This is a genomic window from Enterococcus sp. H57 (genome assembly GCF_003112495.1).
Taxonomy (GTDB): Bacteria; Bacillota; Bacilli; order Lactobacillales; family Enterococcaceae; genus Enterococcus_B; species Enterococcus_B faecium.
In genome coordinates, this window is record NZ_BEHC01000010.1 from 115,343 (window position 1) to 157,552 (window position 42,210).

38 protein-coding genes and 4 pseudogenes (1 of these 42 running past the window's edge) are annotated in these 42,210 nt (G+C 37.8%); 8 read left to right on the forward strand and 34 right to left on the reverse strand.

The genetic code is table 11. The annotated features are described in order from the left end of the window. From DIZ30_RS03660 to DIZ30_RS03715, 11 genes and pseudogenes are all read right to left on the reverse strand, one after another. Positions 1-382 carry the 5' portion of a PTS sugar transporter subunit IIC gene (locus tag DIZ30_RS03660; protein WP_002298923.1) on the reverse strand. 908 nt of this gene lie to the left of the window's left edge, so the window shows 382 of its 1,290 coding nt (coding positions 1-382); the start codon lies at positions 380-382; the stop codon falls past the left edge of the window. 26 nt (positions 383-408) lie between these two features. Then, positions 409-711, reverse strand: coding sequence for a PTS sugar transporter subunit IIB (locus tag DIZ30_RS03665; RefSeq protein ID WP_002287534.1), 303 nt, complete (start codon positions 709-711; stop codon positions 409-411). Between the two features lie 24 nt (positions 712-735). Beyond that, positions 736-2,829, reverse strand: a complete 2,094-nt coding sequence (locus tag DIZ30_RS03670; protein WP_002300729.1) for a PTS sugar transporter subunit IIA — start codon at positions 2,827-2,829, stop codon at positions 736-738. A 488-nt stretch (positions 2,830-3,317) separates the two neighbouring features. Beyond that, positions 3,318-4,082: a TIM44-like domain-containing protein gene (locus tag DIZ30_RS03680; RefSeq protein WP_002351199.1), complete on the reverse strand. Its 765-nt coding sequence runs from the start codon at positions 4,080-4,082 to the stop codon at positions 3,318-3,320. 110 nt (positions 4,083-4,192) lie between these two features. Beyond that, on the reverse strand, positions 4,193-5,062 hold the full coding sequence (gene mdcB / locus DIZ30_RS03685) for a triphosphoribosyl-dephospho-CoA synthase MdcB (RefSeq protein ID WP_061573526.1): 870 nt from the start codon (positions 5,060-5,062) through the stop codon (positions 4,193-4,195). A gap of 24 nt (positions 5,063-5,086) precedes the next feature. Continuing rightward, positions 5,087-6,172: pseudogene (locus DIZ30_RS03690) on the reverse strand (acyltransferase family protein). 23 nt (positions 6,173-6,195) lie between these two features. After that, entirely contained in the window at positions 6,196-6,789 is a 594-nt protein-coding gene (locus DIZ30_RS03695; RefSeq protein WP_002325259.1) for a malonate decarboxylase holo-ACP synthase, read from the reverse strand. A 3-nt stretch (positions 6,790-6,792) separates the two neighbouring features. After that, on the reverse strand, positions 6,793-8,469 hold the full coding sequence (gene mdcD / locus DIZ30_RS03700; RefSeq protein WP_010728047.1) for a biotin-independent malonate decarboxylase subunit beta: 1,677 nt from the start codon (positions 8,467-8,469) through the stop codon (positions 6,793-6,795). Next, complete coding sequence (locus tag DIZ30_RS03705; RefSeq protein ID WP_002287548.1) at positions 8,459-8,758, reverse strand: malonate decarboxylase subunit delta; 300 nt, start codon at positions 8,756-8,758, stop codon at positions 8,459-8,461. The genes mdcD and DIZ30_RS03705 overlap by 11 nt, the downstream gene beginning before the upstream one ends. A gap of 101 nt (positions 8,759-8,859) precedes the next feature. After that, positions 8,860-10,506, reverse strand: coding sequence for a malonate decarboxylase subunit alpha (gene mdcA, locus DIZ30_RS03710; RefSeq protein WP_109023101.1), 1,647 nt, complete (start codon positions 10,504-10,506; stop codon positions 8,860-8,862). A 6-nt stretch (positions 10,507-10,512) separates the two neighbouring features. Continuing rightward, positions 10,513-11,424 (reverse strand): ACP S-malonyltransferase, encoded by a 912-nt coding sequence (locus DIZ30_RS03715; RefSeq protein ID WP_061573528.1) that lies wholly within the window; start codon positions 11,422-11,424, stop codon positions 10,513-10,515. Positions 11,425-11,543: 119 nt separating this feature from the next. Between DIZ30_RS03715 and DIZ30_RS03720 the strand changes: the two genes are divergently transcribed. Next, complete coding sequence (locus tag DIZ30_RS03720; protein ID WP_002287551.1) at positions 11,544-12,401, forward strand: LysR family transcriptional regulator; 858 nt, start codon at positions 11,544-11,546, stop codon at positions 12,399-12,401. A gap of 184 nt (positions 12,402-12,585) precedes the next feature. Here the strand turns inward: DIZ30_RS03720 and DIZ30_RS03730 are convergent, their stop codons facing one another. Next, complete coding sequence (locus tag DIZ30_RS03730; RefSeq protein WP_002349830.1) at positions 12,586-12,948, reverse strand: MmcQ/YjbR family DNA-binding protein; 363 nt, start codon at positions 12,946-12,948, stop codon at positions 12,586-12,588. Between the two features lie 188 nt (positions 12,949-13,136). Continuing rightward, positions 13,137-13,319, reverse strand: a complete 183-nt coding sequence (locus DIZ30_RS13905) for a hypothetical protein (RefSeq protein WP_002349831.1) — start codon at positions 13,317-13,319, stop codon at positions 13,137-13,139. Between DIZ30_RS13905 and DIZ30_RS03740 the strand changes: the two genes are divergently transcribed. Further along, entirely contained in the window at positions 13,294-14,733 is a 1,440-nt protein-coding gene (locus DIZ30_RS03740; RefSeq protein ID WP_061573529.1) for a helix-turn-helix domain-containing protein, read from the forward strand. The genes DIZ30_RS13905 and DIZ30_RS03740 overlap by 26 nt on opposite strands. Before the next feature lie 6 nt (positions 14,734-14,739). Here DIZ30_RS03740 and DIZ30_RS03745 read toward each other — a convergent pair whose 3' ends face one another. The 4 genes from DIZ30_RS03745 to tdc form a co-directional block, all read right to left on the reverse strand. After that, positions 14,740-17,292 carry an HAD-IC family P-type ATPase gene (locus DIZ30_RS03745; protein WP_061573530.1) on the reverse strand — a complete coding sequence of 851 codons (2,553 nt, stop codon included), beginning with the start codon at positions 17,290-17,292 and terminating at the stop codon, positions 14,740-14,742. A 113-nt stretch (positions 17,293-17,405) separates the two neighbouring features. Continuing rightward, positions 17,406-18,737, reverse strand: a complete 1,332-nt coding sequence (locus DIZ30_RS03750; RefSeq protein WP_061573531.1) for an amino acid permease — start codon at positions 18,735-18,737, stop codon at positions 17,406-17,408. Then, entirely contained in the window at positions 18,703-20,181 is a 1,479-nt protein-coding gene (locus DIZ30_RS03755) for an amino acid permease (protein WP_002307870.1), read from the reverse strand. Before DIZ30_RS03755 ends, DIZ30_RS03750 begins: the two co-directional genes overlap by 35 nt. A gap of 304 nt (positions 20,182-20,485) precedes the next feature. Beyond that, positions 20,486-22,321, reverse strand: a complete 1,836-nt coding sequence (gene tdc, locus DIZ30_RS03760) for a tyrosine decarboxylase (RefSeq protein WP_002302155.1) — start codon at positions 22,319-22,321, stop codon at positions 20,486-20,488. A 418-nt stretch (positions 22,322-22,739) separates the two neighbouring features. Between tdc and DIZ30_RS03765 the strand changes: the two genes are divergently transcribed. Beyond that, positions 22,740-24,167: a helix-turn-helix domain-containing protein gene (locus DIZ30_RS03765; protein WP_061573532.1), complete on the forward strand. Its 1,428-nt coding sequence runs from the start codon at positions 22,740-22,742 to the stop codon at positions 24,165-24,167. Between the two features lie 91 nt (positions 24,168-24,258). Here DIZ30_RS03765 and DIZ30_RS03770 read toward each other — a convergent pair whose 3' ends face one another. The 3 genes from DIZ30_RS03770 to DIZ30_RS03780 form a co-directional block, all read right to left on the reverse strand. After that, positions 24,259-24,624: a DUF1622 domain-containing protein gene (locus DIZ30_RS03770; protein WP_002287564.1), complete on the reverse strand. Its 366-nt coding sequence runs from the start codon at positions 24,622-24,624 to the stop codon at positions 24,259-24,261. Next, on the reverse strand, positions 24,621-24,986 hold the full coding sequence (locus DIZ30_RS03775) for a DUF1622 domain-containing protein (RefSeq protein ID WP_002287567.1): 366 nt from the start codon (positions 24,984-24,986) through the stop codon (positions 24,621-24,623). Before DIZ30_RS03775 ends, DIZ30_RS03770 begins: the two co-directional genes overlap by 4 nt. 191 nt (positions 24,987-25,177) lie before the next feature. Beyond that, entirely contained in the window at positions 25,178-25,426 is a 249-nt protein-coding gene (locus DIZ30_RS03780; protein WP_002321251.1) for a hypothetical protein, read from the reverse strand. On the opposite strand from DIZ30_RS03780, the gene DIZ30_RS03785 reads away from it, so the two are divergent. From DIZ30_RS03785 to DIZ30_RS03805, 5 genes are all read left to right on the forward strand, one after another. Then, entirely contained in the window at positions 25,425-25,553 is a 129-nt protein-coding gene (locus DIZ30_RS03785) for a hypothetical protein (RefSeq protein ID WP_002287569.1), read from the forward strand. The genes DIZ30_RS03780 and DIZ30_RS03785 overlap by 2 nt on opposite strands. Before the next feature lie 56 nt (positions 25,554-25,609). Then, positions 25,610-27,304 (forward strand): oleate hydratase, encoded by a 1,695-nt coding sequence (locus DIZ30_RS03790; protein ID WP_002299871.1) that lies wholly within the window; start codon positions 25,610-25,612, stop codon positions 27,302-27,304. Positions 27,305-27,403: 99 nt separating this feature from the next. Then, positions 27,404-27,577, forward strand: coding sequence for a hypothetical protein (locus DIZ30_RS03795; protein ID WP_172442912.1), 174 nt, complete (start codon positions 27,404-27,406; stop codon positions 27,575-27,577). Between the two features lie 377 nt (positions 27,578-27,954). Then, positions 27,955-29,088 carry an alcohol dehydrogenase catalytic domain-containing protein gene (locus DIZ30_RS03800; protein WP_109023102.1) on the forward strand — a complete coding sequence of 378 codons (1,134 nt, stop codon included), beginning with the start codon at positions 27,955-27,957 and terminating at the stop codon, positions 29,086-29,088. A gap of 30 nt (positions 29,089-29,118) precedes the next feature. Continuing rightward, positions 29,119-29,439, forward strand: coding sequence for a YrhK family protein (locus tag DIZ30_RS03805; protein WP_002287574.1), 321 nt, complete (start codon positions 29,119-29,121; stop codon positions 29,437-29,439). Positions 29,440-29,467: 28 nt separating this feature from the next. Here DIZ30_RS03805 and DIZ30_RS03810 read toward each other — a convergent pair whose 3' ends face one another. From DIZ30_RS03810 to DIZ30_RS03870, 14 genes and pseudogenes are all read right to left on the reverse strand, one after another. Further along, entirely contained in the window at positions 29,468-29,932 is a 465-nt protein-coding gene (locus DIZ30_RS03810) for a GNAT family N-acetyltransferase (RefSeq protein WP_002299899.1), read from the reverse strand. A gap of 128 nt (positions 29,933-30,060) precedes the next feature. Beyond that, entirely contained in the window at positions 30,061-31,314 is a 1,254-nt protein-coding gene (locus DIZ30_RS03815; protein WP_109023103.1) for a PTS sugar transporter subunit IIC, read from the reverse strand. A gap of 28 nt (positions 31,315-31,342) precedes the next feature. Further along, the gene (locus tag DIZ30_RS03820) at positions 31,343-31,660 is read right to left on the reverse strand and encodes a PTS lactose/cellobiose transporter subunit IIA (RefSeq protein WP_002299897.1); all 318 of its coding nucleotides are present in this window, start codon (positions 31,658-31,660) and stop codon (positions 31,343-31,345) included. A gap of 25 nt (positions 31,661-31,685) precedes the next feature. Further along, entirely contained in the window at positions 31,686-32,006 is a 321-nt protein-coding gene (locus tag DIZ30_RS03825) for a PTS sugar transporter subunit IIB (protein ID WP_002287582.1), read from the reverse strand. A gap of 463 nt (positions 32,007-32,469) precedes the next feature. Then, positions 32,470-33,885, reverse strand: a complete 1,416-nt coding sequence (locus DIZ30_RS03830; protein ID WP_002324343.1) for a glycoside hydrolase family 1 protein — start codon at positions 33,883-33,885, stop codon at positions 32,470-32,472. 16 nt (positions 33,886-33,901) lie between these two features. After that, positions 33,902-34,801: pseudogene (locus DIZ30_RS03835) on the reverse strand (PTS sugar transporter subunit IIC); the annotation flags it as partial. A gap of 18 nt (positions 34,802-34,819) precedes the next feature. Further along, positions 34,820-34,959, reverse strand: a pseudogene (locus DIZ30_RS03840) (IS982 family transposase); the annotation flags it as partial. Continuing rightward, positions 34,941-35,621: pseudogene (locus tag DIZ30_RS03845) on the reverse strand (IS6-like element IS1216 family transposase). The pseudogenes DIZ30_RS03845 and DIZ30_RS03840, both read right to left, overlap by 19 nt. A gap of 53 nt (positions 35,622-35,674) precedes the next feature. Then, positions 35,675-35,842: a hypothetical protein gene (locus DIZ30_RS13425; RefSeq protein ID WP_159086154.1), complete on the reverse strand. Its 168-nt coding sequence runs from the start codon at positions 35,840-35,842 to the stop codon at positions 35,675-35,677. 32 nt (positions 35,843-35,874) lie between these two features. Next, positions 35,875-37,275, reverse strand: a complete 1,401-nt coding sequence (locus DIZ30_RS03850; protein WP_104775475.1) for a YfcC family protein — start codon at positions 37,273-37,275, stop codon at positions 35,875-35,877. 47 nt (positions 37,276-37,322) lie between these two features. Next, the gene (locus DIZ30_RS03855) at positions 37,323-38,822 is read right to left on the reverse strand and encodes an amidohydrolase family protein (protein WP_104775474.1); all 1,500 of its coding nucleotides are present in this window, start codon (positions 38,820-38,822) and stop codon (positions 37,323-37,325) included. A 35-nt stretch (positions 38,823-38,857) separates the two neighbouring features. After that, on the reverse strand, positions 38,858-39,568 hold the full coding sequence (locus tag DIZ30_RS03860) for a GntR family transcriptional regulator (protein ID WP_104775473.1): 711 nt from the start codon (positions 39,566-39,568) through the stop codon (positions 38,858-38,860). 67 nt (positions 39,569-39,635) lie between these two features. Then, positions 39,636-40,451, reverse strand: coding sequence for a fructoselysine 6-kinase (locus tag DIZ30_RS03865; protein ID WP_002288615.1), 816 nt, complete (start codon positions 40,449-40,451; stop codon positions 39,636-39,638). A 10-nt stretch (positions 40,452-40,461) separates the two neighbouring features. Continuing rightward, positions 40,462-41,430 (reverse strand): SIS domain-containing protein, encoded by a 969-nt coding sequence (locus tag DIZ30_RS03870; RefSeq protein ID WP_002336724.1) that lies wholly within the window; start codon positions 41,428-41,430, stop codon positions 40,462-40,464. Positions 41,431-42,210: the final 780 nt, after the last annotated feature.

Genomic DNA, 42,210 nt, shown 5'->3' on the forward strand with positions numbered 1-42,210 from the left:
CTTGACCAGTTAAAAAAATGTACTTCCATTTTGTGAAACGAGCCAAAATAATATTGAATACAAAAATGGCTAAGAACGTCAGTGCAATATCTCTACCTAAACCCAAATCATTCATTGCTTGACCATTGATAGATTCAATAGAAGGGATGATCCCTTGCATATGAAATCCTTCAGTAAAGATTTTCCCGAAATAAGTTAAACTTCCAACGATGATGCTCGAACCGGCACTCAATACTTGAAATCCTAGGAGTGTTTTTAACGTGCCAGAGATGACTTGTCCTGCTGATTTCTTCTGCAGTAGTAGACCCAACATAGCAATCAATGCAATGGTGATCGATGCCTGAGTCAAAATATTTTCGATGATAAAATTGATAACGCTCATGTTTTTACCCTCTTTTCTTTTTGTATTTAGATAACTCCCTTATCTTGCAGAACTGGGGTGATTTTTTCTTCAATTTCATTTTTTGAAACAATATTTTTCAAATAAATCATCGCCGTTTTAGGATCAACTGCGAACTTTTCGAACTGCGAACGAAAATTTTCTGCTGTGATGATCACATCTGGTTTCATGGAAACTGCGGAAGAAATATCACAATGGTCCAGTTTGGCTTCTACTCCTAATTTGTTCAAAACATCCTCAGCAGACATCTGTGCTGCAAAACTACTTCCTAAACCTGCGCCGCATACGAATAAAATGTTCAATTTGTTCATCTTTGTTCTCCCCCGTATCATTTATTATTTCTCAACTACTGAAAAAAGCAGTTGTTTGAAATCTTCGATATTTGTGCATTCAATCAATCGATCCAACTTCTCTTCGTTGTTGATCAATTCAATTAGTTCTTTCATGATGTTCAGATGGGAGTAGGAGTCTACTGCTGCCAAACAAAAAATAATCTTTACTGGATCCATTTCAGGATTACCGAAATCGATTGGTTGCTCAATCGTAGCTACGCTGACTCCTAATTTATTGACCCCATCTTCTGGTCGGGCATGGGCTAGTGCCATGTGTTTGCCAATCACGATATACGGTCCGTAATCATTCACTGCACGAATCATCGCTTCGACATAGCGCTCTTCGACAATGTTTTCTTTAACCAATGGTCTAGCAGCTAGTTCAATCGATTCCTCCCAAGTAGTGGCTTTTTCTTTGATCATGATATTGCTGTCCGTCAAAATATCTTTTAACATAGGCTGGATCTCCCTTTTGTTGATTTCTAAATTGTTTGTTTCGAATAATTTTTCTAACTTGCCATAGATGATTCGATCTACTCGGCCACCACTTTCTTTCATGACATCTATTATTTGAGTGAATAACTCCGTCGATTCATGACTGTTAGGCTCTAACCGCTGTAGTTCTTCATTTCTTTTCAAAAAGTCTTCTATAACCAAGATATTCGTCTCAGTTAAAATCGGATCGACAACTAAAAGCGGCTTATTTCGATAATTCAATTGAAAGGTGCTGAAAACCAGATTGACATCCAATTTATCTACTAATTCGATTTCTTTTGAACTTAAAACTGCAGTAATCTCGATCTGAGGAAACTTTTCTTTCAGATTCTCTGCTAACAGATTTCCAGTAGCCATCCCATGGTTACAGACAACGACTGATTTATAAACATAATTCAAGTCTCGCTTGATTACACTGGCGATCGTCGAAAAGTGGATGACAAGAAAAGCTATCTCGTCCTCCAGTATCTTGCCACCAATTACTTCTTCGATCGTAGGAACAAAATGAGTGACTGCGCGGTAGATTGGGAAATAATTTGTTCGGATGTTTTCTTTCAATGGATTCATGACTTGGATATGATTCTTGATTCTTACAATCAGTGCAGCCATGTGCTTATAGAGATTTTCGAATAAAGCTTCTTCCTTTAGATGGAAAGGTACGTGTGTCTCGTTCTCTACAAATTGGATCAATTGGATCGTTAGTAATTGAGCTTGTACCCACTCGATTGAATTGGAGATATCTCTAGCATTGAACGTCTCGATAGTGAAACGAAGATAATTTCTTTCTACTTGCGGGACATTGTCCAATTGAAATTCCTCGATCATGTGGTCAATAAATGCAGAAAAGCTACTGTCTTTTATTTCTGTATTTTTCCAATTAATGGCAGAGATAAATTCATGTTTCCTGATTCGCTGGATCCAGATCAATGTAAAAAGCAGGATTTGTTTTTTATAAATATCATCTTCTTGTTTCAACAACTTATTGGAATAGATCTCCTGTATTTTTTTGATTTCCTCCAAAGGAAAATAATGGAGAAAGATTTTTTGAGCCGGTGTTAATTGTGCATCTTGATTCATAAAGAAGTCGGTCATTCCCAGATTCTGATTGATAAAATCATAGATCATCGTACGGATAGATCGTTCTGAACCTTTATAAACCAGTCCTTGCTTTCCATAACTGACGATCTCTATCCCATAACTGACCAGTGTTGCTCGTAACCGTCTCATATCTTCATCTAATGTACTTTTAGAGATTTGAAATTCTTCTTCTTTTTTGTTTAGATGGATCGGGATTCGGCTGTAAGCAACGGCTAAAACTAGATCAAAAATACGTTCGCGCCGATTCAAAAAGCCGTCTTTCACATCTTTTATTTCAGTTTCTAATCGAGCTTGCTTTTCCTTTTCCAGCTTCAACAAAAAACCTTTGTTGCGAATTGTACGGATCTCCGGAAGCTTTTTACTGCTCAACCAGATATTCGCTTCAAGAACTTCCTGACGAATCGTCCGCTGACTGACATTGAACTCACTTGCTAGATGTTTTGCTTTTACTGGATATTGGGCTGTCATGATTCTGTGAAGTATTTCAATTGTTCTTGTTTTCATAGAAATGATCTCCTTCTGATTTCAAGTATATGGTTCCGCTTACATAATAAAAAGTAGATATTTCTGCCACTTGAAGTGGAAAGAAAGTAAGCAAAGCAAACAAAAAATAAGCCATATGCTTTTTCATCTCCTCAACGAAAAAGACATACGCCTATTATTACAAAAATTTTGCCCATCTATACAAAAAAGAGGTTGTGAAAAAGCTGTCCTGCATCAAGTAATAAGAACAACTAAACTAAAATAGTGCTTCCTATTTTTTGTTTGGTTGTTCTTATTATCGCAGATGCAAGCTTTTAAACACCATTTAGTGGAGAAGCTGTGACAGAGATGTTCAGCCTTGAGCGATAAGAAGCGATTTTGAAAAATCGCTTCCCATATTTTACAAAATCGTGCCTTATTGCCGATAGGCTATCTCTGGAACACCGTTTATTCAGAAAAAGGAGCTGCGACAAGGCTTTTGTCACAACTCCGTTCATAAATATTTCCTGTCAATCCAGCATAATCGGTTGAATAAAATCGGCTTGCCATCTTTTTTCTTTCTCAGAAAAATCAAAATACCATATCTGAGAAAAATACTGTCGTTGTGTCTTACTTCCTGAGATCAATCGCCCATCTTTTCGATCGACTGAATAATCACAGCATCTGAAATCAATTCGGATGGCAAAACTATTTTCGTGGATCTGTCGATAATTTCCTACTTCCTGAATAGTTATTTTTTTAGTATGATTTCTTACACCGTCTGCTTTGTTTTTTTGCAGAACTTTCTGATGTTCGGCAAACAGCTTGTCTGTATAACAGCTTCTGGCTTTTTCAGGAGTTTCTTCTTCCCAAGCGGATTGGATCTTCATGAATATCTTTTGGATTTCCAAAAACTGTGCTTTCTTTTCTTTAGCCGTTCCTGACATGCGGGACAATATCTCCGATTTCAGCCTTTTCTTTTGTCTTTTATTCTTGACGATAGAAAAAGCAGAAACCCCTCCTACTGACAAAACAGCTAATGCAAGAAACCCCGTTTGCTCATAACTAGAAGGACCTGTACTTGGACCATAATACCCATAAGAATCTCTGCCGTAAGAACGACTGCCAAAATAACTGCCCCCATATGAACGACCGCCAAATGAACCTCTGCCCGAACTTCGACCGCTAGATGTACCTCCACCATGACCACCCGCGACAGCGAATCCTTGGGTCGGCAGAGCAAACAAACATAGGCCCACTAACAAAATGATTGCTAAATAATTGATTTTTTTCATTGTCTTCCTCGTTATCTTTTATTACAAAAAACTATTTTTATCATAGCCTTGCTAAAAGGAAGAGTCAATAACCAGATGCATAAACTGTTTTTTTAGCAATTTTGTCTTATTTAGTCATTGAGTAACATCGGACAGATGTATGTGTCGGCAGTCCATAATTCCTCTATCTTCAGCATGAACAAGCTTGCAGACAAGAGATCTGCGCTTCCTCCAGGAGAGATTTGGTTTTCCTGACAAAAGTGCAACAGTGCTGTAAATGGACGATTTGGTAAAGCACTTTGACTAGCAGCATGAGCAAGTTTTTGCATTTCCACTAACGTTTTCTGATCACTGCGATGCAATACGCATGTGTCATCTAGCGAACTCATCAAAACTAACAACATATGCATTTGTTTCTGTACATATGAATCATTATCTAGCTCCTTAGCTGCTTGGATTGCAAGCCTGATATGCGGATACCCTAATATCGCTTCTTCATATGCACCATTTACGCCATATTTTTGCTTCACCCTATGACCATGAGTGGTTTTTTTATGACGATATTTTGTATCAGGAAAAGCAGCAAGCTTGCTGACATCATCAAGTATTTTCAATAAAGAAAAAGGCCGTTCCATACTGATTTTTTGTGCAATGACACTGATCAATAGCCCCATTGCCCAAATCGCTCCTTTATGGGTATTGATGCCATTTGTAGCAATCAGCATTGCCTTTTCCGCTTTTCGCCCAATCTCAGCAATTCTTTCTCTTAACTCCTGATCAATAGCATAATGCCATGCTATTTGAGCCATTTCTTCAAAAAAAGGAGTTAGCGTCTTAGCAGACTTAAGAAATAAAGCATAGTCCATATCGGAATGTGCACCCGCATCCAGTGCATCCACTAATCCAGGTTTTGGACTTAATGTTACTTCTGCGATCAATGCTTCCTCTACCAACGCAGCGAGTTGCTGAGTCACTGCTTTTTTTCGTTCGTCATTTATCATGACACTCACTCCTTCTTCCTACTATTACTTGCTGAAACCTTTTTTGATAGCTACCCAAATGATATGAAGTAACCAGCTTAAAGCAAATGCACAACTTGCCGTCATTAGATAAGCTACAAGAATCATGACTCCTGAAGGTAACTGCAACCAACTATCTTTAAACAATAATAACAGTACTTGGAAAACAAATACATTGGCTAAATACGTACGATAAGCATAAACAGACAACCATTTGAACAATGGCAATTTTGGCGAATCGTTTACAATCATTTTGGAAGCGCCTATGAAGACAGCAAAGATGATGACTAAACTGTATAAACTTTGGATCGTATTCAAGTAAGGCGCATTCGCAAAGCTCAAGTCTCCTGGATGTGCGAGCAATGAACGGACAGAAAAGAACGCGATAACTAAGCCAACAGGTAAGAAAAGATAACGTACTCTGTCCAAATATTGATAGACTTTTTCGTGATAAACAAATGCGGCTACCCCATAAATCCCATAAATCATGAAACTAGCAACAAACCGATCTAACAAGTACCAGCTGTCATGATAAGGACCAGTCAATACTTGTGTTTGATAGAACAGATACCATGCGACATATAAAATCGTTGAACCAATCAATACTGGCCATACATATTTTTTATTAGCAAATACTTTGTAACCGAGCTAAACAAAAAACGGCATGAACAATTGGATCTGCAGCATCATAACGGTATACCATAAATGAGGCGCTCCATCACCTGTGACATATTTCAGTAAAAAGCTTGCAGTATCCGTATACGGAGTTTGTTGTTGGACTGCTGGAAATAGCCAAAGATAAGCCGTCGTCCATAGAAGATACGGAACGACTAGTTCAAAAAACTTTTCTTTCAAAAATTCCCAATAAGACAAATGCTGGCTTGTTTTTACCATATTATAAACAATTGCAAAAATAAACATTGGTGCTGTGTATTTAACGATGACGTAAAAGGTACCAAGAAAAGCTGTATTTGTTGCGCTGTGGCTGTTTGCCAAAGCAAAGCTCAATATCGTTTGCATCATAACAGCCGTTACAGCTGATACTTTCTGGAAGTCACTTACGTTGATTTTGATTTTTTTGTTTTCAAACATCTCTTTCTCTCTCTTTTTCTTTATTACCAAAGTTCTTTGGTTAATTTAGGTCCTTCGACTGTTTTCAATAGAATTTTTTTCTCTGGCTCTCTCAAATACTCTTTTAGTGAAAAACCGCCTTGCCGAGTCACTACTTGGGTATCGAATTGCTCAAAAAAAGCAGGATGCGATTGAATTACCTGAATTGGCAATTCAATCGGTGAATCTGCGTACAGTAGCAAATCAAAATCACTGGTTTCTTTTACTGCCGGAATCCCAGTCGATAATTCAAATCCTAAGCTGCCGCCGATTCCCCATTTACATCCTGATAATATGTTTCTAGCAGCATGAAATTGCTGATAAACAGGATAATCCATGATTTTCTCTTGTCTATACGATTCTTGTTCGATGATGTCCCACGGATGAATGACTTGTTTGACGGCATGTTTTGAGATTTCTGTTGCCCATCTCTGATTGCGGGCAGGTCCACGTAAACCAATCGGTAGTATTTCTGCGTGATCCGTCGACGCACGACGAACTGTTCCGAACATCTTTTCAGTTAGAACGACCCATTCAGGCAAGGTAAACCCTTCTATTTCATGTTTATCAAAAAGGACAATATCATGTGCTTGAATCATTTTTTATGCATCCCATTCTTCGTCCATTTTGGCACGGACTTTATTTGTTTCGACACGTCCGAATGTTTTGGCTGTTTCGTTTGTGTATCGATTTGTCAGCATCGTGTCATTTGTATTGCGGACATCTTGAATGGCTTCATTGATTGCTTCGATGACTTTGCTGACATTTTGTTCTGAAGCAGCTTGGTCGGTGATATCTTCTAGGAAATGATAGATCGCTCCTAGTTTTGTATAATTATTGATATCGTAAGCGATAGCTGGAACTTTTTCAGCAGCTGCTTCGATTTCAGCAACCGAACGTTTTGTCACACGTGCAGCACTTTCTTTAGACATCGCTTGGACGGTAATTTCTTTATTGTTTAAAGCAATCAAGCGGCTTGATTGTAATCCATGTGCTAAAAATGCACCTGAAATAGCATTTCCTGCAATCAATCCAATAACTGGATGTCCAGCTTGACGGAGTTTTGCATAAGCAGCAGCACTATTAGCCAAAGCCACATGGATACCGATCAATTCTTCGTTATAGCCGTATGCTTGGCTTGGTACATCGATCACAACGATGATTGGCCGTTTCACTTTTTTGTCTTTATCTTCTTCGTAAACGTGATCCAAAATTTGTCCCATGCGGAAACCTTCAACTAAACCAACTTCACCGTTTCGTACACGGTACATCGGGTTTTTAGGATCAGGTACGATTGATGTCACGATGGCTTCTTCTATGAATTTACTTGATTTACCATAATACACAGTACTAATAGAAGAAGTTGGATTTTTCATGCCAGTTAGTGCCGCAAACCAATCGTAACCAACACTTGCTGCAGCTGGTTCATTTCCTTCTGCTACTTCTGGTAAGTCAATTGATTTTGCTTGATGGTTAGCAATTGCTTCATTGTAATCGTCAATGGCCATTGGTTTTGAAAGATCTAAAGAATCAAGTAATGATAAATAAAATGCTGAGCTTTCACTGCGATGCGTGTCTTTTCGTTCGTCCATTGCTGCGATGACAGCAGCTTTGATTGCTTCTACACTATCAGTCACTAGTTCATCAATGATTTTTGATTCTACCCGTTGTCGAGATCCTAATGTATTCCAAATCAAGTCTTTGTCACTAGAATCAAATTCTCGAACGCCTGCTTCTTGTTCAATAACTTCTGGTCCATTCAAACCGACTCTCGCTTTTTTTGTTGCGATTAAATAACTCATTAATGCTGAAGTAATCGACATACCGCCAAATGATCCTACACGTCCTGGAATCAAACCGATGACTGGTACATATTGTTTTAGAGCAATGATTACATTTCCGATTTCTGAAATAGATAACAGTCCGTAGTTTGCTTCTTGCAAACGAACACCACCTGTATCTAGTACAATGACTGGAAAGATCTCATTTCCTTTTTTATTTTCTTCTAACACATGTTCAAGTGCAGCAACGATTTTTGCACCGGAAACTTCACCGATACCGCCACCTTGGAATTTTCCTTCCATAGCGATTACTACTGCTTGTTTGCCATTGATCGTTCCACGGCTGACAACGATCCCGTCATCACTTTCAGGGACAATTCCTTGTGCTGGCAAACTTGGCGCGATGATTTGATCGAATGGGCCAATCAATTCACGTCCATTGTCAAGTAGAGCATTCACTCGTTCTCTGGCATTTAATTCTACAAAACTATTTTTCATCTGAAAGTTCCTCCATTGCTTGCGTCAATCGCAGGTACACAACTCCTGGTGTAGCACCGAAGTCATTGATCACGATATCTGCTGAAATTGGATAACGATCAAAAAATCTCGTTAATACATTGTTCCATACTTCGCCGAAGCCATCGCTTCCTGTACAAATTTTTACAGTAGATTCTGTTTTTTCTGTTGGAAACATCAAGATTTCCAAATCTCCTGAACCGACCACTCCTACATGGATTTTCTTATTGATCGGCTGTTTCGTTGGATATTTATAAGCTAATTGTTCCATGGATCTCTCCCCTTTTTGTAAAACAGAGCATACACGTTCTGCTTATTCGTCTTTCTTCTTCCATCTGGGTAAATGGCGACAAAAGGTTTTTCTCGCCAATTTTATGACCAAGTTCTGAATTTCATTGGTGGTTCATACAGGCCATCTGACCATTCGATCAAATCATCGATTGTTTGTGCAGCTAATAATGAACGTTTCGCTTCACTGCGTTTGATACCTAGATCTTCTGGTAATTTCACGATTCCGGCTTCACGCAAGCTATCTAGTGATTCTTTCGTGCTAGTCATTCCAAGAGGTGTAACACCGCCAATTGCTGCAATTGCTGCTTGACGTTCTTCTTTTGTTTTTGCTTTGTACAAATAAGCAATTCCTTCTTCTGTCACGATATGGGTAGTATCTTCGCTATAGATCATCACTGGTGCATTGGCTAAGCCTGCCTGTTTTTGAACAGCTAATGCATCTAATTCTTCGACAAAGACTGGTTTTTTATTTGAACCATATGTTTCAACCATTTGAACAACTAATTTTTGTCCTTTACCTAATGGATCATCATTGTCGCGAAGTGATTGCCATGCTGGTGTAGAATGACGACGACCGCCAGGATTATGTCCCATGTTAGGCGCTCCACCAAAACCAGATAAACGTCCTTTTGTTACGGTAGAAGAATTTCCTTCGTAATCTAATTGCAAGGTTGAACCGATAAACATATCGATTGCATATTGTCCAGCTGCTTGTGATAATGTTCGGTTACTGCGCATCGTGCCGTCTTTACCGACAAAAAAGACATCTGGGCGAGCAGCAATATATTTTTCCATACCAACTTCGCCACCAAAACTATGGATGCTTTCAACCCAACCTGATTCGATGGCTGGAATCATCGTTGGATGTGGGTTCAATACCCAGTTCTTCGCGATTTTCCCTTTTAACCCTAGTGATTCACCATAAGTTGGCAGTAACAATTCGATAGCTGCTGTATTGAATCCAATACCGTGATTCAAAGATTGTACGCCGTGTTCTGCGTAGATTCCTTTGATTGCCATCATTGCCATTAGAATTTGCAATTCTGTGATGTTTTGAGGATCTCGTGTGAATAAAGCTTCTAATTGATAAGGTTTATCTGCTTTCACGACAACGTCTACCCAGTCACCAGGGATATCTACACGTGGTAAAGAATCGACAACTTCGTTGACTTGAACGATCACGATACCATCTTTGAAAGCTGCAGCTTCGATGATTGTTGATGTTTCTTCCGTATTGAAACCTGTGTACAAGTTGCCGTCTTTATCTGCTTTATCTGCAGCTACTAAAACAACATTTGGAATCAAATCGATGAATAAGCGTCCATAAAGTTCCAAATAAGTATGGATATCACCTAATTTCATTGTGCCGTCTTCAATCATTTGGGCGACACGCAAGCTTTGTGCACCAGCATAAGAGAAATCGATCTTGCTTGCGATTCCTTTTTCAAAAATATTCAAATGTTCTGGTCGTGAGATACTAGACATGATCAAATGCAGATCATTCACTTTTTCTGCATCTACTTTTTCAAGACTTTCTGAAAGAAAACTTGCTTGTTTTTGATTGTCGCCTTCTAATACAACTTTGTCGCCGGGAGCAATCAGTTTTTCCATTACTTCTACGATTTTTTCAGTTTCTACATACTTGCCATTGAGCAAGTTGCTGATTTTTTCCAATCGCTGCGCTTTTTTTTCGCGTTTAGAAGCCCAGTTGCGGTTTGGTTTTTCCATAATTAGTCATCTCCATTTTTGATATAGAAACGTGGCGTCATCAATACCATGTTGGTCTAGATTGATCGTACGGATCCCTTTATCTACACCAAATTTTGTATGAATCAGCTTTGTCAAAGTATTGCCGGGGGGAAATTCAATCGTCAGATCCATTCCTAATTCTTTTGCCAAGTCCATCATTTGGTTCCACTGCACAGGGAAAGCTAGATTTTCCAACAAATCTTTACGAATCTCTTCTGCGTCCTGAGTGGCTCTTCCATCCGTATTTTTTATATACAAACATCTAGCATCAGATAGATGGACAGACTGCATATACGGCTTGAATTTCTTGACCGTATCATTCATCAAGAGACAGTGAGATGGCACAGGAACTTTCAGCAGCTTCGCTGTTTGCGCTTGGTGCCGTTTGGCTTCTGCCAACGTAACGGATAAACCTTCGATACTCCCAGATAACGTATGTTGCATCGGACAATTTTCATTTGACAGATAAACTGGATGGTCAGGATCAAATGTTTTGGCTACCATTTCCTCTGCTTCGCTTCTCGTCACACCTACTACTACGCCCATTGCATAACCGCTTGGATAAGCTTCTTTCATTAAGACTGCCCGGTGATAGACTAGTTCCGCTGCATTCTCAAATGTCAAAGATCGACAAGCAACAGCTGCACAAAAAGCACCGATCGAATGTCCTGCTGCAATATCAGGCTGAATACCGTTTTTTTCCATTTCATCTAAATAAAATACTGCTTTTGTCAGTAATGCTAGCTGGATAAAAACCGTATCTTGATAGTTTTCTTCTTTATCAACTAACCGATACCCCGTCACATTTTCTAAACGTTCCATATACGCTTCAGGGATATCTGCTAACATCCCTAACTTCTGACTGCCTTGTCCAGGAAATAAGAAACCTGTACTCATGAGCCTCGCCTCCTTAGCACTTACTTTTTCCACTGCTATCTTAGTCAATTTCTGCTATAATAAAAAATGCCAAAAAAAGAAAAAACCATAACAAAAAGGTATGGATGGGATGGATAATTATGAAATTGCTTCATCTGCAGTATTTTAAAAAAGTATTCGAAACAAAAAATGTTACCCAAGCAGCCAAAGAATTATTTATTTCTCAACCTGCCTTGAGCCGTGCGATCAAACATTTGGAAAACGAATTAGGTGTCCCTTTGTTTTACCATAGCGGCAGAAACATTGAGACGACCGTTTATGCAGAAGAATTTTATCCATATGCAGTCAAGACATTAGACACATTAGAAGAAGGAATCAAATTATTGTCTTCGGTCAATGAGAAGATCGTTACTTCCGTCATATTGTATTTAGAGGTAGCTTCTGTTTCTATTCCGAACTTGGTCCGAATTTTTATGGAAAAGCATCCTGATATCCAATTAACGATCATGCAACATCATTTACCAGATGATATTACCGATCCTGTACTGTACATCACTTCGGAGATGAAGCCTGGCATGACCAATATTCCTATCATGAAAGAACCTGTTTATGTCGCCATTCCTAAGAAACATCCTCTTGCGAAAAAAGAACATCTGCAATTAGAAGATATCCAGCGCACCCCCATCTTGATGCTGTCAAAGAGCAACGCCTTCCGTCATACACTGGATGCAGCACTTGAAGCGAAAAGTATCGAATTGACGATCAGTTCGACGACAGATGATCCTGCGACATTACGTTCTATTGTCAAGCAAGGATTAGCTGTTAGCTTTTTCCCAAAAGTTTCTTGGTCTTACGATAAAAATGATCCTTTCGTCTTGCGGGAAATCAAAGATTTGCCCTTGACACGAACAATTTATTTATCTTCTAGCTTCACAGAAGATCATCCTTTGATCAAAATGATTGCAAAAACGATGCGGGAATTTTATTTAGGAAAATAAAAAAAAGAGCTGGGACAAAATTCTTGTCGCAGCTCTTTTTTCGAACAAACGGTGTTCCAGAAGTAATTTCTTAGAAAATAAGCCGAAATTTCCCAAAAATTTGAGAAGCAATTTTCGTAAATTCCTTCTTATTTCTTGAAGCTAAACATTTCTGTTACAATCTCTTCTCTATTTTTCCTAGAATTCATTGCGTTGATTGGAAACTTCCATCAATCAAATCTGCTAGTTCATCTAGCTTTTCTATTTTACGTAGATCAACAGAGATCCAATGTTCTTTATTCATGTGATAGGCTGGAAAATACCCCTCTTTTCCTCGCAAAATTCCGCCAAGTTCAGGATCGACCTTCAAATCAAGAATATCGATGATCCTATGGTCACTTGCATCATCATAGATTTTTTCTTCTGGAACAGACATCAGGACCCCAAACCATTTTTTGCTTTTTTGATGTCTGAATACGCAATAATTAGGAAATTTTTTAAAAATATATTCTGGAGACAAATTGTATGTTTCATTGATGTGATCGATTAGTTCTTTTTTCGTTAGCATCTGCTTCCATCTCTTTCTTATTGATTCGCTTTATTCAAAGATACCACGTAAGAATAGAAAAATGAATACAAGTAGCTGCTAATCAAATACTTCGATATTTTTCTTTTTTATCAACTCTTAAATGTTCAATCCGCCTGTGTTGGTCTTGCTATCATCTACTATTAAAATGTTGATTATTGTTTGCCCACCTATTTTTTTATTTTAGTGGTATCATTTTTCAAGTTCATGATGAAATTCTTATCATCAGTAAATGCTCCATAAAAATAAACACTGATTGAAAAATCAGTTGAAACTTGACCACCGTTTATTTTCTCCGTATTCTTAGAATAGAAGGGAGTCTGATTTATGTATTCACTAATGAAAAAAATCATTACCGAAAAAGATATTCGACGTCATGTTTCTTTAGTAGAACAATTGCTGAATCATACAAAGATAACCGTAAATGAATTAGCTGAAATCATAGGGACAACCGAACGAACGATTTTTTCTGACCTTCAATCTATTCGCTCTCAGCTGCCCGAAGGCTGGGACATCATCAGCAATCAAGCAGGAATCAGTTTGCAAAACCAGCAAAATTTATTGACAAATGACCTTTGGGAGATTTTTTTCAAACAATCAGTCAGTGTCGAACTATTGAAAAGTCTGCTTTTTACAAAAAAAGTTGCTGTCCCTGATTTTCTAGCCGACCATGGGCTTTCTTATGGGACATTGAAAAGACATGTGACTAAAATCAATCAGCGTTTAGCAAGTTACGACTTGCAGATCGATTTGACGAAATATACAGCTTGTATTCTTGGAAAAGAGCGTGCGATTCGTACTTTCTATCATCGATTGCTGATTCCTTTCACTCATAACAACTATTTTTTCGAGGATTATTCGATCCATGAATCCCATTATTTTCAATTTTTAAGAAACCTCAGTCAAACTGAACTAGCTGTTGAAACAGAAGAGATTTTCGGAACATGTTGGTTCTTTATCAATACGATCCGTATAAAAGCGAATTGCCGATTAGATTCTTCTATCCATATCAACAGCACACTCGCCTCCCTGTATGACTCTGCATTGAAAAAATTGTATTTAACGGAAGGTATTTATCTTAAAGACACTGAGCTTTCTTTTGCTTCTTTCTGCTTTTTGGAAAGTTGGAATTACAACAATAACTATGGACAAGAAACCGCTCGCTGCCTGCATCATTCTCCATTTTTAGAGGTCCTCGAAACGTTTGTAGAGGAACTAGCTTCAGAGCTGTCTCTTGATCAACTAAAAAAAACATCTCTGACTGATAACTTGGCTCTCCTCGTATTAAAATATCATGAATCGCCGATACTGATTGAACCTTTGGAACGCCAATACCATCGTTTTTTAGAGACGTATGATCAGCAATATGCACACTTATATCAGCAGAAAGAGAATTTACTGAACGATCTAAAAAAAGAAATGGAAATCAATGAACCAAATTACTTTCTTCAACTCTTGTCTTTACTGATTCAACAAACGATTTTTTCTATCAAACCGAATTTGTTCAATGTCTATTTTATTTTCCAAGGAGAACCTTCATGGAAGGCGTTCTTGCAGCAGGAATTAAAAGATTATCTAGGAAAACGTGTCTGCTTCTTACCTATCGAACTAACCGATCTTTCCACTATTTCTTTTGAAAAAACAGATATCTTGATTTCCAATTTCCCGCTGGATTCTCTAGATATCCCTATTGTATACATTTCTTCTATTCCAACGAAAAATGAGCTCAATCGTTTGACTGAACTCACTTTCAAAACTTTTTTATAGTAACGGCTAGCGACTGAATTCTCTAGCTGTTTTTTCTTTTTTGCGAAACAGTTTATTCATGATCCCTTTTTCTATTTCTACAACTAAGAATAGAAGAATCACATTTGCCCCAATCAATAACTGTTGTGTCATCGTTAAACTTACTGTACCGATCAGCTGCTGGCCGATTGGCAGAAAAATAACCATCCCCTGCAATAAAGCAAGGATACCCAATGAAAGAAAAAGCGATTTGTTTTGCAAAAGACCTTGGTTCAATGACGGCTTGGACAACTCTCTGCAATTGATCATGTAAACAGCTTGAGCTAAGACGATATTTTGCAGAAGAATGGTTTGCTGTAAGCTTTGCCCTTCAAATTGCATAGCCAATAAATAGGCAGGAACCATGATCAGTAGTGCGACATAGATGATCCGAAACAAATGATAACCTGATAGGATTCCTTGCTTTGGATCTCTTGGTGGACGCTTCATGATTTCTGGATCTGGCGACTCGAACCCTAATGCATAAGATAAAGTAATTGTCGTTACCATATTGACCCATAAAATCTGTACTGGGGACAAAGGTAGCGGCCGATTCAGTATCAGCGCCCAAATCAAGATCAATCCTTGAGCTAACGCAGTTGGTAAGAAGAAATTGATGGTCTTTTGCAAGTTATCCAAAATGCGCCGACCTTCTTTTACGGCTTTTGCGATCGTATGGAAATTATCATCTCCTAAAACCATATCAGCTGCCTGTTTGCTTACTTCACTACCTTTGATTCCCATAGCGATTCCTATATCGGCTCTTTTCAAAGCAGGTGCATCATTTACGCCGTCTCCGGTCATTCCGACGATTTCTCCATTTTTCTGCAAAGCTTTCACGATTCGCAGTTTGTGTTCTGGTGTCGTTCGAGCAAAGACGTCGACTTTTGGTACTTGTCGAATCAACTCTTCTTCAGACATAAGATCCAAATCGATCCCTTCTAAAACTTTAGCAGTATGTTTTAAGCCAATTTGTTCCGCGATCGCTTTTGCTGTATCTTTGTGATCCCCCGTAATCATTTTCACTGAGATTCCTGCTTGTTGGCATTCCTTTACAGCTTTGACTGCACTTTCTTTTGGCGGATCAATCAACCCAGCAATCCCTGCAAAAGTTAATTGGGTTAAAGACTCATGCGTGAGTTCCTGTTTCGAATCTACTTTTTTGTAAGCAAATCCTAAAACACGCTGACCTTTTTTCGCAAACGCTGTGGCTGTTTGACCCCATGCTTCTTGTTCTGAAGAAGAAAGAGTTGATTTAGCCAATAATACTTCTGGCGCACCTTTGACGTAAATCACCCCTCCTTTTTCCTCCGCATGCATCGTTGCCATATATTTGTATTCAGAGCTGAACGGAATTTTTGCTTCTATTTTTTTCAAAGGCAGATCGGCTGTTTCGGTGTGGCGAATCAGTGCAAGTTCTGTCGGATTGCCACTTAAATTTTCTGTTTTCTGTTCTTCTTTCGTCTTTAATTCCTGACAATTTTTCATAATAAACAGTACGCGAGTTTCTTCCTTTGCTGCTACATCCACAACTGTCATTTCATTTTTTGTCAATGTCCCTGTCTTATCTGAACAGATCACTGTCATAGAACCTAATGTTTCTACAGAAGGCAGTCCTTTGATGATCGCCTTTTCTTTTGCCATTTCATGTACTCCGACAGATAGGATCATGGTCAACACAGCTGGCAATCCTTCGGGTACCATTGACACCACCAAAGCGATCATAGCTGAAAGAAGGATATGCCAATCCATGCCATAGCGGAATGTTGTAAAAACAACTAAGAACAAGATCAAACAAAGAATGCCTTGAAAAATTTGTTTGTTCAATCGGTTGATCTTCTTGATCAGAGGCGTCGTTTGTTGTTCGACCGATTGCAGTGCTTGATTGATTTTACCGATTTCTGTCGTGTTTCCTGTTTCTACAACGACACCGACTGCAGAACCAGATTGTACAAGCGTTCCTGAAAAAGCCATATTTTTTTGGTCACCGATTGATTCTTCTGCTGCCAAAACGGAATGATTTTTTTCAGATGCTTCTGATTCTCCCGTCAAAATCGATTCTTCTACTAGTAGATCATGTACTTCGATCAACCGAACATCTGCTGGAACGACGTCTCCGGCACGTAAGACAATGACATCTCCTTTTACTAGTTCTTTCGCAGGGATTTTTTCTTGCATCCCGTTCGATAGTACTATCGCTTCTTGTCCCATCAGCTGCTTCAAACCATTCAACGATTCTTCTGCTTTTCTTTCTTGCCAATAACTAACGAGTCCGTTGACGATCACTACGAATAAAATAATACTTCCTTCGATGTATTCGCTCGAAGCAAATTTCAAAAAAGAGGCAATGATCAACACGATCATCAGCAGATCAGTAAAGTGTTTTGCTATTTTTTTCCATCGTTTTGTCTGCTGTCTTGCTTCTATCTCATTATATCCTTGATCAGTCAGGCGTTTCTGCCGTTCTTCTTGCGACAAGCCTTCTGTTGATATTTGATAGTTTTTCAATACATCTTCTACCGTCAATCTGTACCAGTTCATCCTATCCCCTCCTGTTTAATTGATACTGTTATTATACGCAGGGAAGTTTTTTCAGGCGTATCGATTATTTCAGGGGGGTCTGAAATAATTCGTTTTGCAGAATGTATCTGGGCCTAACTGATATTTCTATTGCTTATTCTTTTATATACAAAATTTAAGAATACAAACCAGATAACCAATAAAAAAGGAATAAAGCGTGTCGTGCTTTCGAATAACAAGCTGAAAGCAATTGAAGTAAAAAACACCAACAAAGCAAGATCTTTATATCTTTGTGTAGTGTTCCGTTTCTTTTCTTTAATAAATTGAACATGTGCACACAAGATCGAAGACCACACAAATAGAAAACAACTCGTTGTCATGCCTGCCAAAAGCTGAAAAAACAATCGACTATCAGCTACAAAAAAATGTAGACAAAGACCGACAAAAAATAACATCCCTGTAATTAAAATACCGTGTAAAGGTACGCCTTTCTTAGAAAGCGCACAAAACCAATGGGGCAAACTTTTCTCTTTTGCTGTTTGATATAAAATCCTGCTAGTACTGTAGACTGCACTATTTGCTGAGGACAAAGAAGCAACCAAAATCATTAGATTGACAATTGCTGCTCCGCTTTGGCAATGGATCACTTGCAGCATAGTCACTAAAGGACTTTCTTTTAAATCTAAACAATGCCATGGAACAACAAATAAAATCGACAAAATCGTTCCTATATAGAAAAAGAGGATACGCCAAGGCAGACAGTTGATTGCATTTTTCAAATTCTTTTGTGGGTCACTCGTCTCACCAACTGTTAATCCGATCATTTCAATTCCAGCAAAACTGAATAAAACCATAGGAAATGAAGCAATCATTCCAGCAAAGCCAAACGGGACTAATTCATTGAGCTGTCCAAAATTTGCTTTGATTCCAATAGACTGGGTATGAAAATCTGAGACACTCAATCCTATACCCAATAAGATAAAAAGGAAAATCCCCAAGATCTTGATGATTGAGAAAAAAGATTCCAATTCACCAAACCACTTGACTGCAACAAGGTTGACTGCCATTAAGATCATTAGTGCGCTACCTCCGCTTATCAAAGCTGGTACATGTACAAACCAGAAATGGATATACAATCCTATTGCTGTTAATTCCGCAAGTCCAGCTCCAAGCCAGCAAAGCCAATAAGTCCAATTGACAAAAAATGCCCACTTTTTGCCTAAATAATAGTCAACGAAATCACTGATAGAGTTAAATGTACTATTTGCTAAAAATAAATCACCCATGACCCGCATCAAACCATAAATAGCCAAACCGCATATCAAATAAACGAGAATAACAGCTGGCCCTGTTGATGCAATTGCCTTTGCTGAACCTAAAAATAATCCTGTTCCAATTGCGCCACCTAATGCGATTAACTGGATATTTCGATTAGTTAGAGTCCGTTTCATTGCCGGTTTTTCCATCAAGTTCACCTTTTTCTTTTTCAAGCAGCATGGCGACTTCCTGTTCCCAAGAAGGTTTCTTTATTTTTTCAATACAGAGTGGTACTACAAACAAAATGACACTGATGGCTGTGACTGCAATTAGATTGATCCATGTCCCAGCTTTCATCGTCAGTCCGACAGAAAATCCGATTGCCGCAAATAAAACAATAACGACAGTCCAAACTCCAAGATTGCTCTTTTTCTCTTTTTTTCCAATTCTAAATGGTCGATTCAACTTTGCATGTGTATAACGCAATCTCAAAACTGCGATCCCCATGATGACATAGACGATACAGTAGATAACAGTAGTTGAATTTACGAGCATCAAAAATGCTTGATTGACGCCAGGAATCAGCAAATAAAAAAGTGCAAAGATTGAGATAATGACAGACTGAGTCAAAATAACGGATTTGGATACGTCAAATTGATTCGTCTTCCAAAAATTGAATTTTGGTGGATACGCACCTTTTCTAGCACTTTCTGTCACTGTCTTTGCTGGTCCTGAGGCCCAAGCAGATAATTGGACTGCTACACCAATGAAGACAAGTAAACTAAACAGATTCACAATAAGATGTGGCAAACCAAGAATTTGGCAATAAATCGAAATAGATTGCGCGATATTATTCAATTCCATTTGTCCTTTTGGTACGACATTTGCTACAACTAAAGCATTCAAAATATTGACGAAAAATATAAAAATTAACGCGGCAAATACTCCGCGAATATACGTTTTAACTGGATTTTTCAACCGAGTGATATACACAGAGGACATTTCGATACCAGTAAAAATAAACATGATCGGCGCAAAATAAACAAATGAGGATGCAGTCGTAGTATCTGGTATTAATTTGTCCCATGAAAAACTGCCTAATGTTCCGGTTGGTACGATCCCAACTTTGATCCACGCAGCAAACCCTAATAAGAGCATCATCGTCAAAGGCACGTACAATCCTAACCAAACACCGACTTTTCCGCCGATTTTTGCCATATCAAATTTCAAATTCAAAAAAGTGATGATCCAATAAACGACTAAAATGACAACTAATGTAAATTTGCTGTTCAAACCAAGCGGCACATTATCGATAATATTACCAAACAACGGAGCAAGTGCTGAAGCGACCATCACCATCCCAGGAAACATTTGGACCCATAACAGCCATGAGACAACGAACCCCCATTTTTTTCCTAGAGCATTCGATACCCAAAGTTCTGGACCACCTTTTTGGGGAAACATTCCGGCAAATTCACCAGAGATCAATGAGATTGGAAAAGCGTACAATAATACTGCAACCAGCATGTAAAAAATCATCGTCCAGCTCGTTGCTGCTACATCTGGAATATTTCGTACACTTGCTACAAGGGCGCAGGTCATTCCGATAAAGGTCATGGTCGTGATTTGCTTTGATGAACCAGTATCTTTCATCTTTATTCCTTCTTTCAATAGCGACATATGTTTTTGTTTTCTTTTATTTTTGTTCAAGAACAGAAATGACAAGGTTTCATCGATTCAGTACAAAACCCAGTATCACCGAAACATCCATTGAACGATCTTAGTGAACTGGGTTTGATACATGAAACGAACGATCCAACTTATAGAACGTTTTATAAAAAAGAATATCTTGGCGAGGAATATATGAAAAACAGGGGGAAATACAATTGTTTTGATGAAGCAAATAATTGTCTGTTCTCCATATGTCTCTTGTTATTCTTTCACACAAAAATCAGTTCTATTGGATGATTTCGTTTAGTTTCTTTTCCATTGCTTTGGCGATTTCTTTTGTATAAAAATTGAAAATTCGATCATCATTCAAATAAGGAGTCATGATAGCCGCACGTAGCAGAGTGATTTTCTGTTCTTTTTTCCATTCTTCTTTCGTTAGACCCATTCTTTCAACAAAACGAATCGGAGAATCACCGTAATCTTCTTGTGTAAATGTAGTATGAGAAGTAATAAACCGTTCACCATAAACATCGCCATCCATATAAGAAGACCGATCGAACATTTTTTCATTTAATTCATTGATAGCGTTCAAATCTGTACAGCCTTGTTCTTTGAATACCCAATTGACCATATTAAAATCAGGATGATTCAATGGATAGACTTCGATTGTTTTTCCTTTAACAGTAAAAGTCAGATGATCGAGAAATTCTCTGAATCTTTGAGCTGCCTCGATTGAAGCCCCAATCAATTGACCATATCCGGTCACATTCAATGGCAATACACGATGTGCTGTCCAGACTGCGGCGGCGGTTGCTCCAGCTTTTGATCCTTCCAAAATATAAGCTCCTAACATATCTGGAGCCTTTACTGATTTTTCAAACACATATGGCGCGAAATAAGAAATGATATTTCTCATATTTTTATGTTTGATTACGATTCCTCCAGCAGCATAAGGGACATAGCCCATCTTATGAGGATCTATCGTGACAGAATCCGCTTCTGAAATAGCTCTGAACCCTTCATATACCTCTTTGTCAATCGTTACGCAGTGGTGGAAAACATGATGTTCTTCAAAGAATTCAGCTAAGGAAGCATACGGCACAAATTCTCCTGCTTCGTTTAGAAACAGTGAACGCGCATAGCCGCCATATGCGGCATCAACATGTAAATAGAAATAGATCCCTTCATCTTTTAACCTTTCTCTTAATTGGACGATTTTATCTACACTGTCTACTTGACCTTCTTCTGTCGTTCCTACGACAGCAACCACACCTAGAATTGGGATTTTTTGTTCAGCTAATTCACGAATTGTTTTTTCCAAAGCATTAATATCCATTCGATAATCCTCTTGAACTGGGATAGCAACCATCTGATCTAAGCCTACTCCGCAAATATCTAACGCCTTCATCCAAGAATAGTGTTTTGTTTGAGGCACCAGCCATTTCCCTAATCTTTGGATATTTTTTCCGCTACGGGAAGAAGCTGCTTTGACCTCATCCATTTCTTCGTCCGTAAAGCTTTCGGTCATTTCCAAAATTTCTTCAACAGATAAATTCAAAAGTTCCCACTCAGACATTTTTTTCACTTGTTCAGGCAGCACTTCCTTGACAGCTAAAGGAATCGATTTGATGCAGCGGGCGTACCATAACCCTTCAAGATTAGCAATAGAACCATCTGCTGCAATGTGTCCCCATCCGTCTGTCATATTGAATAATGAAGCAAAATCCTGTCCTACTTCTGCTTCCATTTGCGAAGTTGCCATAGAAGATTCCAATGCAACATTATTTGGGTTCCACAGCATCGCATAGTTGTAAGCTAATAAAGCAGGCATCAATGTTTCAGCATTCATTTGTCCCCAGTAACGGCCTGCTGAATGCCATGGGATCGATCCTGCGCGTAATCGCTGACTGACTTCATCCAAGACCTCTATCATATGGTCGCGGGTGGCTAGATAATCTGGAGTGAGCTTATCTCCTTCGCTAATTGCAGGCATATCTGAAGGAATATAATTTTCTCTCCATCCAAGATGTTCATCTACCATCTTGTTCAACAACATTTTATAAACTGGTCCATTTTCAGCTTTGTCGCCTATAAAGACGGCCTTGATATCCATATCTTTCATTTTTCTTCCCTCCATATTTTGTTGGTCAATGTCTCGCAGATACATGTGTTTATCTGTAACACCTCTTCACTATAGCGCCAAAAATGAGAAATTTTTTTTTATAACATCAAATCCACGTAGATTTTTACAAACAAAAATAAATAAAGTCGGATTTTTCTGATAATTCAACGCAAAAAAACGAACAAACAAATAAAATGACTGTCCTTCATTCACTAAACATATTTTTATTTTTTTATATTGTTAAAAATTCACAATTTATTTTTTAATAGAATTATCTGTTTTCCAAATTTTATAACATAAAAAACCTTTTTTAACGGCATTTATATGCTTTTTCAGAAATTAACTGATGATTTCAAAAAGAAAACATGTCATAATATTTCCCATATTGTGCAAAAAAATACAAGGTGGAGGCTCTACTATGATTGAAGAATATATTGAGAAAAATATTTTAAGACAGCTGTTTTTATGTGGGCAATTCTATGTAAATAAAGAAGTCAATCTAGAAAAGCTCTCCAATCTCCTGCATGTTTGCAAAACCACTTTGCTCAATGATATCAATAACATAAAAAAAGAATTTGAAGAACAGATCGCTTATACACATCGGGAAAAGGACCGTTACACTTTATATTTTTCAGAACATATACCTCGATGCAAGATCATGCAGCAATTGTCTCAAAATTCGTTGTTTTTAAAAACTTGTCTGCTTTATTTGGAAGAAGATGAACCTGATTATCTTCAATTAACTGAATGTGAATTCATCTCTGTCAGCAAAGCTTATTCATTAAAAAAACAAGTATTAGCTTATTTTAATGACTGCGGGATCGAAATCGACCGCTACTCCCCTCGATTCACTGAAATGGAAAGACGTCTGCTGCTTCTTAATGTGTCGTATCGTTTAGGCGGTTTTAATTCTTGGGAGCTACCTGAATCGTTTTTTGAACGTGCCGATCGTTTCATTGAATCCGCAACGGAAAATAGTGGCAGATTTTATGATAAAGAAAATAAAGAAATCTTATTGATTGGTTTTGCTATCAGTTTCCTACGCCAGCAAGTGTGTGCTGTGACAATAGATTCAAAATTTATCGAAGAAATCAAAAAACGTCCTATTTACAATTATGTCGAATCAGCATGGGAAAACACTGATTTCCAAACCTATTATAAAAAAGAAGAATTCGCCTTTATTTTGACACTATTCAATCTTTGTAATTATGGTTTCCATTCTTATCAGTTGATTGCGGAAGACTTTCAACAGCTACACCAAGTGTTTATTGACAATACTCCCGAAATAAAAGAACTAGTTGCTACCTTTGAATCTCACTTCAATCAAGAATTATTCGGAAACCAACCATTCGAACGTGCGCTGATTCATCTGATGCGTTCGGCTTGGGATAACTATCAATTATTCATGCCAGAAAAATTTTATCTTCTAAATGAGGAACAGACAAATTTATATAAAGAAGTCCAGACAATTTTTTCCAGCTGGTCCAGCCAGTTACCTTATGATCTACGGTTGAATCCTAATTGCATGCGGGCTTTTGTGATCGAATTGAGCGGAATTCTCCGTCTGACAAAAGAACATCTGACTATCTATATCGTCACAAATTCGGATGTTCATTATCTGATTTATCGGGAAGCCTTGGAAGCTGTAACTACTTTCGATTTTCAAGTTGCACCAACAATTTATTCAAGTATATCTGATATAAAGAAGTATGCGCAGCAGTCCTCAAACCGGGTATTATGTGAACGTACATTATATACACCAGATGCGGTCCAATATGAAAATATTATTCCTATTTCGATCAATACGATCGATCGAGCTATCATTTCAGCTGTGCAAAACAAATAAGGGGCTGTGACAAAAATCATGTCACAGCCTCTTATTTGTTGAAGATGCCCATTTCTGTAACAATCTCTTGATACACATCAGGCTCACAACCTCACTTATTTTGGACATCTACGGGTCCGATCTCTTTATTTAAAAAATAAGAAATGATGGTTCGGATAACTACCAACGCCGCTAGTTGGAAAATATCCTGCAAGGTAGGTTTGATAATCGATTCGATGATCCCAGCTGAAACAAGAATTTCCAAACTTAGAAGTATATAGCCTCCCAACATCTTTTTAATAGCATTGTTCTCGCTGACTCGGTCGCTTTGCACTTTTGTATGGACAAATAAATATTTCAAAAAATCCTTGATTGATAGACAAACACCCCAAACCAATAAACAGATAGCAAAGATATCAAGTCCCAGTACAAGTTTTTCAAAATATGGAAGAAGAAACTGCATCAACTCTGTCGTCATCCTACCTCTCCTCTTCTTTGTTTTTCTTTGTCTTCTATTTCCTGATTCAAGAAATAAGAAATGACTGTTCGAATGATAATAATAAGTGCAAGCTTCAAAATATCTGTCCAAGTCGGCTTGATAACTGACTCGATGATATCAGCAACGACTAGTACTTCCAAGCTTAACAAAATATAACTTGCTAGCAGTTTTCTTGTATCTGCATTACGAGTATTACGTTCTGCATAGTTTTTCTTGACATGAGACCAATCAAAAAGTTTGAATAGAACAAGAACGATCCCGACAATTAAGATACCGATAGAACAAATATTTAAAATAGCAATGATCCATTCTAGAAATTCAATTAAATTTGAGCGAAACATATACGCTACCTACTTTCTTTTAATTTGTTCCTATTCTTTTATTGTAAAAGAAAGTTACCTTGTTCGTCTATTTAAAAGTTGTTCTAATGATAACGGTTCGCTTAAATTTTTCTTTTTCACTCTCCCATTTTTCTCCCTCCATCCATAAATCGTGGAAGTATCCAAAACAACGTAGCAAGTTAAAATAAGGCTTAGTCCGTCATCAGCTTTTCAAAGAAGCACTGTCTCGGTGCTTTTTTTGTACCCAAATTTCTAAAAATAGAACCATACACCTCCTCAAATCTTTTCTTCTTACCTACCCTATTTTTATTTACAGGAAAATCAGACACTTCTTCTTTTTTGTCAAAATTTCCTTTTTCTTCTCGTCCTATCATTTGGCATTCTAATAAAAACGAACTATCCTTGGATATAGAAAGAGAAAACAAGGAGGCGTTTTTCATGAGTAAAAAATTAATCAAAGTCGGCATCGGTTTAGGTTTGCTTGCCCTTGGCGCTGCATATCTAGGAAAAAAGACAGGACTATTCGAAGATGACAGTCATTTATATGATGAATTCGAATCAATCTAGCATCCTATTTAGTTGAATCACTACGGACATACTTGGAAGACATTGGAGGAATCACAATGAGAAAAAGTAAAGCAATAATGATTGGTGCCGGTATTGCCAATATGGCAGCGGCTGTTTATTTGATTCAAGAAGGCAAATGGAAAGGGGATCAGATCACCTTTTATTCATTGGATGATCACGGTTCAAATGATGGTGCACCGACCGACACTGTAGTGGATGAATATTGGAATAAAAACCATCCATTAGAAAACCAAAAAGGCTATATTGCTCGAGGCGGTCGCATGCTTAATTACCGTACCTATGTAGATTTGATGGATCTGTTAAGTCGAATACCTTCTGTTACTGAGCCAGGGATGACTGCTGAAGAAGATACGAGAGATTTTGATGCAAAACACCGAACCTTTGACAAAGCACGTTTGATGGAAGGTGGCAAAGGAATCATTGATGGCGGAAAACTGGGATTCAATAATAAAGACCGTATTCTTCTGACTAAACTGATTGCTATGCCTGATTCAGAAGAAGAAAAACTAGACAATATCACTATCGAAGAATATTTCAAAGATGATCCACACTTTTTTGAAACAAACTTCTGGTTTATGTGGGAAACAACATTTGCTTTCAGAACACGTAGTTCTGCTCAAGAATTGCGTCGCTATATGCATCAAATGATTTATGAATTCACTCAAATCGAACATCTAGTGGGCGTCAATCGAACACGTTACAATCAATACGAAAGTATTATGCTTCCTTTGATCGAGTACTTGAAAGAACAAGGATGCAAAATCATTTTGAACCGCCGTGTCACTGACTGGGAATTCAAAGAAACACCGATGCAAGATGAAATCACTGTGACTGGTTTGAAAATGACCAATACACTGACTCAAGAAGAAGAACACGTTGTGGTCGATGAAGATACAGCAGTTATTTTCACTAATGGGTCCATTACAGATTCAGCTACTTTAGGAGATTACGAAACACCAGCTGTAGAAAATATGGATTATGGTGCAGCTTCTAGTCTCTGGAAAAAAGCCAGTGAACGTTTCTACAACTTGGGAAATCCTGACAAATTCTTTGCTGATCGAGATGCAAGCGAATGGGTCAGCTTTACCCTGACGACGAAAAACCATTTGTTGTTGAATGAAATCACCCGTATCACGACTCAAGAACCAGGAAATGCCTTGAATTCATTTATTTCAACCACACCGATCACGCCGTTAGGCCAAAAAGATGTCAATATGTCTATCGTCGTGCATCATCAACCGCATTTTACGTCTCAGAAACCAAATGAAACAGTTATTTGGGGTTATTTCCTTTATCCAAGACGACGTGGCGAATTTGTGGATAAACAGTATATTAAAATGAATGGAAAAGAAATGCTAGAAGAACTGATTGGACAACTTTCAAAAGTAGATCCTGGACCAGTGAATATTCGTGAAAAAGAAACAGAAATTTTCGACAGCGTAATAAATAATATCCCTGTCTATATGCCTTATGCTTCCGCGTTGTTCAATAATCGTGCCAAAAGCGATCGACCAAAAGTCATTCCTAAACATTCGACCAATCTGGCCTTTACAGGAGAATTTGTCGAGCAGCCTTATCAGATGATCTTTACTGAACAAAGTGCTGTACGTTCTGGAGAAATCGCTGCTTTCCATTTTGCGGGTATCCCTATGTCACGTCTTGTCAAAACACCGCGTTACGACAAAGATATTCCTACTCTAGCTCGTGCCGCAAAAAAAATGTTTGAATAATCAAGAGGTTGTGAAAAAGCTGCCCTGCATCAAGTAATAAGAACAACCAGGCTAAAACAGCTTCTTATGTTTTTGATTTGGTTGGACTTATTACCGCAGATGCAAGCTTTTGAACACCGTTTACCAAGAGGTTGTGAAAAAGCTGCCCTGCATCAAGTAATAAGAGCAGCCAAGCTAAAACAGCTTCTTATGTTTTTGACTTGGTTGGACTTATTACCGCAGATGCAAGCTTTTGAACACCGTTTACCAAGAGGTTATGAAAAAGTCGTTTAGTTTCGAGTATGAAGAAAAATTTTGTGAAAATGGTTCCTCACGTTTTTGCATAAATTTGACTTAATACCGAGAAACTGATCCCTTCTGTCATAACCTCTTTTTATTTATGTCTGTTTCTTTTTGAAAACAACCATTTTTTCAACGTTTACTCTCTTGCCAATCCAACATCATCTAACAGATACAACTATTTCAATGATTACCATTACACTAAAAAATCGGAAACTCACCTCTCCGAACACAAATACATAAGACTATAGAATGTTTCATTTAAGAAAAAAAGCGTTTCATTATCAAAAAGGTAAGATCTCCTTTAAAATGAAATTATCTGTAGTACTAATAATGCAGACAATTTTATGAATCTGAAAGGAGCATCTCCAATGAAAGCAGTCACTTGGCAAGGAAAACAGAAAATGGAAATCAGAAACGTAGATGATCCAAAAATATTAGAACCAACAGATGCAATCATCCGTATCACAGCAACAGCCATTTGCGGCTCCGATCTGCATCTTTACCATCATGGTGAAGCAGTTTTGGAAAAAGGGTATATTGTAGGACACGAACCAATGGGAATCGTTGAAGAAGTGGGATCTCAAGTTCAAACATTGAAAAAAGGGCAACGTGTGGTTATCCCTTTTAATATTAGTTGTGGTCATTGTCATTTCTGCCTGAATCACATGGAAAGCCAATGTGATGAATCAAATCCAGATCAGTTATATGGCGGGCTTTTCGGATTTGGCAAGTTGAACGGTAATCATTGGGGTGGTCAAGCGGAATATCTAAGAGTTCCTTATGCAGACTCTACTTCATTTGTTGTACCAGATAATGATCTTCCTGATGAAAAAGTTTTATTTCTATCAGATATTTTGCCCACAGCTTATTGGAGCGTTGAAAACGCAGGAGTAAAAAAAGGCGATACAGTTGTGATTCTAGGTTCTGGTCCAGTCGGTCTATTCGCTCAAAAATTCGCTGTTATGGCTGGAGCAGAGCGCGTAATCGCAGTAGATCCAGTACAGCACCGTCTAGATAAAGCGGCTAATTACAATGGGGTTGAAACTTATTTCTTAGAAGACACGGCACAAGCTGGAACAGAATTGTATGAACTGGCTAAAGGTGGCGCAGATGTCATTATCGATTGTGTAGGAATGGACGGATTAGAGCCTGTCAAAGAAAAAGCGAAAAATTTAGTAAGCTTACAAAGCGGCACAATCTCTCCATTACAGATGGCATCGCAAGCTGTCAAAAAATTTGGAACAGTCCAAGTAACTGGTGTTTATATGACTCCAGCTTCTTCTTACCCGCTGCAAGAATTTTTTATGCGGGATATCGCTGTCAAGCATGGACAGGCACCAATTATCCATCTAATGCCAAAAATTTACGAAATGATTGCAGAAGGACTATTCGATCCTACACAAATCATTACTCATTCGCTGCCACTATCAGAAGCAGCACAAGCATATGAGATCTTTGACAAAAAAGAAGATAAAAATATAAAAGTTGTTTTGAAACCTTGAATTCAGTAAAAAATACAGGTGATTTTCTTTATGCCCAAAATCAAACGAAATACCCATGAGATCGAAATAGGAAAAGAAGAAGATATCGAAATACGAGGACGTCGCTTCCGCTTCTATTTCCAAAATCGTTACACATTGATCTCACTGGCTGTCGATTTATTAACCGGGATTTTCTATATTTTTGGAAGCCTTGCTTCCTTAACTAAAATCCCCGATCGATATGGCACCTATTTTTATTTGGCTGGTGCTATTTTCTTGACGATTCGTCCTATTCTCAGAATCGTAAGGAACATTTTTATTTACGACGAAAAAAAAGCAATGAAGAGAACAAGCAAAAAAAAAGAGGCATGAGATTTGAAAAAATCTCATGCCTCTTTTTTCACCCTATCGTATCACTTTGATACAGACGAGCGGTCGTCCCACTTTCTTCCTTGACCATTGTCAAAAATGTCCACTCGTATCGTTCATAAAACGTGGTATGATCTGTAATTAAGTAAAGTTTTTCGTACCCAAGTTGATGCATTTCTTTTCTGATTTCCGCTAATATCCGCTTGGCTATCCCCTGCTTACGCTTTTCCGGTTCAACAAACAGGGCACAAAGATTTGGTGTCAAATCAGGGCGGTTATGGAAGTCGTTTTCAATAACGCCCGCTCCTCCGACGATGGTTTCTTTTTCATCTAAGACCACATACCATTGAGGAATACTTTCCTTATTAGCGATTCCAGTACGAATACTTTCCTCATACACAACAGCAGGAACTCCCCATTTTGATGAAAACCACTTCGCACTTTGTTTTACTAATTCTGGGTGTTCTCTTAATTTGATCCAGTTATATGTAACCAATGTTTAAACCTCCGACTAAAATAAAACGTTTACAAAAATTATACAAGTCTTTATGAAAATTAGCAATGACAACAATAGTGATGTAAAAAAAACGGAAAACAATCACTTGTTCTCCGTTTTTTGATTAATCAAGCATCTAAAGCTTCTTTTCTTCTTTCTTGGATCGTAGCTACCTTGACGAACGGTAGATAGATCAAAATAGAAAGAACCAAATTGACAGCGGCTAGTACACCACCTGCAATACTTTTTGTTGCCAATACACCGCCAATAATTGGTGGAGTTACCCATGGAGGCATAACGGTAGCTGCTGGCACTAAACCTGTAGAAGTCGCAAAGTAAGCAACACTAACTAAGACCATTGGTGTCAAAATAAATGGAATGAACATGATCGGGTTCAACACGATAGGTAACCCAAACATCGTTGGTTCATTAATATTGAAGACACCTGGCGCAATCGACAAGTTTGTTACAACCATATATGGTTTGTTTTTACGTCCTACTAAATAAATAGCTAACAGTAAACCTAAAGTTGCACCTGTTCCTCCTAAGTTGACAAAGCTGTCAAAGAAAGGTTTGTTCACGATAAACGGTGCGCTATGTCCAGCTGCGATTGCATTAACGTTTGCTTCAATGGCTGGCGCATTGATTGTTTGCATCAAAGGATCGACCATATTCGCTCCGTGTAAACCAAAGAACCATAAGAATGGTGTGATAAATGCAAGCAGTAAGGCAGATGGATAAGAGTTTGCAAGTCCCATAAATGGTTCTTGGACCACTGTATAGAAAGAACCTACGATATCATCAACACCGAATGCAGCAAAAATTGCAGCAAATAAAGCAAACGCAGAGATAGTGATCATTGCTGGTAGTAATGAAGCAAATGCTTTTGCAACTGCCGGTGGCACACCATCAGGCATTTTGATGATCAATTTTTCATTTCCGCTTAAACGTACAAAGATTTCTGTTGAAATAATCCCAACAATAATAGCAATAAACAAACCGTTTGAGCTCATACCTAATGCTCCGCCTAAAGCGAAGAAAGAGCCTAAAGAAATCACACCTGCGGAAACACCGTCTTTTCGGTAGCCGTTAGCTAAATGATAAGCAAGCAAGAAAGCAATCAAGACAGAAAGAATGGCAAATGTACCGTTCCAAGCAGCAGCCCCGAATCCTTTCCATGATTCACCACCAAAAATTGAGTTCATCAATTCTTGGAACCCGGGAATCGGTAAGTTATTGATCATTACTGCTAATGCTCCTAAGATCATTAACGGCATACTCACCATAAATGAGTCCCGAATCGCAACTAAATGCCGTTGTGCACCAATTTTTGATGCTACAGGTATAAAATGTTTCTCCATAAATGCAACAAATTTATCCATAAATCTTCCCTCTTTTCTTTACTGTAGATTACGCGTTCAATCGACGATACAGATCAATGATCTCTTTTGCTAAATCTGTAAAAGCTATAGATGTCATCAGATGATCTTGACTGTGGACCGTCAAAAGCGTGACTTCAACGTGATTTCCTTGTGCTTCTTGTGTCAGCATCTCTGTTTGAGAGTGATGTGCTTGGACTAAAGATTCCTCTGCATCTTTGATTTTTTCATCTGCTAAATTGAAATCACCTTTTTTCGCAGCAGCAATCGCTTCCATTGCATCGCTTTTTGCATTTCCGCCAAACATGATCAGACCCATGATGGCTTCTAGATTTTTTTGATCTTCCATTTATTGTATCCTCCGATAATTTTTATTATTTGTTTATTAGTTTTTCTGCTTGGTCGAGTACTTTTTCACCATTCATCATGCCATAGTCAGCCATATTGATTACATCTAAAGGAATGCCTTTAGGTGCTAGCTTTTCAGCAAATTGATTTTGCATAAAGCGTACTTGCGGTCCTAAAAGTAAAACGTCTACATTTTTAGATTCTAGTTGATTATCCGCATCTGAAGCAGATACAGCAAAGATGTCTGCTTCCATTCCTTTTGCTTCTGCTGCCTTTTGCATTTTTGTGACTAGGAGACTTGTACTCATTCCAGCTGAACATACAAGCATGATTGTTTTCTTTTCCATTTTAAACACGTTCCTTTCTATACTTACACTTGTATATAAGCAAGTAGCGTGCCAGCTTTAAAAGCGCTTTAAAAAGTTGATATCATCACATTTAAGGTCTATACCAAGTTACATACACACTAAAAAAGAAAGCGCACACTAAACACACAAATTAATTTTTATTACCTTTTTTCTTTTAACGTGCACAAAAAAAGTTGTGACACAAAACTTGTCACAACTTTTTTCGAATAAACGGTATTCAAAAGCTTGCATCTGCGGTAATAAGTCCAACCAAGTTAAAAACATAAGATGTTGTTTTTACTTTGCTGTTCTTATTACTTGTTGCAGGACAGCTTTTTCACAACCTCTCAATAAACGGTGTTCAATCAGCTGACCCTGGGTATTAGCTCAAAACGCTGGATTCACAACCTTTTTTATTTCAAATAACCAGTAAATACAATGAACGTCTACAAAAAACTTCTATTTATTTATAGATTTCGTCAGGCAAATCCAATTCTCTCTTATCAATCAAAGTCTGATACCACGAAGCAGATTTTTTCAATGTTCTGCTTCGTTCATCGTTCAATTCGATTCGAACTAATCCATATCGATTCTTAAATGCATTCATTGGTGACACACAGTCAGTGAATGCCCATAACATATAGCCTTCGCAATTTGCGCCTTCTTCTGTTGCTTTGATCAAATAACGCAAATGCTGTCCGATAAATTCGATACGGTAATCATCTTGCACGATTCCTTTCTCATCCATATACTGTTCTTCATATTCTCTTCCCATACCGTTTTCTGTTATCAGCCAAGGGATATTATGATAATTTTCTTTTAGATACATGGCTATATCATACATGATTTTCGGATAGATTTCCCATCCCCTGGAATTATTCATTTTCTTCCCAGGTAAATCAAAGACTTCATAATATCGTTCTGGATGGAAAGGTGTCTCTTCATTCCATTGATAACGAGGAGCGCGAACGCGTTTAGGATAATATTGATTGATTCCAAGGAAATCTACTGTATGATGCTGAATCGTTTCTAAATCCTCTGTTGCAGGATCGAAATAAATCGATTGTTTTTGACACAACTCCAGGAACTCTTCTGTGTAGTACCCTTTTACCATCGGATCAAAAAATACTCGATTATAAAACAAATCATACATATAAGCAGCTTTTTGGTCTTCTGGAGAATTGGATCGAGCATAGACCATTTCAGGATTTAAAATACAGCCAATCCTTCCACCATAATTTCCGCTGCGGTAAATCTCTACTGCTTTAGCCGTTGCTAAAACTTTATGATAATTCCACATCATCCACTTTTTTGTGTTTTGTTCATGCGGCCAGCGAACAGCATCCAAATAGCAACGCGTTTGGGGAACGATTGGTTCGTTGAATGTAAACCAGTTTTTTACCCTATCACCGTAACGATCAAAGGCAATTTGAGCATACTTAGCATAAAAATCAACTACTTTTCTTGAAGACCAGCCATCATATTTTTCCAAAAGAAAAGCTGGGACTTCATAATGTTCCAAACAAATCATCGGTTCTACGTCTGCTTCGATCAAAGAGTCGATCATTTCACTTATATGCTGAGCATATTCTTCATCTACTATACAGTTCTCATAATCAGTAAAAAAACGAGCCCAATTGATAGAAGTCCGATAATGTGTCAGATGGATGGATTTCATCAGATCCACATCCTGCTGGTATTGTTCCATAAAATTAGTTGCTACGGCTGGGCCATACCCATTATGCCAAACAAAATGTTCATTTTTATACCAGCTATCTATAAATGAATCCTGTCCTTCTTTTTTTCCTTTCCAACCTTCCGTTTGCCAAGCAGAAGATGCAGCACCAAGAATAAAATTTTTTGGAATAGTAATTTTCATGATTTCCTCCTGTTTTTTAGACCCCATCATTTTCCACACGATTTGCTACTTTTACGAATGGCAGATAGATCAAAATAGAAACAATAATACAAACAAGTTGCGTAATAACTGCACCGATATTTCCTGCTGTTGCTAGATAAGCATTGACGATCGGCGGCATTGGCCAAGGGACCATTACAACTGCTTTCGCCGCAAACCCTAAAGCGGTTGCAAAATAACCAATCGTTCCTGTGATAAGAGGCGTTAAGATAAACGGAATAGCTAAAATTGGATTCAGCATGATCGGCATACCAAAAATAACTGGTTCATTGATGTTGAAGATCCCAGGAGCAAGGGATAACTTGGTGATTTGTTTCATATCTTCCCGTTTTCCAACTAACAATACTGCAATCAGTAAACCGATCGTGACTCCAGACCCGCCCATACTCATATACATATCCCAAAATGGCATAGTAATAATGTTCGGTACTTCTTTTCCAGCTTCAAAAGCTTCCGTATTTACAGCAATTGCCGCTAAAAGCAACGGTTCCCGTATCGGCTTCACCATTTGATTTCCATGGATACCAATCACCCAAAAGACTTGCGCAATAAACATCAATAGCAAAATACCCGGTAACCCTTGTACGACACCTTCTAATGGGCGTTGTACGACATTGTAAATGATATCATAAAGGTACATTCCTGTAAGTTCTTTGATGATAAATCCCGCAGCCGCGATACCCGATACAGTCAGAATCGTCGGGAATAAAGCAGAAAAACTAGCAGAAACATTCGTTGGCACGGTATCAGGCATTCTCAGCTGTAGTTTCTTCTGTTTCCTCAACCAGCAATAAAGTTCAATAGAAAGGATGGAGACCAACATTCCCAAAAATAACCCTTTCGTGTCTGTATATTGTTTAGCCAATACGTTTTCTACCCGTGGTGCTAGTTAATTTTAATATCCTAAAGAATATCTCAAAGTTCCTTCAAAACGTCGTTGTGCTCGACTTAATAGAACACTGGGTTCTGTTGCAAAGTTTTAAATAAAGAATAAAATCCCTTACGGTATCTATGATTTAAGCTGGGATTCCCAATAATACCTTGATTTCAGTACAGACCGAAAACCCGAAGAGAGTGCCTTCTTTTCGGGTTTTCTTATATAATCCTCGAATGGCTTCCATGCCTTTAATCGTGGTAGAGGCAGTGCGTAAACTTCGATAGAATTTATTGCGTCTCTTTACTGGACGATGGTCTTGTTCAATCAAATTATTCAGGTATTTAATGGTACGATGTTCTGTCCCTTGATAAAAGCCGTATTCTTTTAGTTTCTTAAAGGCACTTGTAATAGAGGGGGCTTTATCTGTGACTACAACCTTCGGTTCATCAAACTGCTTCACTAACCGCTTAAGAAAAGCATAGGCTGCTTGTGTGTCCCGTTTTTTACGTAACCAAATATCCAAGGTTAAACCATCTGCATCGATGGCTCGATACAAATAATGTCATTTTCCTTTAATTTTGATGTACGTTTCATCCATTTTCCATGAATAAAAGGATTTTTTATTTTTCTTTTTCCAAATTTGATAGAGTAGTTTGCCATATTCTTGCACCCAACGATAAATCGTCGTATGAGAAACGTTAATGCCACGATCATATAAGATTTCTTGAACTTCACGATAGCTAAGGTTATAACGAAGATAGTAGCCCACGGCTACAATAATCACATCCTGCTGAAATTGCTTTCCTTTAAAATGACTCATCGTCATTCCTCCTGCTATCTTTTTCTATTATTCTACCTTATCTGATAGTAGATTTAAAACTTTGCAACAGAACCAGTAAAAGCATCTATGAAAAAATGCGGAGCACCTCCCCAAAGTTCAACAGAAGAAATACCAATTTTCTGTTGATAAGCGAAAAATTCTTTGAGAGAATAAAATAAATAGTGGATATTCATTCCTGCTAAATGATTTATTTTAATCATAACTATTGCCTCCTATTAATGGATGATTAAGACTAAAAGAGTGTAGCAATGTATAACAAAACAGCAGAAACAAGGGTTAAGATGGCAAATATTTTGAAGCCAACCTTAAACCATTTAGAGAAATTAATCTCTGCGATGGCTAATCCTGCCAGTAATACACCACTAGTTGGGGAGATAATATTCATTAAACCATTTCCAAACTGGTTACTTAGAACAACAACATCACGACTTACATTCATTAGATCACCCAATGGTGCCATAACCGGCATCGTTAATGCCGCAGCTCCTGAGGAGGATGGAACAAAAAAGGAAACAATTACTTGAGAAATGAGTAGAATCGTAGTGAACAGGAATTTTGGAAGACCACCTAAAAGGTTAGCCAAGCTGTTTAGAATAGTGTCAATAATCATTCCACCTTCCAAGATTACCAAGACTCCTCTAGCTAGCCCAATGATTACAGCAGCATAGGCGAAATCTGAACAGCCTTCGACAAAAGCTTCAGCAATTTCCTTTTGAGAAAATCTAGCGATGCCCCCAGCAAAAAGACCTAATCCTAAGAATAGTGCAGAAATTTCAACCATATACCATCCCTTGGAAATGATACCCCAAATCATGATTCCTAAACCTACGATAAAACCGGCGATAATTAGTTTATCTTGTGTTGAAAACTCTTTTTCAGTGTCAAAATTTTGAAACTTATGCTTAACCTTTAAATCACTCTCATAAACAATAGAGGACAGTGGATTCTTTTTGACTCTGCTAGCATAAAGCATGGTGAAAACAATTGAAATCCCAGTAATGACAATCCAGGATAGTATCCGAAACCAAAGCAGGGGATTTCCGTAAACGCCAGCTACTCCCTGTGCGATTAAAACGTTGAAGGGATTAATCGTCGACCCAACATATCCCGCTTGTGTACTTAAAAATAGAATCAAGATCGCAGTCATGGAATCATAGCCAAGAGAAAACATCAGAGAAATAAACACCGCAAATAAGGGAATGACTTCCTCGCTCATGCCAAAGGTTGATCCTCCTAAGCTGAATAGAATCATCGACATCGGAATAACTAAGATCCCCTTATCTCCCAGAACTTTTGCTAAGGTAAACAGCCCTCGATCGATGGCTCCCGTTTTTAGGATAATCCCGAAGGCACCACCAACGATGAGAACAAAAGCAACAACCTCAACAGCTGAAATAATCCCTTCAGCTGGTGCCATTAGTATAGAGGAAAAACCTTGTCCATAATCTGCCTTATCGATTTGGTGATAGGTTCCCGGAACAACCGTTGTTTTTTCCATACCTGCGACGTTTTCAACAACTGTCTCAAACTGACCACTAGGAATTATCCAAGTTAAAATTGCAGCCAAAATAATTAAGATAAAAATCAATGTATAACTATGTGGGAAGGTGAATTTTCTTTTCATTGTTTCCATTTTTTAACCTCTCTTTAATTCGTTTTATAACGTTATATCGAAAAGCATTATTTCTTGTAAACTAAGTCACCATCAAGATAGGTAGCGATAACTTCCGCAGCCATCACTTTTTGCCAGTCATCAGTACAGAGGTCCTCGCTGAAAACAGCTAAGCTGGCGCTTTTCCCTACTTTTATTTCTCCGTACTCCGATAAACCATTTACTTTGAAGCTGTTGCTTGTAAAACTTTTCAGCAGCTCGGTTGTCGTGAAGCTTGTTTCTTTCTCCCAGACTTCTTCTCCTTCAGGAAAACGACGGAATACTGCTCTTATAATCGATTCAGGAATATCAGTAATAAACAGCGGTAAATCTGTACCGCTAGTGACTGTTACACCACTTTCCTCTAATCGACAATAATTAAAGAAGTCCTCTGTGGAAACATTTTTTATAACAGTTGACATGTAAGCCTCTTCTAACGTTTGATTCAAGCCGAGAATTTGTGGATATACCTCTGCTACTACTTGTCCTTCGTTCATTTTTTCTGCTGTCTTTTGAGTAACCATTTCCAAATCACTAATCGAATTAAAAACACCTTCAGGTAACCGCTTTCCAAATTCGACAAGAATTGACGCAGCTTTATAACCCGCTTTATCTCCTTCCGTTGTCAAACAGCAAGGAATCTCTACTTCATTGAATGCAGCAACTTCTGCTTTAATTGCCTCATAGTCAATCTCGGGTGAAGCTACTCCTGACTGATAAACACCGTAAATATCTCCACTACTATCCGCAACAACACCATCTACCATGATCTTCACTCCACCAAAGCGGACCTTTTCAGGGAAAACTTTTTCCTTATACTCATATAGAAGTTCATGCTGTAGAGGTTCTTGGACTGCCTGCACATATAGGTTACTAAGTATTTTCCTCTGAGGTATATTAGAAAGAAATTCTGCGTCATCAAAAACGATTTCTTTCATTGATATAACACCTTTTGAAAGCAGTAATGCTTCAAATTCAGCGTAAACCTCTGCTAAAAGCTTTTTGTTTGCTAGCATTTCCTTAATTAATAATACTCGACTTTCAGCACTGGTTTCTTTTTCTGTAAAACCATAAGTCTGCTTAGCAATAGCATTCATCCAACAATGGCTGCGATTTTTGTCGATCGCTGTGATTGGACCAAAGTGGTTTATTTCATTCAATAGCTCTTCTGATGGGTCAGTTTTCCACAGGGCAGCATCCCAGCCATGAGCATAAATTGGTTCATCTGCTTTTTTATGGTTCATTACAGCTTTAATACGCTCTACAGCCTCGTTAGCTGAAGATGTATCGCTTAAATCTATGCCAGCATTCATAGCCAAATAACCACTGAAAAATACATGATTATCATGAATTGCTGGCATAACGAATTGATCATCATAAGCAATTAATTCCGTGTTTTCATTTAATAGATCACTGTAATTCCAGTTGTTTTCCACCTTTTCAATGATCCCTTCATTGATTACAATATAACCTTTGAAAGGTGGCTGCTCTCCATCAAAAATCATTTTTGACCGCAATATTTGCTTCATAAATAAAATCTACTCCTTGAAATCAAAACAGGAAATCATAAGTAAAAACGATATACTTCTCCCAGGTAATATTGATTACCTACATGAATTGGTATGTTGTTTTGATCGTTGATTAAAGTATCCATAAAGAAAAAGGGCGTCCCAACAGCTACTTCCATTATTTTGGCAATTTGGTCATCAGCTGTGACAATTTCAAGTGCAGTTTCCTCAGGATTGATGGCTAAGGTACCTTGGACTTTAAGTACTTCATACAAAGAATCAGTCAGCTCTTCCTCCATTAAGAAACTATATCTTTCATAAGAAAAATAATTGTTTTCTAACATAATGGGGATGTTATCCGCCATTCGCTTTCTCTGGATATATAAAACATCATCACCTTGAGCGATATCGAGTTTTTTTGCCATCCCTTCAGTTGCTGGAATGATCTTGCGTTCCAAAACAATGCTAGTCGGTGTAAAACCATTAGATTTACAACTCTCACTGAAACCCATAACATATTCAATTTTACGAAAAACTTTATGCCGGTTGACAAAAGTTCCTTTCCCTTGTTTTTTAAGTAGGTACCCTTCTTCTACCAGTTCTTCTACTGCTTTTCTCACTGTGATTCGGCTGACCTCATAACTTTCTATCAGCTCTGATTCAGCGGGAATTTTCGTATTCTCGGGATACTCCCCTGTATTGATTTTATTTTTTAATATTTCTTTTAATTGTAAGTACAATGGTAATTGTGCATTTGTATCCAGCATTTTTTTAACCTCCACTTTACCGGGATTTCTTTCTTTAGGTTATCAAATGCAGGAATTTAAAACAAGCTCAATCGTAATGAATACCAAAGCCGAACGAACCGTCAACCAGACAAGACTTCCCAGCAAATTCATTCCCCTTTTTCATCGCGGTGACTATATCGTCCCCTTCGAGAAAATAAAGTAGGAAAGCTGTTAAGAAAGAATCTCCCGCTGCCATTGTATCAACTGGTTCTTCTAGCACGGGGTTCACTTCATAAAACTTTGCTCCATCATAACCAATAGCCGTTTTTTCTCCTCGGGTTGCAATCAATACATCATTTCGCTCACAAAAATGCTTCATCAAAAACTGCTTTACTTCTTCATCGGAAAAGTCTTCTATAGAAAAGAAGCCAAAATCAACTTTATCAATTGCCCGCTGAACCTCTTCTTCCGTAAAGTCGTCAGAAAAATCATAAGAAATCTTTCCAGAAACATTTTGTAACTCTTCTAATAGATGATTGACATGGCTATATAATCCCATATGAATCAATTCAAACTGGTTTAAATATTCTCTGTCTTCTTCAGTAAGCTGAATCGGGTATTCACGAGTAACACCTCCCGAATTGCTGCCAAGGAAAATCCGGTCGCCCTCATCAATCTTCACTCTGGCACAGCCATTCTCGCCTTTTTCAAAGCGAGAGTGACTGTTGTCCAGTCCTATTTCTTTTATTGCTGATAAAACATGAGCTGCCTCCTCATCTGAGCCAAAAACTCCCATAAAGCTACTTTCATGTCCCAGTTTTTTTGCAAAAACTGCAAAATTCAATGAATTTCCTCCAGGATACATAATTCCCAGATTTTCATATTTATCGACGACGTTATCACCTAAGCCTAATACCTTCATTTTAATCCTCCTAGTACTCCACTTTCCCCATATAGCGACGAACATCTAAATCATGATTGCGTACATCTGCTAAAGCTGAACGATATTCTGAAAGAATACTGTAGAATAAAATGGGATTGAAGAATTCAGAAACTTCATCTGATATCATATCCAATCCTAGTTCCTTTGCATCAACGATTTCTACTCTTTCTGCATATTTATCAAGGAATCGTTTTGCCCGTTCATCTAAAGCACGAGTGCGTCCAATGCTCATCAAGAGAATAAAATTCGTATCTTTGTCTGTTACTTCAAAAGGTCCATGGAAGAATTCTCCAGAATGAACAGAAGTTGAATCAAGCCATTGCATTTCCATCAAAGAGCAAATTGAAAAACCATAAGCATGTCCATATGATGGTCCACTACCTAAGATATAAAACATTGTTTCATCTTTGTACTTATCAGCAAACACTTTAATACGATCCTGCACCTGCTTAATGCCATTTTCAATTACGGTATCGATAACCTTCATGCCTTCTCTGAATTTACCGTAATGTTCAAATGTTTCGGTAACATTGACCAAAGATACAGTTAAATCAAGAATGATGGCCATAGGATTATTGACTATTTTTGCATCATCTCCCCATTCGTAAAGGAAACTATGATCAGAAACCTTTAATAAATCCGCAGTTTTATTATGAGTCAGACCAACAGTCACAGCTCCTCTAGCTTGAGCGACTTCTCCTGCTTTTACCGTTTCTGCTGTATTTCCTCCATGAGAACATAGAATGACAACAGATTTATCATCTAATTGCTTTGGGGTTACATGGTTAAATTCGTTCGCTGTATATAAGCCTGTAATACACTTCGATGCTTCGGCTTTAAGAAAATAATCTGAGACATACATATCTACCAGCGAACCGCCACAAGCCACCAAATAAATTCCAGAAATCTCTCCATCATTTTTTTCTACAATTGCGTTAACCGTTTTTGCTACATCCATCAACATTTCCTCCTTAAAATTTTAAAAATATTAATTTTATCCAAAATAAAAGTAACTGATTAAATGTAAAGATATTACATAACGTCATATAACGTCATGTGACATAATTGCATTGTATCCGCTTTCTTTGTGTTTGTCAATAGGAAAAATTTATTTCTCTAAAAAATATAAATAATCTGCAGTGAAACTTGAGTACATATACTAATTTCGAAAAATGCCTATGATTTAAATAATTATGGTGCTGGGATGAAGGTTTATAAGTTTGTCTTGATTTGTTTAGAAGAAATCGTTTTTGCACACAGTTGAATTAGGCAACTACTGGAGTGGAAAATAAAGTGATTTGACGGGTAGATGGGTGCACTTAAATTTGAAAATGGCTTAAAATGCTTTATTTTGAATTGCAGAATTTCTTTTAGTACGCAATTTATGGTCTTAAAACTGATTAAAAAGTGATACATTGATTTTAATACAATTTATGATACAAAAAATGACCTCCTTTCTTAAATAAAAGAGGTCATTTTGTTTTGTCTCATAATCGATTGTTTTTGATACAGTAGTTATATTCAGAAAAAATAAAGACTCTTCTGAGTTTATAATCCTTTGGATTATATACGGATACAGATGTAGACATAAAACAAGCTCAATTTTCAAAAATGGCATTACTCACCTTTTTGGTGAATTATTAATATTATTTGTCAAATTAAGCGAGACAAAACTTTCCATTTACGTAACTCAAAAAAACTTCTAATGGTGTTTGGTAATTTAGTGATTTTCTAGGGA

What these genes read in the sequence shown, in the direction of transcription:
- DIZ30_RS03665 (WP_002287534.1), bottom strand. Translation starts at nt 711, where the DNA reads ATGAACAAATTGAACATTTTATTCGTATGCGGCGCAGGTTTAGGAAGT.
- DIZ30_RS03670 (WP_002300729.1), bottom strand. Translation starts at nt 2,829, where the DNA reads ATGAAAACAAGAACAATTGAAATACTTCACAGAATCATGACAGCCCAA.
- DIZ30_RS03680 (WP_002351199.1), bottom strand. Translation starts at nt 4,082, where the DNA reads ATGAAAAAAATCAATTATTTAGCAATCATTTTGTTAGTGGGCCTATGT.
- mdcB (WP_061573526.1), bottom strand. Translation starts at nt 5,062, where the DNA reads ATGATAAATGACGAACGAAAAAAAGCAGTGACTCAGCAACTCGCTGCG.
- DIZ30_RS03695 (WP_002325259.1), bottom strand. Translation starts at nt 6,789, where the DNA reads ATGATTCAAGCACATGATATTGTCCTTTTTGATAAACATGAAATAGAA.
- mdcD (WP_010728047.1), bottom strand. Translation starts at nt 8,469, where the DNA reads ATGAAAAATAGTTTTGTAGAATTAAATGCCAGAGAACGAGTGAATGCT.
- DIZ30_RS03705 (WP_002287548.1), bottom strand. Translation starts at nt 8,758, where the DNA reads ATGGAACAATTAGCTTATAAATATCCAACGAAACAGCCGATCAATAAG.
- mdcA (WP_109023101.1), bottom strand. Translation starts at nt 10,506, where the DNA reads ATGGAAAAACCAAACCGCAACTGGGCTTCTAAACGCGAAAAAAAAGCG.
- DIZ30_RS03715 (WP_061573528.1), bottom strand. Translation starts at nt 11,424, where the DNA reads ATGAGTACAGGTTTCTTATTTCCTGGACAAGGCAGTCAGAAGTTAGGG.
- DIZ30_RS03720 (WP_002287551.1), top strand. Translation starts at nt 11,544, where the DNA reads ATGAAATTGCTTCATCTGCAGTATTTTAAAAAAGTATTCGAAACAAAA.
- DIZ30_RS03730 (WP_002349830.1), bottom strand. Translation starts at nt 12,948, where the DNA reads ATGCTAACGAAAAAAGAACTAATCGATCACATCAATGAAACATACAAT.
- DIZ30_RS03740 (WP_061573529.1), top strand. Translation starts at nt 13,294, where the DNA reads ATGTATTCACTAATGAAAAAAATCATTACCGAAAAAGATATTCGACGT.
- DIZ30_RS13905 (WP_002349831.1), bottom strand. Translation starts at nt 13,319, where the DNA reads ATGATTTTTTTCATTAGTGAATACATAAATCAGACTCCCTTCTATTCT.
- DIZ30_RS03745 (WP_061573530.1), bottom strand. Translation starts at nt 17,292, where the DNA reads ATGAACTGGTACAGATTGACGGTAGAAGATGTATTGAAAAACTATCAA.
- DIZ30_RS03750 (WP_061573531.1), bottom strand. Translation starts at nt 18,737, where the DNA reads ATGGAAAAACCGGCAATGAAACGGACTCTAACTAATCGAAATATCCAG.
- DIZ30_RS03755 (WP_002307870.1), bottom strand. Translation starts at nt 20,181, where the DNA reads ATGAAAGATACTGGTTCATCAAAGCAAATCACGACCATGACCTTTATC.
- tdc (WP_002302155.1), bottom strand. Translation starts at nt 22,321, where the DNA reads ATGAAAGATATGGATATCAAGGCCGTCTTTATAGGCGACAAAGCTGAA.
- DIZ30_RS03765 (WP_061573532.1), top strand. Translation starts at nt 22,740, where the DNA reads ATGATTGAAGAATATATTGAGAAAAATATTTTAAGACAGCTGTTTTTA.
- DIZ30_RS03770 (WP_002287564.1), bottom strand. Translation starts at nt 24,624, where the DNA reads ATGACGACAGAGTTGATGCAGTTTCTTCTTCCATATTTTGAAAAACTT.
- DIZ30_RS03775 (WP_002287567.1), bottom strand. Translation starts at nt 24,986, where the DNA reads ATGTTTCGCTCAAATTTAATTGAATTTCTAGAATGGATCATTGCTATT.
- DIZ30_RS03785 (WP_002287569.1), top strand. Translation starts at nt 25,425, where the DNA reads ATGAGTAAAAAATTAATCAAAGTCGGCATCGGTTTAGGTTTGCTTGCC.
- DIZ30_RS03780 (WP_002321251.1), bottom strand. Translation starts at nt 25,426, where the DNA reads ATGAAAAACGCCTCCTTGTTTTCTCTTTCTATATCCAAGGATAGTTCG.
- DIZ30_RS03790 (WP_002299871.1), top strand. Translation starts at nt 25,610, where the DNA reads ATGAGAAAAAGTAAAGCAATAATGATTGGTGCCGGTATTGCCAATATG.
- DIZ30_RS03795 (WP_172442912.1), top strand. Translation starts at nt 27,404, where the DNA reads ATGCAAGCTTTTGAACACCGTTTACCAAGAGGTTGTGAAAAAGCTGCC.
- DIZ30_RS03800 (WP_109023102.1), top strand. Translation starts at nt 27,955, where the DNA reads ATGAAAGCAGTCACTTGGCAAGGAAAACAGAAAATGGAAATCAGAAAC.
- DIZ30_RS03805 (WP_002287574.1), top strand. Translation starts at nt 29,119, where the DNA reads ATGCCCAAAATCAAACGAAATACCCATGAGATCGAAATAGGAAAAGAA.
- DIZ30_RS03815 (WP_109023103.1), bottom strand. Translation starts at nt 31,314, where the DNA reads ATGGATAAATTTGTTGCATTTATGGAGAAACATTTTATACCTGTAGCA.
- DIZ30_RS03820 (WP_002299897.1), bottom strand. Translation starts at nt 31,660, where the DNA reads ATGGAAGATCAAAAAAATCTAGAAGCCATCATGGGTCTGATCATGTTT.
- DIZ30_RS03825 (WP_002287582.1), bottom strand. Translation starts at nt 32,006, where the DNA reads ATGGAAAAGAAAACAATCATGCTTGTATGTTCAGCTGGAATGAGTACA.
- DIZ30_RS03830 (WP_002324343.1), bottom strand. Translation starts at nt 33,885, where the DNA reads ATGAAAATTACTATTCCAAAAAATTTTATTCTTGGTGCTGCATCTTCT.
- DIZ30_RS13425 (WP_159086154.1), bottom strand. Translation starts at nt 35,842, where the DNA reads ATGATTAAAATAAATCATTTAGCAGGAATGAATATCCACTATTTATTT.
- DIZ30_RS03850 (WP_104775475.1), bottom strand. Translation starts at nt 37,275, where the DNA reads ATGGAAACAATGAAAAGAAAATTCACCTTCCCACATAGTTATACATTG.
- DIZ30_RS03855 (WP_104775474.1), bottom strand. Translation starts at nt 38,822, where the DNA reads ATGAAGCAAATATTGCGGTCAAAAATGATTTTTGATGGAGAGCAGCCA.
- DIZ30_RS03860 (WP_104775473.1), bottom strand. Translation starts at nt 39,568, where the DNA reads ATGCTGGATACAAATGCACAATTACCATTGTACTTACAATTAAAAGAA.
- DIZ30_RS03865 (WP_002288615.1), bottom strand. Translation starts at nt 40,451, where the DNA reads ATGAAGGTATTAGGCTTAGGTGATAACGTCGTCGATAAATATGAAAAT.
- DIZ30_RS03870 (WP_002336724.1), bottom strand. Translation starts at nt 41,430, where the DNA reads ATGGATGTAGCAAAAACGGTTAACGCAATTGTAGAAAAAAATGATGGA.